Source organism: Bradyrhizobium sp. AZCC 1719, from assembly GCF_036924525.1.
In the GTDB taxonomy this organism is placed as follows: Bacteria; Pseudomonadota; Alphaproteobacteria; order Rhizobiales; family Xanthobacteraceae; genus Bradyrhizobium.
Genome location: NZ_JAZHRU010000001.1, coordinates 5,397,920 through 5,452,017 on the forward strand (window position 1 = coordinate 5,397,920; position 54,098 = coordinate 5,452,017).

Below are 54,098 nucleotides of genomic sequence, written 5' to 3' on the forward strand. Positions count from 1 at the left end.
CGGCCGACAACGCCTCGCTCTTCGAACCGCTCTCGCTCTCCGCAAGCGCGGTCTCGACCATGCTGATCAGCCGGTCGTCCTCGAACGGCTTTTCGAGAAAATCGAGCGCCCCCAGCTTCATCGCTTCGACGGCGAGAGGCACGTCGCCATGGCCGGTCATGACGATCACAGGGAGTTTTCGCGGGCCCCAATTCAGTTGGCGCAGCAATTCCATGCCGTCGATACCGGGCATGCGCACGTCTGTAACCACACAGCCGGCCTCCAGGTTCGCAACCTCGTTCAGGAAAGCCTGCGCCGAATCGAAAAGACGCACGCTGAAGCCGGCCGAGCCCAGCAGGAAATCCAGCGAGTCGCGCATCGCTGGATCGTCGTCGATGACATAAACTTTACCGCTCGATGGCATCGGTCATATCCTTGGCGTGGGCTGCGGGCAGCGTGAAGCGGAAGGTCGCGCCACCGGATCTGTTGGTTTCGGCCCACATCCGGCCGCCGTGGGTTTCGATGATGGTGCGGCTGATGGAAAGGCCGACGCCCATGCCGGTTTCCTTCGTCGTGAAAAATGGCTGGAACAGGTGCGCATGCGCGTCGCCGGCGAACCCTGTCCCTGTGTCGGAAACGGAAATTTCGATCATGTCATCTGCAGCCTTGGTGTTTGAGGCAATCAGCTCACGGTGCGTCGAGGTGCCCATCGCTTCCAGCGCATTGCGGAACAGGTTGACCAGGACCTGCTGAATCTGGACCCTGTCGGCAAGCACCAGGTCGGACGTCGGGTCCAGGTTGAAGCGCAAAAACACGCCTTGTTCGCGGGCGCCGGTGAGCCCGAGCGCGCCGGCCTCCTCGATCATCTTTGAAAGACTCTCGACGCGCTTCTCGGAAGCATCGCGGGCGACGAAGTCGCGCAATCGTCGGATGATGTCGCCGGCGCGGATCGCCTGCTCAGCGGCGCGATCGAGCGCTACTTCGATCTTCGGCGCGTTGGCGTCGTTGCTGCCCGCCAGCAGGCGGCGCGACCCCTTCATGTAGTTGCTGATCGCCGACAGCGGCTGATTGAGTTCGTGGGCCAGCGCGGAAGCCATTTCGCCCATCGCGCTCAGACGGGAGACATGGACCAGTTCGGATTGCAACTCCTGCAACCGCGCCTGGGTCTGTTGCTGTTCGGTGAGATCGCGAACGAAGCCCGTAAAGAAGGGCTTCCCACCCGAATGCATCTCGCCGATGGTGAGATGCATCGGGAATGTCGTGCCGTCCTTGCGCATCCCGGTGACGATACGCCCGATGCCGATGATGCGCCGTTCGCCCGTCTTCAGGTATCGCGCGATATAGGCGTCGTGACGGCTGCGATCTGGTTCCGGCATCAGCTCGCTGATGTTTTTTCCGATCGCCTCGGGTTCGCTGTAACCGAACTGACGCTCGGCGGCGCTGGAGAAAAACTGCATGATTCCATGCTCGTCGATCACGATCATCGCATCGGGAATCGTATCCAGAATCGAGCGAAAGTGCCTCTCGCGCAGTCTGACGGTGTCCTCGAGGCGCTTCTCTCGGTTGATGTCGAACATAATGCCGCTGAGCCGTGCAGGAGCGCCGTCGGCGCCACGGATCGTCGTGCCAAGCGCGCGCACCCAGTGGCCCTCGTCCGAATCTCGGTTCACCCGGTACTGAATGTCGAAACTGCAGCCGGTATCGATCGACTGTTGCACGGCTTTTGCCGTGCGATCGCGATCCTGCACATCGAGCAGGGAAAGGAAGAGGTCGTAGTCGACAGGCGCATCCGGCTCGACGCCAAACAGCTTCCGCGTAGCGCTGGACCAGCTCAACTTCCGGGTCGAGAACTCGAGATCCCAGGCGCCGACGCCCGATCCCTCGGCGCCGCTGCGCGCATGGTGGTCGAGTAGCTCTTGATCTCGAAAGGGCTGGTCGGCGTCGAACATGTTTCGCCTTCTAGGCTGCTCTTGCTTATCAGATAACGCATTAAATCGAACGTGGGAAAGAGCAGCGAGATGAAATTATAGATCGCCTGCATCTATTTGATATAAAAGGAATTCAGCAATCCTGTTCGCTGGCCACTGTACTCTGCTGCGAGAGGCAGATTCAGGGAGTAGCCGAGGGCGATTCTTGATCTAGGTCAGCTTCGAACCTGGGCGGATCTCTAGGATGCCGCTGTGTGGGCAGGGCTGATACGGCATTCCGCCCGAGGGCGTGGAGCAGGTCATGGACTACAAAACCGTCATGGTCGGTCTGGCGCAGGGCCGGCCCAACGATGCCTGCCTCAGGGTGGCCGGCGATATCGCCGAGCGATTCGGGGCGCGGATCATCGGCGTTGCCGCCTCGGATATCAGACCGCCAATGTATTTCGCCGATGGGAACTTTGCGCAAGAGCTCCTTGACGAGGAGGCTGTCGCCATTGAGCAGCGCCTGTCCGAACTCGAAGTCGAGTTTCGTGCGTCGGTCGAAAGGCGGGCAACGTCGGTGGAGTGGCGCCCCGCGCGGACGTTGCCGGTGCCCCACTTGCTGGAGCAGGCGAGAGCCGCCGATATCATCGTGATTGGCGCCCGCTCGGAGACCCTGGTGGACCCCAGCGTCGCTCCCGATCCCAGCGATCTGGTGATGCAGGCCGGCCGACCGATCATCGTGGTGCCGCCTACGGTGCAATGGCTCGATCTGAGAAGCGTTCTTATCGCCTGGAAGGACGTGCGGGAAGCGCGCCGGGCCGTATTCGACGCACTGCCGATCCTGGCTGCCGCAAGGGAAGTCACGATTGCGGAAATTCCCGAGCGGGATGGCCGTCGTGAGGATGCGCTCCTGCATGTTGCCGACGTGGCGGCGTGGTTGCGCGGCCACGGCGTCGCGGCGAACACGGTCGTTCCTGAGACGGCCAGCGGCGTGACCGAACAGCTCGACAGGATCGCGGCCAATGTCGGGGCGGGTGCCGTGATCGCGGGCGCCTACGGTCACTCGCGATTCCGCGAATGGGTGCTCGGCGGCGTCACGCGCCACCTTGCAACTGAATCACGCCGATGCGCGTTCCTGTCCCGTTAAGGATCTACAATGGCGAGGGCTCCCGTGCATAGATTTCTCGAAGCGACTGCCGGGCAATACATGACGCGCGAGGTAAAGACGGTTACGCGCGACACCACCATGCGCGAGCTGCACAGGATGTTCGAGGCCGACGATTTCAACTGCTATCCGGTGCGCGATAACGATGACATTGTCGGCGTCGTGAGCAACTTCGATTTCCTGAAATGCTTTGCGTTCAACCCCGGTCGCATGGTTCCGGCCTATGACGACCTGTTGTCGCGGATGGTGGCGGACGTGATGACGCCGGAATTCATCTATGTCGATCCGGCAACGAAACTGACTCGCGTTCTGCAGCTAATGGTGGACCATCGGATGAAAAGTCTGCCCGTGCTTGACGCCGAACAGCGCTTGGTCGGGATAATCGCCCGGGAGGACATCATGCGTGCGTTGACCGAGAGCGCGCGCGGGTAGGTCGTTCCTCTCGCGGGAGGTGCCCCGGGGCGTGCCTAGCCAACTTCTCCTGTTCCATGCGCTCAAGAAATAGCAGAACGCCGTGGCTGGCGCTGCACTGCCGACGTAGCCATGTTAGGAGGCGGGCGGGTTCGATTGACGGAGGATCGGGCATGCCCCGCTCGTCGCGGATAGACCGCAGTGAGGATAGTGGACGAAATGCACGCCATGGTCCTGCAAGCGCCCGGCGCGCCACTGCGGCTTGAGCCGCGCGAGGATCCGGTCCCCGGGCCTGGCGAAGTGCGTGTCAAGGTTGGCGCCTGTGGCGTATGCCGGACCGACCTGCACGTCGTCGATGGAGAACTGCCCGATATTGCCTACCCGATCGTTCCCGGCCACGAGGTGGTCGGTCGGGTGGAAGCCCTTGGGCCCGGTGTGGCGTCTCTAAGGATCGGCGAACGGGTCGGCGTTCCCTGGCTAGGTCATACCTGCGGCGACTGTCCCTATTGCCGGAGCGGCCGCGAAAACCTTTGCGACCGCCCGCGCTTCACCGGCTACACGCGCGATGGCGGCTTTGCCACGCATCTGGTCGCGGACGCGCGCTATTGCTTTCCACTCGGCGAGGTCGACGACGACGTCGCTGTCGCTCCTTTGCTGTGTGCGGGCCTGATCGGCTGGCGCTCGCTGGTGATGGCCGGCGATGGAAAACATCTCGGCATTTTCGGCTTTGGTGCAGCCGGCCATATCATCGCGCAGGTGGCCCGCTGGCAGGGGCGTTCGGTCTACGCGTTCACGCGCGCAGGGGATGTCAAGGCCCAGCGTCTTGCAAAAACGCTGGGCGCCGAATGGGCCGGCGGGTCGGAGGAGCAGCCTCCGGTGCCGCTTGACGCAGCTATCATCTACGCGCCGGTCGGCTCCCTGGTGCCGTTGGCATTGCAAGCTGTGCGCAAAGGCGGGCGCGTGGTCTGCGCCGGCATTCACATGTCGGACATTCCCTCGTTCCCTTACCGCATGCTCTGGGAGGAGCGGCGGCTGCTTTCGGTTGCCAACCTGACGCGGGGCGACGGGATCGAGTTTTTCAAGGTCGCGACACAAGCTGGCATCAGGACGCACACCAGCGTGTTTCCGTTGCAGGAAGCGAATGAAGTCCTCTCGAAGCTGCGCGCCGGACAGATCACGGGCGCCGCCGTGCTGCAGCCATGACTATGCGACCGCCCCCAAATGCTGCCGCAGCCGAGGCTGACAATCAGCAGCCTGTGCTCGATTTCCTCGATGGCTCCAGTTTCGGTGCGGCCGGGGGCGGCAAGCGGATCGATACCCATGCCTCCATGGTTTTTCTCGGAGCTGATCGGGCATTGAAGATCAAGCGTGCCGTGCGGTTACCCTTCCTCGATTATTCGACATTGGAGAAGCGCAAGAACGCCTGCGAGGAGGAACTGAAGGTCAACGCCGGCAACGCTCCCGAGCTCTACCGAGGCGTTATTCCCATTACGCGCAATTCCGATGGCGCCTTCGAAATCGGCGGTTCGGGCACTCCGGTCGAATGGGCGGTCGAAATGACGCGGTTTGACGAGAAGCAGTCGCTCGACCGCATCGCTGCAGCGAAGACCATCGATCCGCCGCTTGCGACCGCCGTGGCCGATGCGGTTCTGCGATCCCACGACAGGGCCGCGCGCCACGACGGCGAAAGCTGGCTTGCCTCGGTTCTACCCATCATCGCCCGCAATACCGCAAAGTTTGAAACCGTGCACGGACTAGATTCCGTTGCGATCGAACAACTCGACGCCGCCAGCCGCGCCTCTGCAACGACGTTGCAGCCGCTGCTCAGACAGCGCGCCGGGCAAGGATTCGTGCGCCGTTGCCACGGCGACCTGCATCTTGCGAATATTACATTGGTCGATGGCCGGCCGCTGCTGTTCGATGCCATCGAGTTCGATCCCGTCATCGCCACGACGGACATTCTCTACGATCTCGCGTTCACGCTGATGGATATGATCCACTTCAATCAGTGGGCAGCGGCAAACGCAGTGTTCAATCGCTATGTTACCGCAGCCGCGGATGAAGACTTCGATGGGCTACGCCTGCTGCCGCTGTTCTTGTCGATGCGGGCAGCGATCCGCGCGCACGTGCTGTTCGTGAAGAGCGAGCATGCCGGCGAGAGCGATGCAGTGCGGCAGGAGGCCAAACGCTACTTCGATCTGGCGAGACGCCTCATTGCGCCCAAGCCGCCGATGCTGGTGGCGATCGGCGGGCTGTCGGGCACGGGGAAGTCGGTGCTTGCACGCGGACTCGCGGGTCTGATTGAGCCGCCACCCGGCGCGGTCATCGTGCGCTCGGATGTCGTCCGCAAGCGCCTGTTCGGTACCAGCGAAACCACCGGCCTGCCGGAATCTGCCTATCAGTCCGCAACGACGGAGCGAGTATATGCCGCGCTTTCGAGCACTGCGCTGCGCGTGCTCACCCAGGGCTGTTCGGTGGTGCTCGATGCCGCCTATCTGCAGGAAGCGGAACGGAAGGAAATCGAGGGTCTCGCCGCCACGCACAATGCGCGGTTCGTCGGCCTTTTTCTGACGACCGATCTCGCGACGCGGCTGGCGCGGATCGAGCAGCGCAAGGGCGATGCATCCGATGCGAGACGAAGCGTCGCCCTGAAGCAGGAGACTTTCGCGCTCGGCGCGGTACAATGGCATATGATCGATGCCTCTGGGACGCCGGAACAGTCGCTGCGCAACACCCGGGCGATCCTGCCTTTGGTGCCGGACGAGCCTTGACGATGCGCGGCCGCCCAACCAGTACATCCGGCCTGAACAACACCTCTGCGGTGAGCCTCGACTGTGCAACCGCATTCCAGACGATCGCGCTCGACTGCATCGCTTCTATCAAGGCCCAGCACAGCGGCGCATGCGCCGGCGATGCAGAGGCGGTGCATCAGATCCGCGTCGCGATTACACGGTTGCGCGCCGCTGTGGCGTTCTTCGCGCCGATCGTGGTCGATGCGGAATGGCTGCGCCTGAAAAAGGAAATCGCCTGGCTGAATGGTTCGCTCGGCGCCGCACGCGACAGCGACGTCGTTGTCGAGTATGCACGCCGCAAGCGTTACCGCGGTTGGGCGAAGCACATCATCAAGCAGGTCGATCAGCGCCAGACGCGGGATCACCGCCGCCTGGTTCGTTGTCTGCGCACCGTTCGGACGCGCCGGCTGATCTCGGCAATCGCTGACTGGAGCAGACGGGGAGAGTGGCTGGCGCGATGCAAGCGGAATGAGACGGAGGCTCTGCAATCCTATTGTGCTCGCGAACTCAACCGTTGGCACGAACGGTTGGTCCGCAAGGGACGCCACCTGAAGGCGCTGGGTGAATCGCGCCGTCACCGGCTGCGGATCAGGGTGAAACGCTTCCGCTACATGCTGGAAGCGCTCACGGAAACCGTCGCGCTGCAGAGCCGCGGCGAATTGCATCACCTGCACCGGCCAGCAAAGCGAATGCAACGCGCATTGGGTGACCTCCGCGATCTCAGGCGTTTCGCCGGTCTTGTCAGCCACTCGCCGCGGGCCGAAAGCGGTAAACGGAGTAAGGTGCCGCCGGGCTATCGCCATCGAAGGAAAGTGCTGCTCGGCGCCGCCATCGCATCTTATCGTGAACTGAAACAGGCCCGAGCCTGCTGACGTCATCGTTCGCAGAGCTCCCGCCGGACATTGTCCGAGTTTGACGTGCGTCAAGTTCCATTGTCCGTCAGCCAGCTACTCTCCCGGCCGTAACCCGGGACGTGGGCCGTAAGCCCTCGCCAATGCATGGGAGAATGGCGATGTTCAGGAATATTCTGGTTCATATTCCCTCCGAGCGCCCGGTCAGGCCCGTGATTGACGTCGCTGTCTCCCTGACCATTGCGCGGCGGTCGCATCTCGATGCCGTAGCCATCGGCTATGAATCGTTGAGCGCTGCCGGGATGATCGCGGAAGGCGGCGGCGCCGCCATTGCCGCGATGATGGGAGCTGAACAGGAGCGTGCCGAGGAGCGGGCGAAGGCCGCAATCGGCGTATTCGAGATCGAGGCGAAGCTCGCCAACATCGCCTACGGCACCAGGACCTTCACGGCAATTCCCGCCGAAGCCGGCCAGACCATCGGGGCGCTTGCCCGCCTTTACGACATGACGATCGTGCTGCAGCCGGACCCTGCGAAGGCCAGCTACGACAACGAGATTCCGCAGCAGATCCTGTTCAATTCCGGCGGGCCGATGCTAATGGTTCCCTACATCCACAAGGGGCCGCTCGATGCCCACCATGTCGGGATCGCTTGGGACGCCAGCCGTCCTGCAGCCCGGGCATTGCGCGATTCTATGCCATTTCTAATGGGCGCGAAGGCCGTCACCGTGATTGCGGTCAATGAGGAGCCGGGTGAAGCTTCGTCGGACCAGCTTGTTGCGAATCTGGCGCGGCGCGGCATTGCGGCCCGGGTGCAGCGGTTGATCACGGATCACAGGGACGTTCAGGGCGCCATTCTGTCGGTCGCCGCCGAAAGCAATATCGGCGTCCTGGTAATGGGCGGCTACGGCCATTCGCGGCTGCAGGAGCGAATTCTGGGCGGTGTTACGCGCAGCATGTTCAAGTGCATGACCGTTCCGGTGCTGATGTCGCACTGATCTCAGGCGGGCAGGGATGTGACCTTTCGTCTCCGCAAGTTCCTTGTCTCATGTCCTTGCGGCGGTGCTGCGGTCGCAATAACGCCAGTTTGATGGACCTCAATGTTCGATCCGAAGCCGGGCAGTATCGTCTTCGGCGGAAATTCAGAAATCGGAGATTTGTCATGTCAGCGTTGTCTGAGCGGGCCGCTTCCGGTTCCTTTCCAGCGGCAGCAAATGCAGAAGCAGAAGCCACCAAACTGAACCAGGGCGCGCTGGAGTTCATGCTCGGTGCCCAGAAGATGATGTTCGAGGAATGGGTGTTTCTCGGCGACGAGATGCTGGAGCGAACACGGACCGAGATGCACTTGTACACGGAGTTCGTCGCGAAGATGGCGAGCGCGCATTCGGTGCGGGACTTCAGGACGCTGTGCCAGGAATGCGGCCAGCATCAGCTCGACTTCTTCCGCCGCGACTCCGAACGGCTGTTCAGGCATGGCGAGCGGATGATCGCGGCCACGTCGAACTTGATCAGCGGCCGCTCGTTGAACTGATTGGCCAGTAGCATGCACCTGAAATCGCCCCTGCCGACGGCGGAAGTTGCCGTATTGCCGCTTCGTCCCAATGAAGCGGGCCAGGGCGATGACCGGCAGCCGGCCCTGCCGGTCGAACTGCAGGTCTTGCCGCCGACGGAAGGCGCGCGTGGTACCGAAACATACCAGGCCGACCGCGCCCTGCATGCCATACTGGCGCGCCTGAGCGGCGGCCTTTCACCGGCCGCGTTGTTGCTGGCCTATGCGGACTGGCTGTTGCATCTGGCCGCGTCGCCACAACGGCGGATCGAGATTGTGCAGGAAGCTCTGGTCGACACCAATCGCGTACTCGAAACCGCGCAGCGCTTTTTCGCGCCCGGGCAGGCACCGTGGTCGCTGATCAAGCCGCAGCCGCAGGACAAGCGCTTCAGCCGGCCGGATTGGGAACACCCGCCGTTCAATCTGATGGCGCAGACCTTTCTGCTCGCCGAACAATGGTGGCGCAATTCGACGATGGGCGTGCGCGGTGTGGCGAAGCAGAACGAGGCGATCGTCGAGTTTTCGATCCGCCAGATGCTGGATGTGATGTCGCCGTCCAATTTTGCTGCAACCAATCCGGAGGTGCTGCGCCGATCGTTCGAGAGTGGCGGCAACAATTTCGTGCGCGGCTGGCGAAATTTCTGCAGCGACTGGATCCGCCTGGTGTCGGCGGGACTTGGCCCTGTCACGACCGAAGATTTCGCCGTGGGCGAAACCGTGGCCACGGCGCGCGGCAAGGTAGTGTTCCGCAACGAGCTGATCGAGTTGATCCAGTACTATCCGATCACCGAAAAAGTGCATCCGGAGCCGATTTTGATCGTGCCGGCCTGGATCATGAAATACTACATTCTCGATCTGTCACCGCAGAACTCGCTGGTGAAATATCTCACGGGCGAAGGCTTCACCGTGTTCATGATCTCGTGGCGCAACCCTGACGCCGCCGACCGCGAGATCGCCTTTGACGACTATCGAAAGCTCGGCGTTCAAGCGGCGCTCGATACGATCGGCGATATTGCGCCAGGCCGTCAGGTGCATGCGTTGGGCTATTGCCTTGGCGGAACGCTACTGTCGATCGCCGCCGCTACCATGGCGCGCGACGGCGACGACCGGCTGAAGTCGATCAGCCTGCTCGCCGCGCAAACCGACTTCACCGAGGCCGGCGAGCTGACGCTGTTCATCAACGAAAGCCAGGTTGCATTCCTCGAAGATATGATGTGGGAGCGCGGGGTGCTCGACACTACGCAGATGGCAGGCGCATTTCAGCTATTGCGCTCCAACGATCTGATCTGGTCGCGGCTTACCCGCGACTATTTGATGGGGGAGCGGGCGGCGCCGAGCGATCTGATGGCCTGGAACGCCGATGCCACCCGGCTGCCATACCGGATGCATTCGGAGTATCTGCGCAAGCTGTTCCTCAACAATGACCTTGCCGGCGGGCGACATCTTGTCGAGGGCAAGCCGATCTCACTGTCGGATATTCATACGCCGATGTTCGTGGTGGGCACCCTTCGCGATCACGTCGCGCCGTGGAAGTCCGTGTACAAGATCCACTATCAAGTCGATGCCGACGTAACCTTTCTTCTCACCAGCGGCGGCCACAATGCGGGGATCGTCGCGCCACCCGGCGAGCCGGGGCATACGTATCAGGTCAAGACCCAGGCGGCGGACGCAACCTATGTCGGTCCCGATGAATGGCTGAACACGGTGCCGTCAACCGCAGGATCGTGGTGGCCTGAATGGACGAAGTGGCTCTCCGCAAGATCCGGCGAGCTGTCGGAGCCGCCGCACATGGGCACCGGAACTGCGCAAGCAAAGGAACTGCCTGAGGCGCCCGGAGATTACGTTCGTCACTGATCCCGGATCAACCACCTAGCCGAATGCGATTTGTCATCGCAGCTAGATAGTCCTTGGCCAACTTGTCGCGCAAACGTCACATTGCGCTATCTGTCTGGGGCTTACAGTAGGCGCGACCTGCCGGTACTGGAAAACGATGTCCACTTATCGTCTGAGAAATCTGCTTTCGCCGCATTCCGTCGCATTGGTAGGCGCCAGCCCGCGCCACGGCTCGGTAGGCCGTGCCATTCTCAACAATATTCGCAAGGCCCAGTTCAAGGGCGAATTCGGCCTCGTCAATCTGCGCTATCACGAGATCGATGGCGTCGCGACCGCAGACAGCATCGCAAAACTGTCTTTTGCGCCGGAACTCGTTGTCCTTACTGCGCCTGCCCATACCATCGCCGGCCTGATAGATGAGGCGGGTCGGCGCGGCGCGGCCGGCGCAGTCATTGTCAGCGCCGGGCTCGGGCACGGTGCGGGCTCGCTGGCGGAAGCAGCGGAGCGGGCCGCGCAAAAATACGGCATGCGCCTGATCGGCCCGAATTGCCTTGGCATCATGATGCCCGGCGTCAGTCTCAATGCGAGCTTTTCCGCACATATGCCGGCCGCGGGCCATCTAGCGCTCATCTCGCAGTCCGGTGCCATTGCCGCCGGCATGGTGGATTGGGCGGCACAGCGGGCCGTCGGATTTTCCGGCATTGTTTCGATCGGTGACCAGCTCGATGTCGATATCGCCGATCTGCTCGATTACTTCGCGCTGGATGAAAAGACCAACGCCATCCTGCTCTACATCGAGGCGATCAAGGATGCCCGCAAGTTCATGTCGGCCGCACGCGCCGCCGCCAGAATAAAGCCGGTCGTGGTCGTCAAGTCAGGCCGCATGGCGCAAGGCGCGCGGGCCGCTGCAACCCATACCGGAGCGCTGGCCGGGGCTGATGCCGTCTACGACGCTGCATTTCAGCGCGCCGGCATCCTGCGCGTATCGGATCTGCGCGAATTGTTCGACTGCGCCGAGACGCTCGGGCGGGTCAAATCGCCGCCTGGAAAGCGGCTTGCGATTCTGACCAATGGCGGCGGCATCGGCGTGCTGGCGGTTGATCGGCTGGTCGAGCTCGGCGGTATTTCTGCGGCTCTCTCGTCGGCGATCCGCGAGAAGCTGGACGCTGTTTTGCCGCCGACATGGTCGAAATCGAACCCGGTCGATATCGTCGGCGATGCCGATCCCGCGCGCTATGCCGCAGCGCTCGAAGCATTGCTGGCCGATCCCGAAAACGACGCCGTGCTGGTGATGAACGTGCAAACGGCGATTGCGCGCGCCGACGAAATCGCCGTGGCCGTGACCGGCGTGGTGCAGAAATATCGCGCCGGGCAGCGCATGGCGCCGAAGCCCGTTCTCGCGGTCTGGGTCGGCGCGGAGCCGTCGATCGGCGATCTCTTGAGCGGGGCCGGCATTCCGAACCATCCGACCGAAGACGACGCCGTGCGCGGCTTCATGCATCTGGTCCGCCATCGCGAGGTGGTGGAAGCGCTGGCGCAGGTTCCGCCCGCTATGCCGAGCGAATTCGCTCCCGATATCAATGCAGCGCGGCAGATCGTTGCCGCGGCGCTGGCCGACGGCCGTTCATGGCTCGATCCGATCGAGGTCAAGCGGCTCCTTGACGCTTACGATATCGCTGCCGTGCCTACCTTTGCCGCCGCCGATGCCGAAGAGGCGGTCGCGCAAGCGAATGCGATCTTTGCGCAGGGGGCGACCGTCGTGCTCAAGATCATGTCGCGGGACATCGTCCACAAATCCGATGTCGGCGGCGTGGTGCTCAATCTCACCAGCGCCGATGCGGTGCGCAAGGCGACCCGCGAGATTCTCGCGCGGGCAAGATCGCTGCGGCCGGAGGCGCGAATATCGGGCGTGATGGTGCAGGCGATGGTGGTGCGGGCGAAGGCGCGCGAGCTCATTCTCGGCCTCGCCGACGATCCGACGTTTGGTACCGTCGTCGTGTTCGGCCGTGGCGGAACGGCAGTCGAGATCATCAATGACAAGGCGCTGGCGCTGCCGCCGCTCGACCTGCAACTGGCGCGCAGCCTGATCGAACGTACCCGTGTCTCGCGGCTATTGCGCGCCTATCGCGACGTGCCGGCGGTGAAGCAGGACGCAGTCGCAACGGTTCTGGTCAAGCTGGCGCAGATGGCCGCCGACATACCCGATATCCGTGGGCTCGACATCAATCCGCTGCTGGCGGATGAGGCGGGCGTGCTGGCGGTCGACGCGCGGGTCGTAATCGGGCGCGTGGAACGAAAGTTTCGTGGCTCGGGCCCGGCGAACTTCGCCGTGCGCCCTTATCCCTCGCAATGGCAGCGTCACATCGAGGTAAAGGACGGCTGGCGCGTGTTCGTCCGTCCGATCCGTCCCGAGGATGAACCAGCGATCCACGAGATGCTGAAACACGTTACGATGCAGGATCTGCGGCTCCGGTTCTTTGCACCGATGAAGGAATTTTCCCATGAATTCATCGCCCGCCTGACCCAACTCGACTACGCCCGGGCGATGGCCTTCGTCGCCTTCGACGAGGCGACCAACGAACTGGTCGGGGTGGTCAGGATCCATTCGGATTCGATCTATGAGAGCGGCGAATACGCGATCCTGCTCCGATCCGATCTCAAGGGCAGGGGGCTCGGCTGGGCCCTGATGCAGATGATCATCGAGTATGCAAAGTCCGAAGGATTGAAGGCGATTTCCGGCGACGTGCTGACCGAAAACACGGTGATGCTGGCGATGTGCCGCAGCCTCGGCTTCGAGGTGAAGTCGGACCCGCAGGAGCACGATATCTGCAACGTCAGGCTGAAGCTTTAGTTGTCGTCAGCGCACGGCATGCGCCTTTACGCTGCCGTGCGCGGGATAGACCACTGCGGTTGGCTGTCAATGCGACATCAGAATCGGGAGCGGCGGCTTCGACAGCAGGCTCTTCGTGGCACCACCAAGGATGAATTCGCGCAATCGCGAATGTCCATAGGCGCCCATCACGAGAACGTCGACCCGATGTGATGCCGTATAGGCTTCGAGCACCTCGCCGATCGGCCGGCCGTTGGCGTCGACCTTGTCGAGCACGACGTCGATGCCGTGTCGCGCCAGGTTTTTTGCCAGCGCTTCGGCGGAATGCTTGCTATCCAACTTCTTTTCGTTGGTGACGGTAACGATCCGCGCCTTACGCGCCTTTTCGAGCATCGGCATCGCATCAGAAATCGCCCGGGCCGCAGCACGACTGAAATCCCAGGCGATGGCGACCGTCCCCAGCTCGAACGGACGGGCCCGCGGGCTCTCCGGCAGGACGAGGGTAGGTCGACCCGATCCGAATATCACGGCTTCTGCGTACCACTGGTCGTAGCTTTCCGGCACCGGCACAATGGTGAGGTCGCGAAGCCGCGCGTAATCCGCCAGGAGATCCGGCACGGCAAAGGTCGGGCATTTCTCGAGAATGCTCTCATGCAGAATGCCGGCCTTGTTTGCGGCGACATCGAATGCAGCCAGCATGTCCCTGGCGCTCTTCCGGCTCTTTTCCATTTCGCCCGCAATGATCCCGGGAATATTGGCCGTCGATCCGGAAAGGAAATGCCCGGGCACTTCCACATGCACCTCGCAAGCTACCGCCGAAAGGTGAGCGCCAAGCGCTGTGGCGATCGCAACCGCATCCTCGGCGACCGAAACCGGGGTAGGATCGGGATAGCTCGTCAGTGTCAGCAGAATGTCCTTGAACGCCATGGGGCTCTCCTTTTTCTGGAACTACGTTACCGTGCCGTCGTTTTTGCCGTTTGATCCATCGCAAGTGGCTGCGTCGGCCGGGTCCGCGACTGCAGCCGCGGGCGCAGTAACGGCTTGAGCATTTCCAGCACGAGCAGCGCGATGACGCCGGCGCCCAGCGTCAGGGCCAGGTCGTCGGCGTGGAGAGGGCCGAACGCGAAGAGCTGGTTCGCAAACGGCCAGAGCAAGGTGAGGGCCAAGATGACGGCGACGGCGGCGAGCACCGCAGCCAAGCTCCGATTCGGCCGCCGGAGCGCGGCAAGCAGCGATGCGCTGAAGGAGCGGTTGACCAGGATGAGGCTGACGATCACGATGATCAGCGAAAAGAACGTCAGCGCCCGCACTTCGGGTACCGGCATTCCCCATCGCAGCGCCGCGACGAAAATGGCCCCCACGACCACAAACGCCAGCAGTCCCTGCAGCAGGCTCCAGGCAACCAACGCCTGCGAGAACAGCGGCTCGTCGGGGGAGCGCGGCGGTCGCCGCATGACATCGTCCTCTTCGGTTTCGGCCTCGAACACCAGCGAGCAGACGGGATCGATCACCATTTCGAGGAAGGCAATGTGGATCGGTCCGAACAGGAGAGGCAGGCCGAACACCAGCGGCAGCAGTGCCAGGCCCGCAATGGGGATGTGGACGGCAAAGATGAAGCCCATCGCCTTGCGCAAATTGTCATAGATGCGGCGCCCAAGACGGATCGCCTTGACGATGGAGCCAAAATCATCGTCGAGCAGCACGATGGCGGAAGCTTCGCGCGCCACATCCGTTCCGCGTCCACCCATGGCGATGCCGATATGGGCAGCCTTCAGCGAAGGCGCATCATTGACGCCATCGCCGGTCATTGCGACAACCTCGCCGTTGCCCTTGTAGGCGTTGACGATACGCAGTTTCTGGTTCGGCGAGATCCGTGCAAAGACACTTGCTGTCCGCACCCGGCCGGCCAGTTCGGCCTCGCTCAACTTCTCGAGCTGTTCGCCAGTCACGAGTTCGCCACGCGCGAGCCCGGCCTGATGGGCGATCGCGTTTGCGGTCGCCGGATAGTCACCGGTGATCATGACGGCTTTGATCCCGGCGGACCGGCATTCGCGGACCGCCTCGACGACGCTGGCGCGCAGCGGATCGGCAAGGCCGACAAGTCCCAGGAACTCAAAGCCCAGTTCGCGCGGCGACGCGGGCCAGTGCGGTCCGGCGTGAGTGGCGCGCGCAACGCCCAGCACACGCAGGCCAGCGGAGGCCATCACATCAATGGATTGCGTCAGCATGGTGCGGTCGGCTGCGCTGAGCCGGCACAGACCTGCGATCGCTTCGGGAGCGCCCTTCGTGGCGACGAGGTATTCCCGCCTGTCGCCATCCGTTTGCCAGATATGGGTTACGGCGAGGAGATCGGGTCGAAGACCATAGGTATGCACCAGTTTCCAGCGTGGATGCGGATACGAAGCCTCGGTCAACCGCTCCCGCGCCAGAGTATGGAACGCCCGCTCCATCGGGTCGAACGGATCGGGCGCGCTCGCGAGCAGGCCAAACTCGCTCAGTTCATGGAACTGTGGTGGCATGTCTGCTCCGGCTTGCGGGCGGAAGACGTTTCCATCCTTCAGCCGCAACTCGACGATCGTCATCCGGTTTTCCGTGAGAGTCCCGGTCTTGTCGGTGCACAGGACGGTGGCAGAGCCTAGCGTCTCGATCGCCGCCGCGCGGCGCGTCAGCACGCGCGCCAGTGAAATTCGCCACGCTCCCATTGCCATGAAGACAGTCAGGACAACCGGAAACTCTTCGGGCAGCATCGACATGCCCAGCGCAATGCCGGCCAGCACGGCATCCAGCCATCCGCCGCGCATGATGCCGTAGAGCAATACCGCGAGCACGCTCACCCCGCCGCCGAGAACGGCGAACAGCCGGACGACGCGCCGTGTCTGCGCCTGCAGGCGCGGCGGTTCGGTTTCGAGATTGGCCAGCGATTGGCCAATCTTGCCGATCTCGCTTTGCACGCCGATAGCGGTTACTTCCGCCAGCCCCGAGCCCTGCACCACCAGCGAGCCGGAGAACACCTGCGGCAGGCCGTCGCCTCCCGGAGGTTGCGGTACGGATGTGGTGCGATCATCCCAGGCGACCTTGCGCACGGGCACGGATTCGCCGGTCAACATCGACTCGTCGGCCTGCAGATCGCCGCAGCGCAAAAGGATGGCGTCCGCGGGCACGCGGTCGCCTTCGGATAGAACGACGAGGTCGCCGCGCACCACGTCTCGACCTGCAATCCGCTTGCGCTCACCGTCGCGAATGACGAGCGCGCGGGGACTGGTGAGGTCGCGTAACGCTTCCAGCACGCGCTCGGTCCGCGTCTCCTGCACCACGGTGATCACGATCGACATGGTCGCGAAGGCAACCAGGATGATCGCCTCTTTCAGGTCGCCAAGCGCCAGGTAAACGACGCCGCCGACCAGGAGCAGCGCCAGCATCGGCTCGCGCAGCACCTCGATCGCTATTCGAAACGGCGTACGCCGATCCGGTTGGGGGAGCTCGTTGTGCCCCTCGGCCTGCAGCCGCGCCGCTGCCTCGGCTTCACTGAGGCCGGAAAACGGTTTCATTTCTTAGAGATACGATACTGCCGTCACCCGATAGGTGTGCATCTTGCCGCCTTCGTTGAGCGAAACATATTCGCCGACCAGGAAGCGTTCGTCCGCGAAGTGATAGCCGACGTCGTCGGGCACGCTGATCTCGCCGTCGTCATAGTGGAAAGCCCAGCCGCCACCGGGACGGTGAACCAGGTGACCGTGCTTGTCCTGCTCGTCCGGGCGCTGGCGCACGACCCGGCAAGCATCGCGACGCTCGCGCCACAGTCTTGCATCGATGCGGTCCGCGGAATCGAGCGGCGCCACGATGATATAGGCCACCTCGGCGTCGCCGTCGGGATGGCCGGGCTCGCGGGCCAGCGCAAGACGGAATTGCCGGAATTGCGGCGGCAGGGAAGCGTTGAGAATCGGATTCGGCTGGGTCTTGGCTCTGATCTTCGACATCTCGCATGGCTCCTGGTTTTTCTGGCATGAGGCGATTGCTTCCGCCGTAGTCAGCTCGGCTCAGCCGAGGCCTTAGGCACGGGGGCAGTCGCCCTGGATTTCTTGAGGCTCTTGACGATGATCGTAATCAGCGGCACCAGCACCAATGGCAGCACGCTGTTCAGGGGATGCTGCACCATGCCGGTGAATTGCGATTGCAGGGCGCGGGCCTCGCCTTGCAAGGCCTCGACCGCGGAGCCGTGAATTTCGGTCGCCAGTTCGAGCTCGCGGCCTGCGGCAGGTCTTCCGCCAGCGACGAACAAGACGGCCGCAATCACGAAATTGGCGGTGCCGAGAATTGCTGCCGCGGAAATCGCGCTCCAGATCTGCACCAGCGCGAAATAGGCCGAGAGCTCCAGCATCAACAGGCCGAAGGCCGCAATCAGCGCCGCGAACGCCCGCAAGCCGAGCCCAACCAGCATGTGCCGCATCCGGATCTCCGCGATGATGCGATCGGTGCGCCAGAGTGCGCGCAAATGCTTGACGACGTTCTCGCTGTTCACGTTAGTGCCTCCTCAGCATGAAACCGATCGCGACGCCGAGCGCGAAGGCGGATGCTAGCGCTGCAATCGGCCGCTCTGCGATCAACCTCTCGACATGCTCCTCTTCCTCGCCCAAGGTTTCGCCGAGTTCGCGCAGGGCCGCTTTGATCGGCTCGACGAGTGCCTCAGATCGGTTGCTTGCGGCCCCGAGCCTATCGTCGGCATGCATGTTCAGGAGTCGTGACGCCTCGCTCTTGAGCGCCTGCAACTCTTCACCCAGCTCGCCTGATTTGAACATCGCGCTCGCCCATTTTCCCTTGCCTTTCGAATTCTAGGCGAGGCAGCACGAATGCCCTTTGACTTGGGTCAACCGTGATAGGCGCATCCGGTGCTTTGAGGCAGGTCAACATGGATGCCGCGCCTGCGGCCTAGAGAATGAGAGCTATCTGATTGAGGAAATATCATCTTGGCGACCGCACCTCTGCTAACGGTGACGCCATCGGGCGATGCGCTTGAGGTGCGTCCAGGCGGCTCCTGGACGGCTTCGAATGCAGCGACGCTCGAACAGCTTTCCAATGACATCGCGCCGCAGCTCGATCGAGCCGCTGCCGTCAAGGTCGATATGGCCGGGGTGCGCGAACTCGACACGCTCGGCGCCTGGTTATTGGAGAAGATGTCGCGGCGGGTCACTTCCGTCGGTCACCGCGCCGACATCATCGGTATTGCCGACAATTATGCCGGCCTGATCGACGAGGTTCGCCAGGTCAACCGGCGAACGCCCGCGGCGGCACCGGCGCGCAATCCCGTCGTGGCAAAGCTCGGCGATATCGGCCGCGCGACGATCGGTTCGAGCGAAGATATCGCCGCATTCCTGCAGATGCTGGGCTCGCTGTGCATCGCCATCCTGGGCGTCCTGCGGCGGCCGCGATCGCTGCGGCTGACGTCGCTGACCTACCAGCTCTATCGCGTCGGCTGGCAGGCGATACCTATCGTCGTGCTGATCACCTTCCTGATCGGCGCCATCATTGCGCAGCAGGGCATTTTCCATTTCCGCAAGTTCGGCGCGGATTCCTATGTCGTCGACATGGTCGGCATTCTCGTGCTGCGCGAACTCGGCGTTCTGATCGTCGCCATCATGGTCGCGGGACGTTCGGGTAGCGCCTATACCGCCGAACTCGGCTCGATGAAGATGCGCGAGGAGATCGACGCGCTGTCGACGATGGGGCTGGATCCGATCGAAGTTCTGATGCTGCCGCGGATCCTGGCGCTGGCTTGCGCGCTGCCGATCCTGAGCTTCATCGGCTCGATGGCGGCGCTCTACGGCGGCGGCCTCGTCGCCTGGTTCTACGGCGGCATGGGGCCGGCGATCTTCCTCGCGCGGCTGCATGACGCCGTCTCCGTCACCCATTTCGAGGTCGGGATCATCAAGGCGCCGTTCATGGCGCTGGTGATCGGCATCGTCGCCTGCAGCGAAGGCCTGCGCGTGAAGGGCAGTGCCGAGTCGCTCGGCAAGCAGACCACCACATCGGTGGTCAAATCGATCTTCCTGGTCATCGTGCTCGACGGCGTCTTCGCCGTGTTCTTTGCATCGATCGGAATGTAGCGATGCAGGAAGCCTCCGAACCGTTTGCCATTCGCGTACGCGATCTCGTGGTCGGATTCCGCCGGCACGTCGTGATCGACCACCTCGCGCTTGACGTCCGCCGGGGCGAGATTCTCGGCCTGGTCGGCGCTTCCGGCGGCGGCAAGTCGGTGCTGATGCGAACCATCATCGGCCTGATCCCTCGGCAGGGTGGCGAGATCGAGGTGATGGGCTCGCCGATCGATCACGACCGCGCCACACGAGGTGCGGCCGGGCGATGGGGCATCCTGTTTCAGCAGGGGGCGCTGTTCTCGTCGCTCACCGTACGGCAGAACATCCAGTTTCCGCTGCGCGAAAATCTCGTGCTATCCGAAGCGTTGATGGACGAGATCGCGACCGCCAAGCTCGAAATGGTCGGGCTCAAGCCGGAGGACGGCGACAAGTTTCCTTCCGAATTGTCCGGCGGCATGACCAAGCGCGTGGCGCTGGCGCGTGCGCTCGCGCTCGATCCCGCGATCGTGTTTCTCGACGAGCCGACCTCGGGACTCGATCCGATCGCGGCCGGCGATTTCGATGCGCTGATCAAGACATTGCAGCAAACGCTTGGTTTGACAGTGTTCATGGTCACCCATGACCTCGCCAGCCTCAATACTGTCTGTGACCGCGTCGCGGCGCTGGCCGACGGCAAGATTGTCGCCATTGGTCCGATGCACGAACTGCTTCAATCCGAGCATCCCTGGGTGCGGGCCTATTTCCACGGCAAGCGTTCCCGGATGCTGCAACCCAGAGCGAGCTAACGAGATGGAAACCCGCGCTCCCTTCGTCATTGTCGGCGCCTTCGTGCTGGCGGCCATCTTGGCCGTATTCGGCTTCGTCTATTGGCTGCAAAACACCGGCGGGCTCGGCCCACGCTCCAGCTATCGCGCGCAGTTCGACGGTTCGGTGCCCGGACTGCTTGTCGGCGCAGCAGTGCTGTTCAATGGCATTCGGGTCGGCGAGGTGACGGAGCTCGGGCTTGCGCCAGGCAACCCGCGCGGCGTCAATGCGACCATCTCGGTTGCTTCGACCACGCCGGTGCGCGCTGATACCAAGGTCGGCTTGGAGTTCCAGGGCCTTACCGGCGTGCCCGTGATTGCACTCGAAGGCGGCACGCAGGTCGCGCAGAGCGGCGCGATACCGACGCTGGTCGCCGAGCCGGGCGCAGGGCAGGGCATGACGCAGGCCGCGCGCGACGCGCTACGCAAGGTGGATACGGTGCTGTCGGAGAATTCGGGAGCGCTGAAGGACACGATCACCAACTTGAAGGTGTTCTCGGAGGGCCTGGCCCGTAACACCGGCAAGCTTGATGGGATCGTCGCCGGTCTCGAACGCATGACCGGGGCAACCAATCCGCCGCCGAAGATCACCTATGATCTCCGCGCGCTGCCGAGCTCGGGCCCGGCAAGCAAGGTCATCAATGTGCAGTGGGCGATTCCGGAGCCGACGGCGGTTGCGATGTTGGAGACGCAGCGCTTCCTGTTCTCGCCGGCGCAGGAATTCCCCGGATTCGCAGAGGCGATGTGGGCCGATGCGCTGCCGAAATTGATCCAGGTGCGGCTGATCGAGAGCTTTGAGAACTACGACATCGCGCATGCGCCACTCCGCATGGCCAATGTCGGGCAGACCGAATTCCAGTTGCTGATCGATGTCAGGCGGTTTCGCATCGTCATCGAATCGGGCCCTGTCGCCGAAATCGGATTGTCGGCCAGGATCGTTGACAAGAACGGCAAGATCGTCGCCTCGCACCTGTTCGAGGAACGCGAGAAGTTTGCGACAGTCGCACCGGCAGAGGCCGTCGCCGCGTTCAGCGAAGCGTTCGGCAGAATTGCAAAGAACGTGATCGCCTGGACGGTGCAGGCGTATTAGGCACGGGCCCGGCTCGGCGAGGAGCCGGGCCCGCAGCGCCACCGGCGGAATGCGCTACTCAAGCGTCTTCAGATACGCCAGCAGGTCGCCGATCTGGTCCGGCTCGAGTTGGAAGGCCGGCATCGTCGGATGGCCGGTGTAGATGCCTTCGGCCAGCGCCTCTCCGAGAGTCTCGATCGGGTAACGCTTGTGCAGTGCCCGGAACGGCGGCGCGATCTTGAGCGGGCTCGGTGAAACCTTGTCGATCGAGTGGCACTTCGCGCAGTTGTTCAGCGCGAAGGTCTTGCCACGCTGCTCCTGAGGCGAAGCCGCCGCGGCCGGAGTCAGGGTGGCGAGCGCAAATGCCAGCGGCATCAGAATTCGTCGGATCATTGCACCTTCGACTCCGTGGAAAAGCGCGGTTTTCCAGCCCAGAGCCGCACTGTGAAGGTTTAATCGCCGGCTAGTTTGATCTGGATCAATCAGCGGGCCATGGATCCGCTAGAATGAACTATATCTCCTGATGCCGGAGCGCGGGTCACGGCCAGGAGATGGAGCGTCAACGCGGCGCTTGGACGGGCAGCGGTAAATGATACGAACCATCTCTCCGAATCGGGCAAGTTTCGGGCGCTGCTCAGCCTGTACCGTCCGGTCACTCAGCATCTGCAACGCGCTTGACCAGGCCGACCTTGCAGAGTTCGAACGGATCTCCCGTCACATTCATTTCGCTCCCAATGAGGCGCTGTTCACGGCGGGCCAGATCGCGCGTTCGGTCCACAGTCTGACTGCGGGTGTCGCACGTCTGTACAAGCTGTTGCCGGATGGGCGGCGCCAGGTGATCGGCTTTGCGCTGCCGGGCGATTTTCTCGGCGTGGCGCCGTCCGATCGCTACAGCTTTTCGGCAGATGCAATCGATTCCGTGACGGTGTGCCGTCTCTCCAGGGAAGCGTTCACGCACTTCATTGAGCAGCGGTCACATTTTCTGATGCGGATCAACGAGTTCGCGGCACGGGAACTGAAGCTGGCGCAGGAGCAGATGTTGCTGCTGGGCCGGCGGACCGCGGAGGAGAAGGTCGCGTCCTTCCTCGTGGGCTGGCGGCAGCGTCTGGCTCAGATCGGCGATGAGCGACAAACCATTGCGCTGCCGATGAGCCGGCAGGATATCGCGGATTATCTGGGGCTGACGATTGAAACTGTGAGTCGGACGCTCACCCGGTTCGAGCGCGAAAAGATGCTCATTATCGTGGCCGGGGGCGTCCGGCTGCTGGACCCGAGCCGGGCTGCCGCCATGGCTGCGGCATGAGAAATCCCGCGTAAATGGCGGTGCGTTTGATCCAGGTCAAAGCCCCGCCTAAGGCCGGCCGGCATGCTGGGCTCCATCACAGGAGATCAGCCGCATGCCAACCGATTCGTTGCTCGTTACCGTCTGCGTCGTTGCGATGTTCGTGGTTTTTGCTGCGGTGCTGTTCTGGGGTGACTTCCAGACCCGGCCGAAACAATTGGCCAAGTCCTCTGCCACCAAGCGCCGCGCGTTCTGACCGCTACCCGCGCCGACACGACACGATTCAGCAGGGCCGTCTGATCTCCCTTGATTCACGTCAAGGCGCCGGGCGCGCTTTGCACTTTGGTGGCGCGCGATCCTGCGAGGTCTCGTTGTGACGATGATATCCGCCGTTACGGGAAGATTGACTGCCGCCATCGGCCGCCTGTTACGGGCAGTCGCGGCCGGGTTCGGGTGCTTGGCCGAACCGAAAAGGATCACGCGCGCGGAGTTGAACGCGTCAGAAGTCTCTCCGGAGCGAGCGAAGGTTACGCAGGCTTATCTGCCGATTGGCCCGTCCTGCTGTTGAGTTCGCACCGAGCCGCATCGCTACGAAATATGCAAAACAGCAAGAAATTGACTTCGATCAATCTCGCGGTCGCGTCGCTGTGATCAGTGAGACCCATCCGCAGAAGAGAATCTAGCCCATGACCCAATCTCCAACCGCAAAATCGATGACGCACGGCGAGGCCGGTCTGGTGCTGGTCTTTTCGCTCACCGCATTCTTTTGCCTGCTTGCTGTGGCCAAGGCGCAGGATACGGCGTTTGCCTTCCATGCCGCGCTGTCGTCCGCCGCCAGCCTTTGGGCGGTCATTGCGATCGTCAACCGATACTTCGCCCGTCCGGCATCGTTGCCGCCGCAGGAAATCCGTGGCCGTCCCAACTACAACATGGGCCCGATCAAGTTCGCGGCCGTCATGTCGGTGATCTGGGGTATCGCAGGATTCGCAGTCGGGGTATTGATCGCGTCCCAGCTCGCATGGCCTTCGCTGAATCTCGATCTGCCCTGGACGAGCTTTGGCCGCCTGCGGCCGCTGCATACGTCGGCGGTGATCTTTGCCTTCGGCGGCAACGTGCTGATCGCAACATCGCTCTACGTCGTGCAGAGAACCTGCCGCGTGCGCCTGGCGGGCGATCTGGCGCCCTGGTTCGTCGTCATCGGCTACAACTTCTTCATCCTGATTGCCGGCACCGGCTATCTGCTGGGCGTCACCCAATCCAAGGAATATGCCGAGCCGGAGTGGTATGCCGACCTGTGGCTGACGATCGTCTGGGTGGTGTATCTGCTGGTCTTCCTGGTGACGATCATCAAGCGGAAAGAACCGCACATCTTTGTCGCCAACTGGTTCTATCTCGCCTTCATCGTCACCATCGCTGTCCTGCATCTCGGCAACAACCCGGCGCTGCCAGTCTCGGTGTTCGGCTCGAAGTCCTATATTGCATGGGGCGGCGTGCAGGACGCCATGTTCCAGTGGTGGTACGGGCATAACGCGGTCGGCTTCTTCCTGACCGCCGGCTTCCTCGCCATCATGTATTACTTCATTCCGAAACGCGCGGAGCGGCCGGTCTATTCCTATCGACTCTCGATCATTCATTTCTGGGCGATCATCTTTCTGTACATCTGGGCCGGCCCGCACCATCTGCACTACACGGCACTGCCGGACTGGGCGCAGACGCTTGGCATGACGTTCTCGATCATGCTGTGGATGCCGTCGTGGGGCGGCATGATCAACGGACTGATGACGCTGTCGGGTGCCTGGGACAAGCTGCGGACGGACCCGGTGCTCCGCATGCTGGTCGTGTCGGTCGCGTTCTACGGCATGGCGACCTTCGAAGGTCCGCTGATGTCGGTCAAGGTCGTGAATTCGCTCAGCCACTACACCGACTGGACCATCGGTCACGTGCACGCCGGCGCGCTCGGCTGGGTCGGGTTCGTTTCGTTCGGCGCGCTGTATTGCCTCGTTCCCTGGCTGTGGGATCGCAAGGGGCTCTACAGCCTGAAACTGGTCAACTGGCACTTCTGGACCGCCACCATCGGCATCGTGCTCTACATCTCGGCGATGTGGGTGTCGGGAATTTTGCAGGGCCTGATGTGGCGCGCCTACACCTCGCTCGGTTTCCTCGAATATTCCTTCATCGAAACCGTGGAGGCGATGCATCCCTTCTACATCATCCGTGCCGCAGGCGGAGCGCTGTTCCTGATCGGGTCGTTGATCATGGCCTATAATCTCTGGATGACGGTGCGCGTTGGCAAAGCGGAAGTGCAAGCGCCCGTCGCTCTTCAGCCGGCGGAATGAGGAGCACAGAAATGTCTTTCTGGTCACGACATCAAATTTTCGAAAAGAACTCGATCGTGCTGGTCGCGGGAATCCTCGTGGTGATCGCGATCGGCGGCCTGGTCGAGATCACCCCGCTGTTCTACCTCAAGAGCACGATCGAAAAAGTCGACGGCGTCAGGCCATACACGCCGCTCGAGCTTGCGGGCCGCAACGTTTATGTTCGCGAGGGCTGCTATCTCTGCCACTCGCAGATGGTCCGGCCGTTGCGTGATGAAATCGAGCGTTACGGCCACTATTCGCTCGCCGCCGAGAGCATGTACGACCACCCGTTCCAGTGGGGATCCAAGCGTACGGGTCCCGATCTCGCTCGCGTCGGCGGCAAATACTCCGACGAATGGCACGTTACGCATCTGAACAATCCGCGCGCGATCGTGCCGCAATCGGTGATGCCCGGTTACGCCTTCCTGTCGCAGACGGAAGTCGACGAGGCCAGCGTCGCGGCTCATCTCCGCGCTAACCGTGCGGTCGGCGTCCCCTATTCGGAGGACCAGGTCGCCAACGCCGTCGCCGATCTCAAGGCGCAGGCCGATCCTGACAACGCCGGCGTCGATGCGTTCACCAAGCGCTACCCGAAGGCGGTTGCCCGCAATTTTGACAGCAAGGGCGGCGCGCCGACCGAAATGGATGCGCTGGTCGCGTACCTGCAGATGCTCGGCACGCTGGTCGACTTCAAGCTTTACAACGAAAAAGCAAATCTTCGCTGAGCAAAACTCGCTGAGAAAGTAGAACGATGAAAGCAATTCTCGCCGTCCACAATATCGCGTCGGATCTCGTTACATCGGTCTGGACGCCGATCTTCGTCGGAATCTTCATCGCCATCGTGACCTACGCCCTTTGGCCGCGCAACCAGGCCGTCTTCGACGAAGCGGCGAAAATGCCCTTGCGCGAGGAGTGAGCCGATCATGACCGAACACAGCGATATCGATCACGTTTCCGGAAGGGCGACCACCGGCCACGAGTGGGACGGCATCAAGGAGCTCAACACTCCGCTGCCGCGATGGTGGGTGATCACCTTCTATCTGACCATTCTCTGGGCGATCGGCTATTGGATCGTCTATCCCGCGTGGCCGCTGCTCTGGAGTCACACGACCGGCATCTGGAATTACTCCACCCGCGCCGAGGTCGCTACCGATCTCGCCAATCTGGAAAAAATCCGCGGCGACAAGATGGTCGCACTCGGTGCCGCCTCGCTCGAGGAAATCGAGAAGAATCCTGCCTTGCTGGCGCTCGCACGCGCCCGGGGCAAGACGGTATTCGGCGACAATTGCGCGCCTTGCCACGGCAGCGGCGGCGCAGGCGCGAAGGGGTATCCCAACCTCAACGACGACGAATGGCTGTGGGGCGGAAGCCTCGACCAGATCATGCAGACGATCCAGTTCGGCGCCCGCTCCGGGCATCAGAAGGCGCATGAGGGTGCCATGCTGGCGTTCGGCAAGGATGGGGTCCTCAAGAAGGACGAGATCGTCACCGTCGCAAACTACGTCAGGTCGCTGTCGGGGCTGCCGACGGCTGCGGGTTACAACGCAGCGGCCGGCGCGAAGATCTTCGCTGACAATTGCGCCTCATGCCATGGCGAAAACGGCAAGGGGAACCAGGAACTCGGCGCGCCCAACTTGACCGACAAGATTTGGCTCTATGGATCGGACGAGGCGACGCTGGTCGAAACCATCAGCAACGGACGTGCCGGCGTCATGCCTGCCTGGGTCGGTCGTCTCGATCCTTCCACGATCAAGGCGCTGACGGTCTACGTCCACTCGCTCGGCGGAGGCAAATAGCGGCCAGGCGATGCTGCGTCGCCGTTCCATTTGAGGTGGATCAAACGCGGCTTCGGGGCTGGGTCTAGAGTGAACTCCTGAGGCGAGATCAACCCAGCCATGAACAAGACCGTGAACCCGACCGACCTGCAGCTTGACGACGACGGGCCGCTTTATGCGGCCCGCAAGAAAGTCTATCCGCAGAGCGTCTCCGGAAGTTTCCGCCGGACCAAATGGGGCCTGATGGCGTTCTGCCTCGGGGTCTATTACCTGCTGCCGTTCGCGCGCTGGAATCGCGGTTTGGGTGCGCCGGACCAGGCGGTGCTGGTCGATCTGCCGAACAGCCGATTCTATTTCTTCTTCATCGAGCTTTGGCCGCAGGAAGTCTATTATTTCACCGGCCTGTTGATCGTTGCGGCGCTAACGCTGTTTCTGATGAACGCGGTCGGCGGCCGCATCTGGTGCGGCTATCTCTGCCCGCAGACAGTCTGGACCGACCTGTTCTATGCCGTCGAGCGGTGGGTCGAGGGCGACCGGCGCGAGCGGATGCGCAAGGATGCCGCCAAGGGCACCATCACATTCCGGCGCGCCGGCGAAATCGCACTGAAGCATTCGATCTGGCTGATGATCGCCTGGTGGACCGGCGGCGCCTGGGTGCTGTATTTCACCGATGCCCCGACGCTGGTATGGCAGCTTCTCACGTTCCAGGCGCCGATGATCGCCTACATCTGGATCGGCATCCTCACGGCCACGACCTACATCTTCGCCGGCTGGATGCGCGAGCAGGTCTGCGTCTATATGTGTCCGTGGCCGCGCATTCAGGCCGCGCTCACCGACGAATGGGCGCTCAACGTCACCTACAAATACGACCGCGGCGAAGCGCGCACATCGCTGAAGAAGGCGACCGATTTGCGCGCGCTCGGCCAGCCGGTCGGCGATTGCATCGACTGCTATCAATGCGTAGCCGTCTGCCCAACCGGCATCGATATCCGCAACGGGCCGCAGCTCGACTGCATCCAGTGCGGTCTGTGCATCGATGCCTGCGACACGGTGATGACCAAGATCGGCCGGGAGACCCGTCTCATCGGCTACGACAATGACATCAACATTCACCGACGACAGGAAGGCAAGCCGCCGATCTATCGGATCGTACGTCCGCGCACCATTACGTATGCAGCCTTGATTGCTGCCGTCGGCGCGGTGATGCTGTATGCGCTGCTGACGCGGTCGCTGCTTGACATCAACGTGCTGCATGACCGCAATCCGGTCGCGGTAAAACTCTCCGATGGATCGATCCGCAATGCCTACACTGTTCGGCTGCTGAACAAGCGGGGCTTCGACCGCGTTATCGCGATCGACGCGGATGGTCCCATCAACGCCACGCTTCACGTCGTCGGCGCCGATTCCGTGACGCAGGATCGGCCCATGATCATCCTGGCACGCGATACGACGACCGAACTGCGGCTCTTGGTAACGGCGCCCGCGGAGAACAATCCCGAAAAATCCGTGCCGGTGCATTTCCGCGTCACCGATATTGGGCTCGGCGAGGTCGCTTCCGCCACCGATCATTTTGTGTCGCCGTGATGTCCCTGAGGAGCATTGACATGAGCCGTGCACAGCAGCCAAGGCCAATCACCGGGCGGATGGTGTTCTTCATGATGGTGGCGTTCTTCGGCGTCGTGATCGGCGTCAACCTCGTCATGATGCGGCTTGCCATCCAGACCTTGCCCGGCACCGAGGTCGACAGCGCCTACAGCGCCAGCCTCGCTTATCAAAAGGAGATCGCCACCGCCCAAGCCCAGAGCGCGCGCAACTGGAAGGTCGATGCCCATGTTGAACGCAGCGGGCAGGGTGGCGCGACGCTGCAGATCGAGGCGCGCGACAATTTCGGCCGGCCGATGTCCGGCGTGAAATTCCAGGGCCGGTTCGAGCGGCCCACCGACCGGCGGGCCGATCAGCTCGTTGCGCTCGCGGAAGTGGGAATCGGCATCTATCGCGGGAGCGCGGAAGCCATTGCGCCGGGCCAATGGGATCTGGTGCTCGAGGGCGTCGCATCGGGACAGCGGCTGTTTCTGTCCAGGAACCGCGTGTCGTTGAATTAGAGCATGATCCGGACCCGCAGGGCCGCGTTAGCGCAAAGTGGAAACCGGTTTTCCGAAAAGATCATGCAAAAATAAAGAGACCGCATCATGCAGGCGACGCGAGACTTTTCACATTATGTCCGGCATCTCGGGTCGGGGCTGTCGCATATCGATCTGGCCGTGGAAGGCGTCAATTGCGCCGGCTGCATGTCGAAAATCGAGCGCGGCCTTTCCGCGCTTCCGGACGTGACGCTGGCGCGTGTCAACCTGACCGACCGTCGCGTGGCGTTGGAATGGAAGGAGGGTACGCTCGACCCGGCCCGCTTCATCGATAGGTTGGCCGAGCTTGGCTACAAGGCCTATCCGTTCGAGCCGGTGCGCGCCGAAGCCGTCGAGACGGAGCAGGCGAGCTTTCTGCTCCGCTGCCTCGGCGTCGCCGCCTTTGCTGCGATGAACATCATGATGCTGTCGATTCCCGTGTGGTCCGGCAATGTCAGCGACATGATCCCGGAACAGCGCGATTTCTTCCACTGGCTGTCGGCGCTGATTGCCTTGCCCGCGGCGGCCTATTCGGGGCAGCCCTTCTTCAGATCCGCCTGGCAGGCTTTGCGCGCGCGACGCACCAACATGGATGTGCCGATCAGCATCGGCATCGTGCTGGCGCTCGCGATGTCGGTTATGGAGACGATCCACCACGCGGAACATGCCTATTTCGACGCCGCGCTGATGCTGCTCGCCTTCCTGCTGGCGGGCCGCTATCTCGATCAAAGCATGCGCCGCAAGACGCGGGCGGTCGCCGGAAACCTCGCCGCACTGAAGGCCGAAACGGCAACCAAGTTCATCAGCGCCGACGAAATCAGCGTCGTGCCGATCGCGGCGGTGCGGACTGGCGACATCGTCCTGCTGCGTCCGGGCGAGCGCTCTGCTGTCGACGGCGCCGTGATCGAGGGGCAGTCCAAGATCGACCAGAGCCTGATCACGGGCGAAACCTTGCCCGCGAAGGCGGGGCCGGGCACTCCTGTCTATGCGGGCACGCTCAATCTGTCGGGCGCCTTGCGGGTTCGGGTATCGGCGGCGTCCGAAGGCACGTTGCTGGCGGAGATCAGCCGGCTGCTCGACAACGCCGTGCAGGCGCGCTCCCGCTACGTGCAACTCGCCGACCGTGCGTCGCGGCTCTATGCCCCGGTCGTGCATGCGGCCGCGCTCCTGACCATGCTGGGCTGGGCCGCGATCGGCGCCACCTGGCACGATGCGATCGTCACGGCGATCTCGGTTCTCATCATTACCTGCCCCTGTGCGCTCGGGCTTGCGATCCCGGCGGTGCAGACCGTCGTGTCGGGCGCCATGTTCCGCACCGGCGTGCTGCTCAATTCAGGCGATGCCATCGAGCGGCTGGCCGAAGTCGATCGTGTCGTGTTCGACAAGACGGGTACGCTGACGTTGCCGGAGCTCGACGTCACCAATGCCATCGATATTCCGAAAGACGTGTTCGAACTGGCCGGGCGGCTCGCGCTTGCCAGCCATCATCCGGTCGCCGCCGCGGTGGCTCGCGCCTCCGGAGCGAGGACGCCATTGGCCGGGATTGAGGAGGTGGCAGGCCAAGGCGTCCGCGGCTTCGTCAACGGGCTCGAAATCCGGCTGGGCAGGCCGTCGTTCTGCGGCGCGGACCAGATCGCCAACGAGATCCTGTGCCGGGATCCCGAGGCATCCGTCGTCGCCTTCCGTCACGGCGAGACGCGGCACGTCTTCGCCGTGCGCCAGCGCCTGCGCCCCGATGCGGCGGCCGCCATTGCCACGCTTCTCAAGACCGGGATCGAAGTCGAGATTCTGTCCGGCGATCGCGAGCCAGCCGTACGCCATGCGGCCGAACAGCTCGGTATTCATGAATGGCGCGCGGGCGTCACGCCGGCGGACAAGATTGCCCGCATCGAGGAATTGAAGCGGCAGGGCGTCAAGGTCCTGATGGTCGGCGATGGCATGAACGACGCGCCGGCGCTCGCAGCCGCGCACGTCTCGATGTCACCGGTCAGCGCGACCCATTTGAGCCAGGCGACCGCCGATCTGGTGTTCCTCGGCGATCGCCTTGCACCCGTCGTCGCGGCCATCGGCTTCGCGCGGAAAGCGCTGCGGTTGATGCGGCAGAATCTTTGGCTGGCAGCAGGTTACAACCTATTTGCCGTGCCGCTCGCAATCGCAGGCCTCGCCACGCCGCTGGTCGCTGCCGCCGCCATGTCGGGTTCGTCATTGCTGGTGATCTTGAATGCGCTGCGCGCGCATCGCGGCGCCAGGGAGTTTTGCTGATGGAAGTTTTGGTATTCCTCGTGCCGCTGGCACTCACGCTCGGCGCCATCGGCCTGATGGGTTTCCTCTGGTCGCTCAAGAACGGCCAATACGACGATCTCGAAGGGGCCGGTTGGCGCGCGATTGCTGATGATGAACCGGTTTTCGAGGAGAGGGCGCCTTCGACGGGGAGCGGGCCTCGCTAGGGCGCTATGGCGGTCCGATGACGAGTTCGCGGTGCCCGCGTGGCGAGGCCCGTCAAACCAGTTCTGATCGTCGATAGGCGGCAAATCCCAGGCTTGCGAACCCAATCAGCAGCATTGCCCACGTGGAGGGTTCGGGGACAGGAGCAGCAATCGCCAGTTCCGAGCCCTGAAAAAGAAACTGGATTGCATGGATATCTGCCGGGATGTTGAAGGACAGCCTTATCTCGGCAGGCGGACAGATACCATTATCGCAAAATACAAAAGAGAATATACCGTCGCTTTCAAATGGTGCATTTGTCAGGCCATCTTCAGGCCTGTTGAGAAAGTCGAACCGAAACGCATATTGCGAATAACAAATATTGGAAAAATAACAGCCGCCCCGGCCGTCAATTTCATCTGGGTACAAAAATGCTGTCCCGAAATCGACCGTGCTGTTGGGCGCTACGGAATAGACCGGACTCATGAAAACGATGCCATTCCCTCCGGTCCCGGCGACCCCGTTGGTCGTGAAGCCCGCGAGTGTACTAATGTCAAAATTCTGGATTGCTGCGTGGGTTTGCGAAGTCCAAAATAGGGCAACAGCCGCAGAGATAATCAAATTTACAAAACGCATCACTCAAAACTCCCAACGAAAGCTCTATTCCACCTTCCCGCGCCGGTTGAGTCAATCTGGAACGTACGAGGGAGGGGCAAGCCAATTGGCTTGAGTGCAAGCCGCTGCCACTAGAAGATCGCCGCGACTCGAGATTAGGTCGCTAGCGAGTCATCCTGCCGGTCGATCACGAGCCACGGAAATGAAAGAGACCGCGTCCCAAGAGGATCTGTGGCAGCAAACTATTGAATCCTAAATTCATCGAGCGTTCTTCCAGCGGCAATTAGTTTGGTGAGCCAGCGCGGCGCTTTGCCCCGTCCGGACCACGTCTCTGACGGATTATCGGGGTTTCGAAACTTTGCCTCTACCTTCGGGTATGTACGGCGCTGCGGATTTGCCGGCGAAAATTCCCTAACCCTGCGAGCGAGCTGATCGAGCCTCTGTTCGAGTTTCGTCTTCTCATACTCGATCTTGTCACTCAGGATTTCGCCGATCCTTTCGTGCAGCTCCCAGAGGTCGTCGAGCGACATCTGCTTTAGTTTGCTGTCTCTCATGTCTCCCCCAGCAAGGAGCGTGAAAGCTGATTTGGACTAACCGAATGTCTTACAAGGAAACGCCGCCTGAGGCGGCGGCGCTTCACCAAGAAACTGATCCGCGGCCTTAGGCCAGAGCGGTCGCCTGGCGCTTCCGCCGATAGGTCATGTAGCCAACACCCGCAAAGCCAAGGATCATCATGGCCCACGTGGACGGCTCCGGGACGGCGGTCAGCACGACCTCATCAAGAAGATTGCCTTGCTGATTGGAAGGCCCCGACTCCGAGAACAGGAGTTGGCCCGAAACACCGGTGAAGGTGAGGGTGTATTGGTTATACACGTTCTCAGTTGGCGTAATTGAATACGACTGGCCGCCCAAGCTGACAGTCGTCGTCTGCTGCGGTTGACCGCGCTGATTGCCCGATAGGAAGAAGGTCAATACGTAGTTGCCCAAACCGAAACTGGCGACAGACTGCAGTTGTCCGGCGGGGTTGTTGCCGCTGCCGGTGGATCCATCCAGGTCCACCGAGTTGCCTGAATACGCCAAATGGCCGAAGAACCCCGGTCCGACCAAGTCGACGGAGGGGAGCCCCGGCACGTTACCGGGTTGGGGAATAGACTGGAAGATGCCATCACCGGCCCAATTCCCTTGGGCAACGGAACTGTCAAAATTGTCCTGAAGGACGATGTTTGCCGAGGAAGTCTGAATTGTTGCCACAAGCGCGGCGGCTGCAATTAAAGGCGTCCAAATTTTCATGAAAGCACCCCTTTATTAATCTATCATTTATTACGCATTTGTCGAAACTAGGCAAGCGGGAAAATTAAATAGACAATAAATTCCCCCGCATTTTCGGTCTCGAGTCGTCCGTGATCTTCCGGGCAGTCGCATCGATCACGAGCCCCTCGGGAGTTGAACTCCGCCGCGTGAACAACGTGGACTTGGCGCGTCAAGAAGTGCTCAGCTATGATCGTTGAGCACGTACCAATCGTCGAACATTGTCAGGCGCTCCAGGACGCGCTGATAGCCTTTGGAGGTCAGAAGCCGAAAGATATCATCGCGGAACGCTCGGTAGTTGTGCTCGACGGTGATGATCTTGAATTTGCGTCGGGAGAAGTTGAAGGCGCGCAATATCTGCAGCTCGGATCCTTCGGTGTCGATCGAGAGATAGTCGATCAGCTCAGGCGCTTTGTGTTGCTCTAAGAGATCATCCAGCGATACCGTTTCGACCGCGTATTCCCTCGATTGCGCCTGGTCGGCGTGCGGGCGGAACGAGGCGATCGTTGAGAGCTCCGGCTCGGGATTTTCCGAAAAGGTGAGGGTTTTGCCGGTTTCAGTCCATACGCAGCGCAGGTCGATAATGCACCGCCGATTATTTTTGAGCCGCTCATGCGAGTTTCGGCCCGGCTCGGCGACAATGCCGCGCCAACCGTAATTTCGCTCGAGCAGGACCGTATTCGACAAGAAGTCGCCGTCAGCCGCGCCGAATTCGACGAAGTAGCCGTTTCGTTTCTCTTCGAGGGCCTGCAGGACGAACAGGTCTTGGAAGATCTGTGACTTTGAGATAGACAGATTTTCCAGCGCGTAGCGACAGAAACGCGTCTCCGACTTGTCCCGCGTCGGATCGTTGCGCTGTTCGGCTAGCATTTCCAGCACCTGCAGCGGCAGCGACGGCTGTTTTCGCCGGATCTCGTAGCCGGCCTTTTCAATAAAGGTCTTAAGAAGGCTTTTCATTATCCCCCCTTAAAAACCTAAAGGCTAGCTCAGCTTGATTTGCCGGGCTAGGCGCTTTCGGGGGAGCAGGTTTCAAGTCAACCTCGCGATGTTGGTTTATAGCGAGAACTTCAACCTGATCGACTTTCCGAGGAGATCATCGTACCTCCGAAGCGCGCGGCGACGCGACACAAACGCAAGCTATTTCAGACTCTGCATCTGGCGGCCGCGATCAGGCACCCAAAACAAAAAGACCGCCCGAAGGCGGTCTCTCGGCATTCTGATCGGGGCCGGCTGGTTGATCACGCTGCGGTAAGAGCGACCTGAATACGCCTGCGGTAGGCGAGGTAGCCAACACCGGCGAACCCAAGGATCATCATGGCCCAGGTGGACGGCTCTGGTACCGCAGAGATGTTGGCCGTCACGAACTGCGCATTATCGAAATTGTTTGAATCCCAATAATAGAGTTTGAGTTCGCCGTTCGCATTAGCCGTGCCTGCGAACGATGTTCCAATTTCGAAGAAGTTACCGGATCCTATTTTGCCTACCAATGTGCCATAGGCCGCGCTGAGACCACCCTGAGTCCAAATCCCAAAGTCAGCTCCGATTTGCGTCCCCGCCACTTCACCACTTTCATCGGTTCCAGTTGCGAAGCGATTCCCGGTTAGTCCGTCCGCGTTCGACCAGCGTGGCAGGGGACCGGCGTTCCAAAGGTCATTGATATCCACATTCACGGTAAATGCCTGACCGATAGTCAGGAAGAAGCCCGTTGAGCTGCCGACACCGCCCGAGCTGCTGTTTGCAAACGCCTCCACCACAACGGCTTGGGCAGAGGTGGAAGCACCGGCAAGCCCCGCAAACATCGCGCACGCCAACAAAGCTCGCTTGAATCTCGACTTGATCATAATTACCCCCATTTAATTCATTAGACTAAAATTACTGTCCGGCCCAAAGATTCGTGAATTAAATAGATTATTACAGTTTGTTAATCATTGGTCAATGCAGTGCGGCTGTGAACGTCCCTTGTCGCTGGGGCGCTGGCGTGCCGGCATATCAGCTTGCACTCAAAGCGGACACCAGATAGCCGCGACTCAGGCTCTGTATCTGCCGGCGCGGCCATCGGCTTCGCGCGGAAAGCGCTGCGGTTGATGCGGCAGAATCTTTGGCTGGCAGCAGGCTACAACTTATTTGCCGTGCCGCTCGCAATCCCAGGCCTCGCCACGCCGCTGGTCGCTGCCGCCGCCATGTCGGGTTCGTCGCTGCTGGTGATCTTGAACGCGCTGCGCGCATCGCGGCGCCAGCGAGTTTGGCTGATGGAAGTCTTGGTATTCCTCGTACCGCTGGCACTCACGCTCGGCGCCATCGGCCTGATGGGTTTTCTCTGGTCGCTCAAGAACGGTCAGTACGACGACCTCGAAGGGGTAGGCTGGCGCGCGATTGCTGATGACGAGCTTTTGCGGAAGAGCCGGTACCTTCGACCAGGACCGGACGCCGCTAGGCGCTATTCGATACCCGCTGTTCGGAAAGACGACTTCGCCCGCTCAAATATCTTGACGCGCTTCAAGGACACCTGCTGATCGCAATCCGACTAGGCAATCTAACCGGCGGGTAAGATTTCGTTAACCTTACGAGGGCAAGACTTTGCCTGCCGGGGCTGGGCGCATCATAAAAGGAGACTCCCATGCCAAATCTGGACGAAGCCATTCGCGAACGCGCCTACTACCTCTGGATCGCCGACGGTCAACCCGAGGGCCAGGCAGACAATTATTGGCTCAATGCTCAACGCGAAATTCTCACGACATCGGTTGAAAGCTCAGGCAGCAACGCTCCCGCTGCCGCGCCCACCGACACGGGATTAGTTGCGATGAAATCCGCTAAAAAGGCAAAAGGCGCCCGATCCGGAAAAAGCAAAACCCGCGCCGCATAGCTCCATGCGAGCATCGTCACGCGGACCGTAACGACGACAGGAGGCAGACCGTGCCGAGGGGGCAGGCCTGGTCGGCTTCGCAAGAAGGGCTACGGTGGGCCTGCCCAGCCGTTGCCAACGATCGGTCAATGCCTCAACGGCGGGCTGGCTTGGCTCGAGGAATGCAGTCGATGCGAGACCAACCCGCGTCACGCCAACCCCGCCACGCGTGCCTTGCCAATCAGGTAACTGACAAACGAAGAGCACGCGCCAATGAAAAAAATTGCATCGACTTCATCAACGGCGGCTTCGCCCGAATCCAGAAGGGCATGGCGAATTCCGCCTTCGTCGCTGGTGTAGCCGTAGATCGCTGAAAAGCCCCGCTTCAAAGCGGGGTGCATCGCGATTTGCTTTCCAGCCTGGCCAGCGCTCTCCCAAATTCGCCACTCGGCTCTAACACGCGCGCGACTGACTCGACCGCGTATGATTTGGGATACTTCGACCGGGAGCAGAAAACCCTGTAACCCCTCGACAACCCGTTCGGCTCGAGGTTGTCACCTAAGTCTTTGGTACGATCCGTTACCTATGTGTCCGGGCCGGACAAAAAGAAACTGGCGGAAGGGGTGTCCGCTGCATCGTCATCTCCTCCGGTCTGCCAACGTCTACGAAACCCTACAATAGCAGGGAAATCGCGAAATTCACAGTATCTAGTTGCCTATTGCATTCTGTGTGCGTCTACGTCATATTTGTACGTAGATTTGTTTGATCGGAGACATCATATGGCGCGCGGCCTGAACCTGCTTTCCGAGAAGTTCACCCAAAAGAAGGGCTTGAAGCCCGGACTTTACAGCGACGGTGGCGGGCTTTGCCTGCAAGTTAGCTCCTTCAACACCAAAGCTTGGGTTTTCCGGTACATGATCGCCGGCCGGGCTCGGAAGATGGGCCTGGGGGATTTCGAACTGGTCAGCCTCAAGAAGGCCAGAGAGAAGCGCAGCGCGGCCTATGCTCTCGTCAAGGATGGAGTGGACCCGATTGACGAACGGGCCGCCAGGCTGGCTGCGCAGGCCGCTGAGGCCGCCAAGGCGTTGACGTTCGGGGAGTGCGCCGAGGGCTACATCGAAGCGCACAAGGCGGGCTGGAAAAACGCCAAGCACGCCGATCAATGGCGCATGACGCTGCTCGGCATCAATCCGAAGGGCAAACCGGCCGAGCACGACTATTGCAAGACCATCCGCGGGCTGGATGTCGGCGCCATCGAGACGGCGCACGTCATGAAGATCCTGCAGCCGATCTGGAACGAGAAGACCGAGACGGCCAATCGGATCCGCGGGCGCATCGAGAAGGTTCTGGACCGCGCCAAAGCGCTTGGTCTTCGGAATGGCGAAAACCCCGCGCGCTGGGTCGGCCATCTGGACCAGCTATTGCCGGCCAAGTCTCAGGTTGCGCCGGTCGAACATCATCCGGCCATGCCTTATGCCGAGCTGCCAGCGTTCATGGCGAAGCTGCGGGCCAAGGAAGGTTCCAGTGCTCGGGCGCTGGAGTTCACCATCCTGACGGCTTGCCGTACCGGCGACACGATCGGCGCGACCCGGAAGGAGCTGAACCGGAAGGATAGTCTGTGGACGATCCCGAAGGAGCGGGTGAAGGGCAAGAAGGGCGCTCGCAAGAAGGATCACGTCATTCCGCTATCGAAAGCAGCGCTGGCTGCGCTCGATACTGAGGAGGAGGGCGACTATCTATTCCCTGGCGGCAAGGAAGGCGCCGGCCTGTCGAACGCTGCCATGTCTGAATTGCTGAAGGGCATGGGCTACTCGCCCGACTACGCGACGGTGCATGGCTTCCGATCGACCTTCAAAGACTGGTGCAGCGACATGACTTCGTTCCCCAACGAAATGTCGGAAGTGGCTCTTTCACATACGGTTTCGGACAAGGTGGAGGCCGCATACCGCCGCGGCAGCATGGTTGAGCGGCGCCGCCAGATGATGGAGGCATGGGCCAAGTTCTGTGCCGGCAAGGCAGTCGGCGGCGACAACGTTGTGGCGATCGGGGGGCGCACATGAGCGGGCGCGGCGGGGCCGGCAGAGGGCAAGGTCGCAAGCCAGCAACGCCAAATTTCTTGCAGCGGATAGCCATCGGTTCGATGTGCGAGAATCTACGCCGAGATCGGGCAGAGCAGACCGCGCTAGAGAGGGCAGAGGCGGAGCCGTACAGGGAGATTATTCGCGACCTGCAGGAAAAATTCTGGACCGAAAGAAAAGCAAGGTACGACAAGATCCAGGCCTTAAAGAAACAGGGAGCGGGGCGGATCGAACTCACCCGCGCGGTGCAGGAGTTTAAGAAATGGGAGACTGCGCAGTTTCGGAAGTTCGATGAGAAGGTGAAACCTGAGTTAGACACGAAAGGCCGGCGGCTAATCTCTCTGGCGAAATATCGACCCCGTAACATAACACGCTCGCAAGTTTGCCACGACGTTGCAAAGGAGTGTGCAGCTCTCGGATGGGGCAGGATCAGCCCTCGCAAAGTGAATGACTATTGGGGCGAGTACATCGCATTCGAGAAGATGCGAAAAACTCAGAAAGTTTGATTTCTGTATCGCTCGCGTGAGCGGCCCTGCACCAAGAGCCGTAGACAGTCCCCGTCAACCCACGTAGCCGCGCACGCGGCCACATAGACGAGGACCAGAAATGGCAAAGGCGCTACGGCTTCCGGCTGTCATGGAAGAGACCGGCTTGGCGAAGCCGACAATCTATAAGCACATCAAGACCGGCAAATTCCCGCCGGGCACGAAGCGGACCGATATTCGCATTCACACTTGGGATGCGGACGAGGTTGCTGCGTGGAAGCGCGGTGAGTGGAAACCGGCGGAGGTTGCGGTCTGATGCAGCCTCACAGTGGAAACCCCGCAACGCTGGCGGCGTGCGGGGCTCCGAAAACTGATCTGGCTGGCGCTTCGATCACTTCGGAAGATACCAACTCCCGCCCATTGACGCAAGCTGAAGCATGGCGCCTCGCCTGTATCGTGTTCGGCAGCGAGCTTCCGTTACCTCGCCGTGACGTTTGCGGCACGTCATCAGACGGCATCCGGTACTGGAGGGTAGCGCGATGAAAGCTGCATTCCTGGAGCGGGCCTATTCGCTGCCGCATGGCTACAGCGTCACATTCTGCAGCAACCCAGGCAAATCTTTTGAGGCTCGATGGTCACCGGACGTGCCGCAGATCCGCAAGGCACGCCAACGGCACAAGTTCCTAGAGGCTTACCGCGCCGTTCGACGCGAATTTCTCAAGGAGGTCGCGGCGACGATGGGTAGCAACGTGCTTGTCATCGATACCGATGAACACATGACCAGCGAGTCGATCCTCGCGCCAACTAAGCATTGAGGCGTGAATGATCGGAAACAAATCTCTTTGCGAATACGCGCTGGATTATGCGCGACGAGGGTGGGCTGTTTTCCCTTGCAACCCTCACAACAAATTCCCTCTTGTTGGCTGTAACACAGACGCAGCAGGCAACAAGCTTGCCGGCACTGGCGGCGTCAAGAAGGCGACGACAGACGCGCAGCAAATCGAACAGTGGTGGGAGTGGTGGCCCGCTGCTATGATCGGCGTGGCTTGTGGTGTGGCTTCCGGTGTATGGGCAATCGATCCCGACGCGCCGAAAAAGCCCGGCGATCCTAACGGCAAGGCGAATTGGGCCGAGCTCCGTCAAAAGCACGGCTGCGAGCACACGCACACGCACCTCACCCCAGGCGGCGGCGAGCACCTTCTATTCAAATGGCGCCCGGACAGGCCGATCACGAACAGCGAGGGCCGTATCAAGCGGACCGGCATCAACGTGCGCGGGGAGGGTGGGTACATCATCGCGCCACCCTCCCGCCGTGCCGATGGCAAGGCGTACGAGATCGCCGAGCCCCTCGATTTCTTCCGCTTCGCTGACGCACCTGACTGGCTTTACGAGCTGTTGGCTCCTCCGCCGCGGCCCGCGAGTGTTCAACGGTTAAACACCAACCAGGACGCCAGCCCGATCGCGCGCATTCAGGGCATCCTCAACACCGTTGCGGCTGCCGGCGAGGGCGATCGGAACAAGATCCTGTTCTGGGGAGCCATGCGCGTCGTGGACATGGTAACGGAGCGCGAGGTGCCGCCAGCGGAGGGCGACCGCGCATTCGCAGCGCTTGCTGACGCGGCGCTACACGCGGGCCTGCCGGACCGGGAGATTATTCGTACCCTCCAGAGTGCGAGGGCTCGGGCATGAGCGTGCATTGGCAATCATTCGAGCAAGACGCCCCGGCGCCCGAGCCGATCGTTTTCACGGCCACGCCATGGAGATGGATCGACCCCAAGACGATCGCGCCGCGCGAATTTCTGTACGGAAAGCATTACATCCGGAAGTTCGTTTCGGCAGGTTTCGGCGCGCCTGGCGGCGGCAAGTCATCAAAGCGAATGGTTGAGGCCGTAGCGATGGCGAGCGGTCGCGCATTGCTCAGCGTCAGGCCGGTCAAGAAGCTCAAAGTTTGGTACTGGAACGGCGAAGACCCTCAGGAAGAAACGGATCGCCGGATTGCTGCGATCTGCCTGCACTACGGCATCAAGCCGGAGGAAATTGAGGGGCACCTGTTCACCGACAGCGGGCGTAACACCCCGATTGTCATTGCGGAGCAATCCAGGACCGGCACTACGATCGTCATCCCTGTGGTTGATGGCCTGAAGGATGGCATCAAATCAGCCGGCATCGACGTGCTGACCATTGATCCATTCGTGTCGTGTCACCGTGTTGCCGAAAACGACAATCCGGCGATCGACGCTGTTGCCAAGAAGTTTGCCGATATCGCCGACGCAACGCACTGCAGCGTCAATCTGGAACATCATATCCGGAAAACCAACGGGAATGAGGCCACGGTGGACGACGGTCGGGGCGCCAGCTCACTGGTCGGCGCGGCCAGAAGCATCGAAGTTCTGAACAAGATGACGCCGGCCGAGGCGGCGAGGTTGGGCGTAGATCATCACTGGCGCTACTTCTCTGTGGACGACGGCAAGGCCAACATGGCGCCACTCGGCGAACGCAAGTGGTTCAAGCTGGAATCGGTCTCGCTGGGAAACAGTACCGTCCTCCATCCTGAAGGCGACAGTGTCGGCGTCGTGACGGCATGGACGCCGCCCAACCACATGGACGGCGTAACCGGCGCCGACTTTGAGCGCTGCGCCGCTGCCATCCGCATAGGCAGGTGGAAGGAAAACGTCCAAGCAAAGGAGTGGGTAGGCAAACCCGTTGCCAAGGCGCTTGGACTAGACCTCGACAGCAAGGCCGACAAAGCGAAGGTCAAGGGACTTCTCGACTTCTGGATTAAGTCCGGCAGCCTCGTCGTGGTTGAGGAAAAGAATGAGCATCGGGAACTGAAGAAGTTTGTGAAGGTGGCGGCCGATGAGTGAGTTTTGCCGTACCTCGATTATTTGCCGTGCCGCACCCCCGCACCCCCTAAGAGGTGGGGGTACGGCAGGGTGTGTGCCGTACCTTGCCGTACCTTGCCGCACCTCAAGTACGGCAGTACGGCAGAAAGGAAACTGACGTGAACAAACAAGTTGCAAGCAGGTGGAAGCCCGGTCAGAGCGGCAATCCGAAAGGACGGCCTCCGGGCAGCCGTAGCAAGCTCGTGGAGTCGTTTGTTTCGGATCTGCAGGAGAAGTGGCGGACTGATGGCCCCGGCATCCTGGACCGCCTGGCGATCAATGAGCCTGCCAAGCTGGTAGAGGCAATCAGCCGGCTGGCGCCGAAAGACGTTGCGGTCACGCTGGAGCAGCGCAACTCGCTTGGCTTCGATCCGCGGTTATGGGCTGGCTTTCAGCGCGTGCTTGCGGCGATCGAGGAATGCGCGCCTGAGGGCATGCAGCCGGTGGAAGTCTTCGAGAGCCTGGAGCAACTGGTTCGCTCTCACTTTGCCAAACAAATCGAGGTCAAGGCGGATACATCGTCCGCTTGAAGGCACTGAAATAGCAAAGATAAATTCTACTGACGTCTACAGGCGTACAATCCTACGTACAAATTGCGTAGCAAGACAGATCGGTTCGCCTTACAATGTAAGCATCTGATTTGGCGACCCCGGCACTCGTTGCCCCCCGGCGCACCATCACCACAAACCGGGATCGCACCATGACCGACGACGACTTAGACCAGATCATCATTGCAATTGCCGCCACTGGCGCCGGCTTCAGGGGCTCGCACGCTGAGATCCGCAAGTCGCTGCGCGCTGCGGTGGGCACCGGCCACATGGCCTTCACCGGCTCTGTACCGGAGCGGGAGCGGCCCCGCGGTAAGCCGCACGCTTACACCACTGAAGGCAAGCCGGTGTGGAAGCGATGATAACCGCCGCCGACCTGGGCGAGCTTGCCCGCATGCTCCAGACCCACACGCCCCTTTGCCAACTGTCTGACATGGAGGTTCGAGCCGCACTCGAGCTCATGCAGCAGCGCGGCTACCGCATCACGAAGGCCAAGGCCAATGGCTGATCCCGTTCGCTATTCCGAAACTATCATGATCCGCTGCCAGCCCGAGATCACTGCGCTGGTCGATCGCGCGGCAAGGGCCAGGGGCAGCAAGCCGTCTGAATACGTCCGTCAAGCCCTTCTGGCGGGCCTACGTGCGGATGGCTTTGATCCGACTCCCAAGCCAAGCCCCACGGCAGGCGCGCTGTACGACTCTCTGGAGGGCCGGGAACGGTGGGCCTGGATCGACGGCGACGAGATCAAGTCCGTCAGCTATTTCGCGACCAATCCGAACGAGATGGACGACCAGAAAGCCTTGGGACGCACCTGGCTGCCGGTGAAACACTTCGACAGCAAGTCATTCATTGAGGCGCTGCACTGGCGCGAGAAGCCGGTGATCACCATCGCTGGCGATCACGTCCGCTGCGAATACCCGGTGGTTCTCAAATCGCTGGAGGCAGTCTGATGGCGCAAGGCGGCGTTATAAGCTGGTCGCAGACTGCGGCATCGAATGCGACAGCCGATCCGGCGGTGGGATGGAGCGAGGGGCAGGCGCCAAGCACGGTGAACGACAGCGCGAGGGCTCTTATGGCCTCCGTCGCGAAGTGGCGCGATGACATCTCGAGCATCATCGTCACGGGTGGGTCGGGGACCGCATACACCATTGTCAGCAATCAAATCCAGGATGGACAGAACCGAAATGGTTACACGATCCAATTCACGCCCGGCACGACCAACACGGGCGCGGTTACGCTCTCGGTCGATAGCCAGGCTGCAAAGCCGCTGCGTTTTCTGACGGGCGTGGATCTTCCGTCTGGTGTCTTGATCTCCGGCTCGCTGTATCAGGCTACGTTCCGAACTGCATCAGATGAATGGCTTCTACATTCGTTTGATAGTTCGATCTACGCCATCCCGATTGGAGCGAGCGTTGAGTATTGGGGCCCGACCGCGCCCAATTCGGCGTTCGTGATCCCGACCGGGCAGGCGATTTCGCGAACCACGTATGCCACCCTGTTTACACGCATTGGCACGACATACGGTGTCGGCGATGGATCGACCACGTTCAATCTGCCTAATCCTGCAGGGCGTGTGACCGTTCAGAAGGAAAGTTCGGCCTCGCTTCTGACCTCGACCTATTTCGGCGGCAATTCGACTGCGCTTGGCGCAACGGGTGGTGCCGAATCCCTCACATTGAGTGCCAGCCAAATCCCGTCGATTTCAGTAAGCGGCACTGTGACCGTTTATCCGGCCGGGAACAGCAATCTTTATGTGCCAACGGCGAACGGTAACCAATGGCTCTATGCGCCAGGTCCCAGCTCGGGAACGCTCTATTTCCCCTATCAGACAAACAATTCGATTGAGAGCAGCGCCAATTCGTTCAGCGCGTCAAACAGTATGACCTCGACTAATACGGGCGGCGCAGCACATCGAACCGTGCAGCCGACGATCATCTGCAATCGCATCATGAGGATTGCCTGATGCCCTGGACTGAGAAAACGCAGCAGTCCGAGACGTGGACCGACAACACCCACCGCAGTCGCCCGCACGTGTTCGATCCCGCCGTGTTCGATCCGGCGGTTTTTGACACCTATACGGCCGGCGCCTGGACGGCGAAGACCGAGCAGTCCGAAACCTGGACGGTTGTTCCCTAAATGGCGCTCACGATCACACACGCGACCCTGACGGGAGCGGCGGCCAATCCCAACTATCTCGTTGACGGTCCGAAATGGGACGCCAACCACACCATTACAGGAAGCATCGCTGCTTCCGAAATCACAAGCCCGGCCGCGCTCACCAAGACAGACGATACCAACGTAACCATTACGCTTGGCGGAACGCCGACAACGGCACTCCTCAAGGCCACCTCGATTACTGTTGGATGGACCGGCACGCTTGCAGTATCTCGCGGCGGCACTGGAGCAGCGACACACACGGCGCACGGTGTTTTGCTCGGTCAGGGCACTTCGGCAATTACCACCTTGAACGGAACGGTTGGCAACTCGAGCCTGCCGCTGATCTCGCAGGGTGAAAATCTGGATCCGGTCTATGCTCAGATCGGCTTCACGGCCATCAGCGGATGGGGCACGGGAGTAACAACCGCGCTTGCGGTCAATGTCGGCAGTGCCGGCGCCTTCGTCACGTTTAACGGCGCGTTGGGAACGCCTTCGTCTGGTGTTGCGACCAATCTGACAGGCACTGCATCCGGCCTGACCGCAGGCACATTCACGGCCGGCAGCGCCAGTAACCTCACATCTGGCACGCTACCCGCCGCCCGCACAAACGGGCACATGAACGGCACGGCCACTAACGATGCCGCGTCGGCTGGTGAGGTCGGCGAGCTGATCGGATCAACCGTTACATCGGGCTCTGCCGTATCACTCACGACAGCCACCAACGCGAATGTCACATCCATCAGCTTAACGGCTGGCGATTGGGACGTTTTCGGCGCCATCACCTACAATTACGACGGCACGACAAACGTAACGACGCAACTGTCGAGCATCTCCAGCACAAGCGCGACACTGGATAACACGCAAGGCAACTATTTCGTTTGGCGTTTTGGGTCCGGCGGGCTTGTCCCTCAAGCAGAGATGGGTGGCTTCACCATTGGCCCGGTTCGCAAGAGCCTTTCCTCGACGACGACAATCTACTTGGTTGCGCGGAGTGATTTCACCGTCAGTACGGCCAGTGCATACGGCCGGCTTTGGGCGCGCAGGGTGAGGTGATCATGCAGACCATTGGAGATTCTAAATGAGCGATGAAAATCGAAACGATGCCGGCCAATTCACCAGCGCCGAGCCATTGGTCGGTGAGCGCGCGGCCGAGGCTGCGGCTGGTTACATTCCACACGTAGAGGAGCCAGTAGAGAAGGGTCCCGAGGACGCCAAAGAGCTTGGCGAGAGCCTGGCAGAACTTCGCGGGCACAATGCCGAGCCAGAGCCTGTCCTTGGGTTGACGGATCCGGACGACACCGAGCCGAAGCAGGCGTTTTCGCAGGCTCAACTTGTCGATGCGATTGCCGAAGAGCGTAGAACGCATGATTCCCTGGTCGAGGTGGTCAACCAAGCCGAGATTGCGGCGTGGGCTGACAACTTGCGGGCTCATCTTGCACCAGAGCTGAACCCGGAAATCCTGAAGCAGCAGCCGAAGGAGACACAGGTTTCGCAACCTGCCGACAGCGAACCGGTCCCGGAGGGTCTCGATCCCGAAGTTCACAAGGCGCTGAAACACCCTCAGGTTCGCGAGGCGATCGAACAGGAGCTACTGAGGGCGGAAACGGTCAAGGGCGAGTACACGCAGGCCCTGCAGGCCGGCCAGCAGATGCTTCAGGCGACCGTGGCAGCGCTCGCGCCGCAGCTCGACGGAATGCCGCTTGAGCTTTGGCCGCAGGCGATCCAGAGCCTTGCTCAGGTCGATCCCGTGCGAGCCAACCTTGTCGCTGATACGCTTCAGAAGTGGGGCGCTATCCAGCAGGCGCAGCAACAAGTTCAGCAACAGCAGGCCTATGTCCAACACCAGCAGTTCGAGGCCACTGTAACGGCCGAGGATGCGCGGCTCGATGAGATGTTCGGCGGCGACAAAGCCGCGGCCGACGCGGCCAACGACGCAACAATCACCTACTTGTCCGAGCACGGAATACCGCGGCACCAAATGATGTCGGTGTTCAAGGCTAACCCGGTGCTCCAGACAGCGGAGGCGCGTCGCACCATCTGGGAGGCGGGTCAGTATCGCAAAATTCAGCAGGCGAAAGCTGCCGTAGCTGCAGCCAAACCCGCACCCCAGGTCCAGAGGCCGGGCATTGCCGCGTCTGCGGCAGAACGGCAGGCGTCCAGCGTAGATGCCAGAACCGCGAGAGCGAGGGCCAAGATCGCCAGCGGCAATGGTGACGCGAAAGACCTTGGTTCACTCATCGGAGCACTACGGAGAGCATGACATGACCGATAGCTTCCTAAAGAAAACCAGGGTTCAAGTTCGAAATCAGTTCGGCGTCGAGACCGATCCAGAGCGCCTTGCGAATGTGTTCGCGGTCTACGATCAGAAGCAGCGGGCGCAAATGCTCACCGATTGGGACATCGAGCGTGAGCGTGATGGCGGCGGGTATGAGGGCGACAATTCGCGTGAGACTGCCGAAAACTTTGGCTTGCGGGCGAGGATGGAGGCCATCCATCAGGCTTTGATGAAGGCTGGCCGATGACGAACCCCGTTCTCCGGGCCATCTCCAACCCGCTCGGTGATCCTGCCCTCGATGTCTTCCTGCACTGGTGCGACTTGAAGGGCGTCCGTCCGATGCCGCTGGCGCCGGCCGACATCGCAACGTTCGTCATGCAGTCGCAAGCGCTCGGGATCGAGAAGATTGCGGCGACGGTCGCGGCGATCTCGAAGACCTATCTCGCCAGAGGCTATGCCGATCCTACAGCCGGCGGCCCGGTGGGGGCAGCGCTCAACGCCATTGCTCCGATCGATCCGCCGCGCTCCTGGCCGAAGGAGCATAAGCACCGCTTCACGTCGATGCCTTATGACTTGCAAGCCTATGTAGCGTCGCATGAAGCGCGGCGCGAAAAGGTTGTGAGGCAGGCGCAGAACGAGGCCGGCGTTCTGCGGAATACTTTTGACGATATTCAGCGCTGGTTCTGCTGGGGGCCAGCTTATAGCGAGGCATCATGATCAAGCAAAAAACACCGTCCCTCGAGGATCGGATCAGACAAATCCGCGCGGAAGCCGACGCCTTCATTGATGCGAAGGCCGAGGAGCTGGCGGCAAAGACGCCGGGCGTTCCCCTGCAGGTGCTGCGCAACATCATCACGAATCGAAGCTTTGGATGCCAATGCCAAGCGATCCTGAACCTGGAGCAAGAATAAATGGCCGGCTTGCTTGACGGCATCACCGATCCCGAAGTGATGGCGCGATACGGTGAGCGCCAACGCATTGTCGAGCGCATCGCGGAGCAGATGGGCGTGAGCCTGCAGGAAGCGAGGTGGGCGCTCGAAGACTTCGAAACCAATCTTTGCCATTGCGGCCACACGTTACATTGAGGGAATGATGGAGTGGGTCAGGGACTTCCGCGAGGCTGGAGACCGCTTGGTCCGTTTGAACACGGACCTGGAGTTTTTCGCCGCCGAGCTTCTAAAGATAAGGCCGAAGGCGGGGGCGTTGGCGCCTTTCCTGTTCAATCCCGCGCAGCGTGAGTTGCATCGGATCATTGAAGAGCAGAAGGCAAAGACGGGCCGTGTTCGCGTCATCGTCCTGAAGGCTCGGCAGCTCGGTATCAGCACCTATATTGCCGCGCGCTTCTACAAGCAAACGACCAGCAATCCGGGCTTGCGGACCATCATCATCGGTCACGAAAAGCCGGCATCCAAAAACCTGTTCCAGCTTGTGAAGCGGTTTCATGAGCACATGCCCGAAGACTTGCGTCCATCGGTCGGGGCGTCGAACGCGGAAGAGTTGATCTTTGACAAGATCGATTCCGGGTATCTGGTTTCGGTCGCGACGGAAGAGGGCAGCGGCCGATCCGCCACGGCGCAGCAGCTTCACGCATCGGAGGCGGCATTCTGGAAAGACCTGCAAGTCCAGTTTGCGGCGTTGATGCAAACTATCCCGGATATCGACGGGACCGAGATCATCCTCGAGACGACCGGAAACAGCTTTAACGACTTCTACAAGCTTTGGCGCAAGGCCGAGGCTGGCGAGAGTGAATTTATCGCGGTCTTCCTGCCGTGGTCGCTGGACCCGGCGTACCGGGCTAGGGTACCCGACGACTTTGCGAGGACCGAGGAAGAGGACAAGCTAGCTGAGCTTCACGGCCTGGACGATGAGCAATTGCAATGGAGGCGGAACAAGATCGCCAACATGGCATCACCGGAATTGTTCTGTCAGGAATATCCGCTGACGGCAGATGAAGCTTTCATCGCTGCCGACTTTGACAGCTACATTCCTGCCGAACTCGTCCTGAAGGCCCGCAAGCGCGAGGCTGAGCCGACCGGATACCTGATCGTTGGCGTCGATCCCGCCGGCAAGGGTGCGGATAGCACCGCGATTGCGTGGCGCAAGGGATCGACAATCTACAAGCTGGAGAAGCGGCACGGGCTTGGAACGATGGAGGTGGCTGGCCTAGTTGCGAAGATTATCCGCGAAGAGAAGCCAGCCAAGGTCAACATAGACGTTACTGGCCTTGGCGTTGGCGTTGCCGATCGCCTGGACGAGCAGGGCTATGGTCACACCATCAATCGGGTGAACTTCGGAGGCAAGCCGATTGAACCGCCGCCGCTGGACGAAAACGGCAAGCCCGCTGGTGGGCCCGCCAATCGCCGGGCCGAATTGTACGTCAACCTCCGCAATGCGCTGGAGGAAGGCTTGTCACTGCCGGACAGCAACAGCCTGCAGGGTGACCTGACGTCGATCGGATACAAGTTCACCAGCGATGGGCGGCTTTTGCTGGAGTCAAAGGAGGACATGCGCCGCCGCGGCATACCTTCACCGGACGAAGGCGACGCTGTGGCGTTGTGCTTCACAGAACCGAATGGCTCGCCAGTCCCGCAGAGCGTTGCCAAGAACTTCAACAGAAAAATCGAATATCCGAATTACGGGATTTTTTGATGCCAGAGATCAAGAGTGTCTGGGTGCAGACTGCCGCGCCGCGATTGCCGGAATTTCCGGGAGCGGTGGAGCAGGGGTTCTATTTCGTCACTGATGGCCTGCTGACCATGTGCACCGAGAACGGCAAGCCCATTGGCAAGCCCTACAGGCTGCAGGAGGGCGATAAGCCGCACCGGATCGCCGGCCGGCTGCGCCTGCAGGCGTGGCAGCAAGAGCGCGGCAACAGCGATTTCAACCGGCCGCTGCGATATCGACCGCTGGGCATCGTCTGAAGCACATTAGATGACAGCTTCAAAATGACAGGTGTTACAGCGAAAGATATCGTGACGATCCGGACTGGGAACGGGGCGCAGGGTGGAAGCTTTGGCTTCGTCAACCCAGCAGAGCGGGCACAGATAGTCAGCGCCGCTCTTGACCGGAAACTTTGCCGCTCGCTCAAGCGCACCGCGCGCCTTATGGCGCTCCGCATCTATTTTCGCCTTCTGCTTCTCGATCTTCGAAAGTTCTTCGTCCAAACGCGCTATCTTGGCGTGCGCATGATCCGCAATTTCTTGAGCCTTTAGCTTCATTTCATCCGCAATGGTCGCCATCGATAACCCCCATTCGTCTTTCAGCTAGACGATACAACCGAAGCGGGCGTCCAAAGGCAATGCTCAAAAGGGGGTGAAATTGTTATAAGTTCTCAGTGTACGCCGCTAGGCCTCGCTTAGGTGGCGAGCTGCTATCGCCACAGCATTTGACGGTTGGTCAAACGGCGGAGCGTGTCGATGTTCAGTTTCCCCATGTAAAGGCGGTGTGCATAGGTTGGCCACTGAAAAAACTCGCGGCACCAAATCACTGGAATGCGCTTCTTTTTTCGCAGGTCAAACCGCGTGGGAACGTGAAGACCATGAGCGGCAATTTCTGCCGGCTTGTGAATGATCAGATCGCGAAGTTCATAGCGGAGACGCGTTGCGCTATCTTTGATGCTGGTGCCCTGCGACACTGTAATGATGGCTCGACCGAGTTGGTCGTTCGTTTCAATTTCTCTCACTAATACGGGACGGCATTTCCGGCCAGGAATGGACAAATCTTCCTCGTGAGGAAACCGACACCATAAGATGTCGTTTTCCTTTGGAAAGTCGGGGTCATCTAGGGGAAGATATGTCCACACCATCAAGGTGTGGAACTATCACGACTCGCGCTTATGTGACACCCAAGAGGCGCGCTCATCCTCAGCGATCTTGCGCATGAGTTTGGTTTGCTCTTCGGTGAGCTCGCGCGAATAGTCGTCCGCCTGAGACCGCGAAGGCATAATTGCGCTAACGGCCGTAACGGCGCGTTGATAAAGCTGCACAATTGCTGTCATCTGACTCGCTCCAGGTGGAACCTTATACTGCATCAGAGCCGTTAAGGTTTTCAACCATAGCTTTAGTGGCACTACCCACCAACTAGGTTTTACAAATATAGTTGCTGTTTGGGGTCGTACAGTGACGTACGTGACACACTTTCGTGTGCCGCCTTGGAACGAAGCGGGAACTAGCGCTTCGCGGGACCGTTTAGGGCCATTTCCACAAGTCGGCGGATGGCTTCAGGCCGCCCAGGTAAGTCGTCCTGCTGCCGGCGCCAATCGTCTATGGCCTTTAAGGCCGGCGTTGTGAGCCGCACATTGACCGCCTCCGACTCGACGGCCGGACGCCCTCTCGATTTTTTAGCGCTATTAATTGTTGACTTCATGAATTTATGATGTCATAAAATAGCAAGCCGGGCAAGTGCGGAAACATCCTGCCCGGCTCTAACCCCAAGCAAGGATGCGACCCATGCCCAAGGCTGAAAGCGTGCATAGCACGCCACGAACTTCTGCGTCTTCATCACACCACAGCGCCCCAGGCGCCGTCCAATTGTCTTCACCTCCAGTGATTCCAACCAGTCCCGCCGCTGCAGGGCAGGGAGTCAAAAACGAGCCAGAACCATCCAGCGTTTCGGAGATTCCTTCGGGCGGGGCTGCAGTCAACAGGAGGTCAGTTATGAATATGTTTGTTGGCGCGACCATTGCAGGCACAGCTATTCCGACGCAGCCGGCCACGGCCGAGCCGGCGCACCAAGCGTGCCCGATCCCCGACGACAGCGTGCTGCTAAAGCTGGAAGAGCAGTTCTTCGAGCAATACGAACTAGGCACGGCGTACCATGACGAGATCCTCAAGCTCTCAGAGATCTGGCAGGCTGAAAGCGAGCGGCTGTACAAGGAAGCTCTTTCCAGAGAAGTGCAGGCAGGTACGTATCTAACCCCTCAAGAAAGATGGGACCTCGTTACCAAAATTCCCGAGTGCGTCGAGCACAATCGGCTGTGCAAGCTGCAGGACGTACACTTCGGAAAAATGGAAGACCTCGTGAAGCAGATGTGGGCGATACCCGCGCAAACCCCGGAGGGGCGCCGGGCTAAAGTCATGGTGGCGCTGCGCCTGCTGCCCGCCGAGTGGCGAGAGGTAGATGCCGACTACGGCATCCGGGAGACCCGACAGCTCTTAATCGAGTTCGTCGGCGGCGAGCCGGGGGCACAACTGCGCGATCAGTTCGAAGGCGACGCGCAGGGAGGCGTGTGATGTCAGACCACCTGATAGATCAAGCCTGCGAGTTGTACTGTCACGGCATCGCCCGGATTGAGACCTTGGGGCCGGTTCGTCGGATTATTTTCACCACGCCAGACACGGCGAGCCCGGGCTACCAGAGCGTGGTGATCAAGCTGATCATGACTGCCGAGCTTTTGGCGACGCTGGCATACTTGGCGGCGGGTGCGGATCGAAATGCTATCTCGCCGGCATTGCTTGCGCTCGAAACCCACACGGCGAATTAGATACCTACCCGGGGTATTTAAGGGCCCGCCGGTTCACGCTGGCGGGCCTAGTCATTCCAGAACCTCGTACTCAAAGGCCACGCCTTCGGGATCGTTCTCCGCGAACCAAGTTTCGGCCGCGTCCTGGTTGGCGAAGACCTTGAGGTGCTCGGGATCGCCAACCTGCTTAGCGGTGTTGACGTAGACAAAGACTGTCATTCGTCCCTCTTGAGCTTGCGCTTGCCCCAATGGTGGGTTTTTCGATCGGTACTGAAGACCCGTTCGAGGTGACGGTTCAACGCTCGCATGACACCGATCCGGGCTAGCATCGTTGGGCCGCCGCGTTCTGCAACGAGGATTAGCGCTTCCATTGCCGCTTGCCATTCGGGCGCCGCGTGCTCGGCCTTCGGCAGCTTCATGATGTAGCTGGCGGCATCCTTCAATGTGAGGAGCTGCCGGCCATTCGGAAGCGGTATTGGATCCTCAAACGAGGCGGACCAGGGCAATAAAATCTACTCGGGGCAATGATCTTGCGTGTTCCGCCCCAGCACAGCCCATTTGTAGCGGCTTGTCATCTCGTTCACGTTTTGTACTATCCCCGCAGGGAGCTGGTGATGACAGAAACGCTACGGTGGTACGACGAGAGCGCGGACAACTCGCCATGGATCAGGGCGCTTGCTGAAGTGCGTCAGCGTGCGGCACGCGAGGGCTACTGTTTCCAACACGTGCAGGCAATCACCGTGGCGATCGACCAGTACGCAGAGAAGGCGCTGGGCAACCGCGACTACTTTCTCAACAAGCCCTACAGCATCGGCGGGTCTCGAAAGGCCGGTGACGTGCCGTGACCTCGAAGGCGTCGCTGGCGCCACGCCGCAATGAAAAGAGCGGCGACCGCGGCGAGCGTGACGATAAGGCCGATGGTGTCAGTGTCGAAAAATGATTGTGCGTTGGATTGTACGTACGCTTCCCATAAACCAAATTCTTGAATGAAATCAAATGGTTCTGGCGGAAGGGGTGGGATTCGAACCCACGGTACCCTTGCAGGCACGCCGGTTTTCAAGACCGGTGCCTTAAACCACTCGGCCACCCTTCCTTGCCTTTACGATCAAGCGCTTAGCCGATGCGACGGTGAAAACACAAGAGAAGAAATTTGGATTTGGCGGCGCCCAAGCCGGGAAGGGCGATGAAGCGCTGCTGTCCCGTCGGGCAAGACGGACAGTCACGTCGACGTTGTATGGAGCACTTCACACGCGCCTGGATCATGATGGAGCGGCATCAGCCGCAATGCGGGCGCTTGCCAATTCTGCCGGGATCGCATCGTCCCGGTGCCGTCGCCGCAATTGGTTCGTGTCCTTGTTCAACCGAACGCAACGGCCAGCAGGCCGGAGCACAGCAGCACGAAGCTGGCAGTCGCCAGCGCAAGAAATCCGTTGGAGACAATGTCGTGGTTGCTCATCAGATACCTACCACACCAGATGCTCGTCCGAATTTACTAGACCTTTCCGAATCCCCGATCGGAACTACCGAGCCATTTCTCTCTGAAGCCGGGCGGCTACCGCCGCCGGCCTTCAAAACTCACGCTCTGGAACGATAGCCTTCAAATGCATGGGCAAGAAAAATGCCTGCGCTCACCAGGCCCATCAACGCTGTTACTGTCTCGATCATCGCACAAATCCTTTGCGCCCCTGCAACGCACAGAACGACTGCATCGTTGCACAGTCAAAAAGATTCACGGGCTGGAATCGCATATCGGTCGTGAGTGATGATTTGGTGCAACAGATTGTCTGAAAGCGGCACAGGAAGGCTATGACGAAGGGCGCATACACTGTGAATCGAAGCGTTGCGCCCAGTTCGACGGAGCGCGAAGCAACCATTCATTCACCACGCGGGACCAGACCCCATTTCCGCCGTGTTCGGGTTGCGATATCTTCATCATGTGATGCGGAGGTGGGCCGCATCGTGGGGTAAGGCCGCAACGCTTCGACATAGGCAGTCGGCCGCTAGAAATGGTAACTGGGGTGATGGGGATTCGACGGCCAACAACAATCGTTCTGGCAGTTCGTGGTACTGTTGCCATGGCAACATGCCTTGTCCTTGCCAATTGTGCCTCGTCGGACAAATTCGCCAGGCGGATCGACCCCAAATATGGCGTCTCCTCCAGCCCCCGCGTGGTGGCGTTCGGAGAGCCCGTGCCGAAGGGCGGGGGAA

At 60.9% G+C, this 54,098-nt stretch carries 63 protein-coding genes, 1 tRNA gene and 5 pseudogenes (2 of these 69 running past the window's edge); 49 read left to right on the forward strand and 20 right to left on the reverse strand.

Annotated features, from left to right (window positions below; all coding sequences use genetic code 11):
• Positions 1-403, reverse strand: partial view of a response regulator FixJ gene (gene fixJ, locus V1292_RS25365; protein ID WP_334375355.1) — the 5' portion only. The gene continues 215 nt to the left of window position 1, outside the view; 403 of the gene's 618 nt are visible here — the first part of the coding sequence; its start codon is at positions 401-403; its stop codon lies off the left edge, out of view.
• Positions 387-1,928: a sensor protein FixL gene (fixL, locus tag V1292_RS25370; protein ID WP_334375356.1), complete on the reverse strand. Its 1,542-nt coding sequence runs from the start codon at positions 1,926-1,928 to the stop codon at positions 387-389. The genes fixJ and fixL overlap by 17 nt, the downstream gene beginning before the upstream one ends.
• 280 nt (positions 1,929-2,208) lie before the next feature.
• Between fixL and V1292_RS25375 the strand changes: the two genes are divergently transcribed.
• The 9 genes from V1292_RS25375 (at position 2,209) to V1292_RS25415 (ending at position 13,338) form a co-directional block, all read left to right on the forward strand.
• Positions 2,209-3,036 carry a universal stress protein gene (locus tag V1292_RS25375; protein WP_334377160.1) on the forward strand — a complete coding sequence of 276 codons (828 nt, stop codon included), beginning with the start codon at positions 2,209-2,211 and terminating at the stop codon, positions 3,034-3,036.
• Positions 3,037-3,060: 24 nt separating this feature from the next.
• Positions 3,061-3,486 (forward strand): CBS domain-containing protein, encoded by a 426-nt coding sequence (locus V1292_RS25380; RefSeq protein ID WP_334375357.1) that lies wholly within the window; start codon positions 3,061-3,063, stop codon positions 3,484-3,486.
• Between the two features lie 198 nt (positions 3,487-3,684).
• Positions 3,685-4,668 carry a zinc-dependent alcohol dehydrogenase family protein gene (locus tag V1292_RS25385; protein WP_334375359.1) on the forward strand — a complete coding sequence of 328 codons (984 nt, stop codon included), beginning with the start codon at positions 3,685-3,687 and terminating at the stop codon, positions 4,666-4,668.
• Positions 4,669-4,670: 2 nt separating this feature from the next.
• Entirely contained in the window at positions 4,671-6,236 is a 1,566-nt protein-coding gene (locus tag V1292_RS25390) for a bifunctional aminoglycoside phosphotransferase/ATP-binding protein (RefSeq protein WP_334375360.1), read from the forward strand.
• Positions 6,237-6,238: 2 nt separating this feature from the next.
• Positions 6,239-7,129 carry a CHAD domain-containing protein gene (locus tag V1292_RS25395; RefSeq protein WP_334377161.1) on the forward strand — a complete coding sequence of 297 codons (891 nt, stop codon included), beginning with the start codon at positions 6,239-6,241 and terminating at the stop codon, positions 7,127-7,129.
• A 140-nt stretch (positions 7,130-7,269) separates the two neighbouring features.
• Complete coding sequence (locus tag V1292_RS25400; protein ID WP_334375361.1) at positions 7,270-8,103, forward strand: universal stress protein; 834 nt, start codon at positions 7,270-7,272, stop codon at positions 8,101-8,103.
• A gap of 164 nt (positions 8,104-8,267) precedes the next feature.
• Positions 8,268-8,636, forward strand: a complete 369-nt coding sequence (locus tag V1292_RS25405) for a hypothetical protein (protein WP_334375362.1) — start codon at positions 8,268-8,270, stop codon at positions 8,634-8,636.
• A gap of 12 nt (positions 8,637-8,648) precedes the next feature.
• Positions 8,649-10,508 (forward strand): PHA/PHB synthase family protein, encoded by a 1,860-nt coding sequence (locus V1292_RS25410; protein WP_334375363.1) that lies wholly within the window; start codon positions 8,649-8,651, stop codon positions 10,506-10,508.
• Between the two features lie 136 nt (positions 10,509-10,644).
• The gene (locus V1292_RS25415) at positions 10,645-13,338 is read left to right on the forward strand and encodes a bifunctional acetate--CoA ligase family protein/GNAT family N-acetyltransferase (RefSeq protein ID WP_334375364.1); all 2,694 of its coding nucleotides are present in this window, start codon (positions 10,645-10,647) and stop codon (positions 13,336-13,338) included.
• 66 nt (positions 13,339-13,404) lie between these two features.
• Here V1292_RS25415 and V1292_RS25420 read toward each other — a convergent pair whose 3' ends face one another.
• The 5 genes from V1292_RS25420 to V1292_RS25440 are packed head-to-tail and all read right to left on the reverse strand — an operon-like array spanning position 13,405 to position 18,113.
• A complete protein-coding gene (locus V1292_RS25420; RefSeq protein WP_334375365.1) occupies positions 13,405-14,244 on the reverse strand; it encodes a universal stress protein in 840 nt (279 codons plus the stop codon).
• Between the two features lie 26 nt (positions 14,245-14,270).
• The gene (locus V1292_RS25425) at positions 14,271-16,865 is read right to left on the reverse strand and encodes a cation-translocating P-type ATPase (protein WP_334375366.1); all 2,595 of its coding nucleotides are present in this window, start codon (positions 16,863-16,865) and stop codon (positions 14,271-14,273) included.
• A gap of 3 nt (positions 16,866-16,868) precedes the next feature.
• On the reverse strand, positions 16,869-17,294 hold the full coding sequence (locus V1292_RS25430) for a hypothetical protein (protein WP_334375367.1): 426 nt from the start codon (positions 17,292-17,294) through the stop codon (positions 16,869-16,871).
• A gap of 50 nt (positions 17,295-17,344) precedes the next feature.
• Positions 17,345-17,836, reverse strand: a complete 492-nt coding sequence (locus V1292_RS25435) for a phage holin family protein (RefSeq protein WP_334375368.1) — start codon at positions 17,834-17,836, stop codon at positions 17,345-17,347.
• A gap of 1 nt (position 17,837) precedes the next feature.
• Positions 17,838-18,113: a hypothetical protein gene (locus V1292_RS25440; protein WP_334375369.1), complete on the reverse strand. Its 276-nt coding sequence runs from the start codon at positions 18,111-18,113 to the stop codon at positions 17,838-17,840.
• A gap of 168 nt (positions 18,114-18,281) precedes the next feature.
• Here V1292_RS25440 and V1292_RS25445 point away from each other — a divergent pair, with 168 nt between their 5' ends.
• Genes V1292_RS25445 through V1292_RS25455 form a run of 3 tightly spaced genes read left to right on the forward strand, consistent with a single transcriptional unit; the run spans position 18,282 to position 21,302 of the window.
• Complete coding sequence (locus tag V1292_RS25445) at positions 18,282-19,418, forward strand: ABC transporter permease (protein ID WP_334375370.1); 1,137 nt, start codon at positions 18,282-18,284, stop codon at positions 19,416-19,418.
• A 2-nt stretch (positions 19,419-19,420) separates the two neighbouring features.
• Positions 19,421-20,194, forward strand: coding sequence for an ABC transporter ATP-binding protein (locus V1292_RS25450; protein ID WP_334375371.1), 774 nt, complete (start codon positions 19,421-19,423; stop codon positions 20,192-20,194).
• Between the two features lie 4 nt (positions 20,195-20,198).
• Entirely contained in the window at positions 20,199-21,302 is a 1,104-nt protein-coding gene (locus V1292_RS25455; protein ID WP_334375372.1) for an ABC-type transport auxiliary lipoprotein family protein, read from the forward strand.
• A 54-nt stretch (positions 21,303-21,356) separates the two neighbouring features.
• Here the strand turns inward: V1292_RS25455 and V1292_RS25460 are convergent, their stop codons facing one another.
• Complete coding sequence (locus tag V1292_RS25460; RefSeq protein WP_334375374.1) at positions 21,357-21,674, reverse strand: c-type cytochrome; 318 nt, start codon at positions 21,672-21,674, stop codon at positions 21,357-21,359.
• Between the two features lie 196 nt (positions 21,675-21,870).
• Here V1292_RS25460 and V1292_RS25465 point away from each other — a divergent pair, with 196 nt between their 5' ends.
• The 10 genes from V1292_RS25465 to ccoS (V1292_RS25510) all read left to right on the forward strand — a co-directional run bounded on the left by V1292_RS25465 (position 21,871) and on the right by ccoS (V1292_RS25510) (position 31,262).
• Positions 21,871-22,584 carry a Crp/Fnr family transcriptional regulator gene (locus V1292_RS25465; protein WP_065744540.1) on the forward strand — a complete coding sequence of 238 codons (714 nt, stop codon included), beginning with the start codon at positions 21,871-21,873 and terminating at the stop codon, positions 22,582-22,584.
• Positions 22,585-22,678: 94 nt separating this feature from the next.
• The gene (locus V1292_RS25470; RefSeq protein WP_334375375.1) at positions 22,679-22,819 is read left to right on the forward strand and encodes a hypothetical protein; all 141 of its coding nucleotides are present in this window, start codon (positions 22,679-22,681) and stop codon (positions 22,817-22,819) included.
• Positions 22,820-23,276: 457 nt separating this feature from the next.
• Positions 23,277-24,899, forward strand: a complete 1,623-nt coding sequence (ccoN, locus tag V1292_RS25475) for a cytochrome-c oxidase, cbb3-type subunit I (RefSeq protein WP_442895630.1) — start codon at positions 23,277-23,279, stop codon at positions 24,897-24,899.
• A gap of 11 nt (positions 24,900-24,910) precedes the next feature.
• Positions 24,911-25,645 (forward strand): cytochrome-c oxidase, cbb3-type subunit II, encoded by a 735-nt coding sequence (ccoO, locus tag V1292_RS25480; RefSeq protein ID WP_334375377.1) that lies wholly within the window; start codon positions 24,911-24,913, stop codon positions 25,643-25,645.
• Positions 25,646-25,671: 26 nt separating this feature from the next.
• Positions 25,672-25,836 (forward strand): cbb3-type cytochrome c oxidase subunit 3, encoded by a 165-nt coding sequence (locus V1292_RS25485; protein ID WP_334375378.1) that lies wholly within the window; start codon positions 25,672-25,674, stop codon positions 25,834-25,836.
• 7 nt (positions 25,837-25,843) lie between these two features.
• A complete protein-coding gene (gene ccoP / locus V1292_RS25490; protein ID WP_334375379.1) occupies positions 25,844-26,716 on the forward strand; it encodes a cytochrome-c oxidase, cbb3-type subunit III in 873 nt (290 codons plus the stop codon).
• Positions 26,717-26,815: 99 nt separating this feature from the next.
• A complete protein-coding gene (gene ccoG / locus V1292_RS25495; RefSeq protein WP_334375380.1) occupies positions 26,816-28,279 on the forward strand; it encodes a cytochrome c oxidase accessory protein CcoG in 1,464 nt (487 codons plus the stop codon).
• Between the two features lie 20 nt (positions 28,280-28,299).
• Positions 28,300-28,797 (forward strand): FixH family protein, encoded by a 498-nt coding sequence (locus V1292_RS25500; RefSeq protein WP_334375381.1) that lies wholly within the window; start codon positions 28,300-28,302, stop codon positions 28,795-28,797.
• 87 nt (positions 28,798-28,884) lie between these two features.
• On the forward strand, positions 28,885-31,077 hold the full coding sequence (locus tag V1292_RS25505; protein WP_334375382.1) for a heavy metal translocating P-type ATPase: 2,193 nt from the start codon (positions 28,885-28,887) through the stop codon (positions 31,075-31,077).
• Positions 31,077-31,262 carry a cbb3-type cytochrome oxidase assembly protein CcoS gene (gene ccoS, locus V1292_RS25510; RefSeq protein ID WP_334375383.1) on the forward strand — a complete coding sequence of 62 codons (186 nt, stop codon included), beginning with the start codon at positions 31,077-31,079 and terminating at the stop codon, positions 31,260-31,262. The genes V1292_RS25505 and ccoS (V1292_RS25510) overlap by 1 nt, the downstream gene beginning before the upstream one ends.
• 52 nt (positions 31,263-31,314) lie before the next feature.
• Here ccoS (V1292_RS25510) and V1292_RS33945 read toward each other — a convergent pair.
• The 5 genes and pseudogenes from V1292_RS33945 to V1292_RS33955 form a co-directional block, all read right to left on the reverse strand.
• Positions 31,315-31,410 (reverse strand): annotated as a pseudogene (locus tag V1292_RS33945) (PEPxxWA-CTERM sorting domain-containing protein); the annotation flags it as partial.
• 686 nt (positions 31,411-32,096) lie between these two features.
• Positions 32,097-32,408 (reverse strand): H-NS histone family protein, encoded by a 312-nt coding sequence (locus tag V1292_RS25520; protein WP_334375385.1) that lies wholly within the window; start codon positions 32,406-32,408, stop codon positions 32,097-32,099.
• Between the two features lie 106 nt (positions 32,409-32,514).
• Positions 32,515-32,613: pseudogene (locus V1292_RS33950) on the reverse strand (PEPxxWA-CTERM sorting domain-containing protein); the annotation flags it as partial.
• Positions 32,614-33,345: 732 nt separating this feature from the next.
• Complete coding sequence (locus V1292_RS25530) at positions 33,346-34,119, reverse strand: FkbM family methyltransferase (RefSeq protein WP_334375387.1); 774 nt, start codon at positions 34,117-34,119, stop codon at positions 33,346-33,348.
• 281 nt (positions 34,120-34,400) lie between these two features.
• Positions 34,401-34,508: pseudogene (locus V1292_RS33955) on the reverse strand (PEPxxWA-CTERM sorting domain-containing protein); the annotation flags it as partial.
• A gap of 618 nt (positions 34,509-35,126) precedes the next feature.
• Here V1292_RS33955 and V1292_RS33960 point away from each other — a divergent pair.
• From V1292_RS33960 to V1292_RS25545, 3 genes and pseudogenes are all read left to right on the forward strand, one after another.
• Positions 35,127-35,393, forward strand: a pseudogene (locus V1292_RS33960) (copper-translocating P-type ATPase); the annotation flags it as partial.
• A gap of 18 nt (positions 35,394-35,411) precedes the next feature.
• Positions 35,412-35,549: pseudogene (gene ccoS, locus V1292_RS25540) on the forward strand (cbb3-type cytochrome oxidase assembly protein CcoS); the annotation flags it as partial.
• A 230-nt stretch (positions 35,550-35,779) separates the two neighbouring features.
• The gene (locus tag V1292_RS25545; protein WP_334375389.1) at positions 35,780-36,025 is read left to right on the forward strand and encodes a DUF2934 domain-containing protein; all 246 of its coding nucleotides are present in this window, start codon (positions 35,780-35,782) and stop codon (positions 36,023-36,025) included.
• A gap of 188 nt (positions 36,026-36,213) precedes the next feature.
• On the opposite strand, the gene V1292_RS25550 is transcribed toward V1292_RS25545, so the two are convergent.
• Positions 36,214-36,405: a hypothetical protein gene (locus V1292_RS25550; RefSeq protein WP_334375391.1), complete on the reverse strand. Its 192-nt coding sequence runs from the start codon at positions 36,403-36,405 to the stop codon at positions 36,214-36,216.
• Positions 36,406-36,591: 186 nt separating this feature from the next.
• Between V1292_RS25550 and V1292_RS25555 the strand changes: the two genes are divergently transcribed.
• From V1292_RS25555 to V1292_RS25650, 20 genes are all read left to right on the forward strand, one after another.
• On the forward strand, positions 36,592-38,064 hold the full coding sequence (locus V1292_RS25555) for a tyrosine-type recombinase/integrase (RefSeq protein ID WP_334375392.1): 1,473 nt from the start codon (positions 36,592-36,594) through the stop codon (positions 38,062-38,064).
• Positions 38,061-38,588 carry a hypothetical protein gene (locus V1292_RS25560; RefSeq protein WP_334375394.1) on the forward strand — a complete coding sequence of 176 codons (528 nt, stop codon included), beginning with the start codon at positions 38,061-38,063 and terminating at the stop codon, positions 38,586-38,588. The genes V1292_RS25555 and V1292_RS25560 overlap by 4 nt, the downstream gene beginning before the upstream one ends.
• A 100-nt stretch (positions 38,589-38,688) precedes the next feature.
• Positions 38,689-38,883 carry a helix-turn-helix transcriptional regulator gene (locus V1292_RS25565; protein ID WP_334375395.1) on the forward strand — a complete coding sequence of 65 codons (195 nt, stop codon included), beginning with the start codon at positions 38,689-38,691 and terminating at the stop codon, positions 38,881-38,883.
• 223 nt (positions 38,884-39,106) lie between these two features.
• Positions 39,107-39,382, forward strand: coding sequence for a hypothetical protein (locus V1292_RS25570; protein ID WP_334375397.1), 276 nt, complete (start codon positions 39,107-39,109; stop codon positions 39,380-39,382).
• Positions 39,383-39,389: 7 nt separating this feature from the next.
• Entirely contained in the window at positions 39,390-40,256 is an 867-nt protein-coding gene (locus V1292_RS25575) for a bifunctional DNA primase/polymerase (RefSeq protein ID WP_334375398.1), read from the forward strand.
• Complete coding sequence (locus V1292_RS25580; protein ID WP_334375399.1) at positions 40,253-41,431, forward strand: AAA family ATPase; 1,179 nt, start codon at positions 40,253-40,255, stop codon at positions 41,429-41,431. Before V1292_RS25575 ends, V1292_RS25580 begins: the two co-directional genes overlap by 4 nt.
• An 83-nt stretch (positions 41,432-41,514) precedes the next feature.
• Positions 41,515-41,979, forward strand: coding sequence for a DUF5681 domain-containing protein (locus V1292_RS25585; RefSeq protein ID WP_334375401.1), 465 nt, complete (start codon positions 41,515-41,517; stop codon positions 41,977-41,979).
• Between the two features lie 170 nt (positions 41,980-42,149).
• Positions 42,150-42,359, forward strand: a complete 210-nt coding sequence (locus V1292_RS25590) for a hypothetical protein (RefSeq protein WP_334375402.1) — start codon at positions 42,150-42,152, stop codon at positions 42,357-42,359.
• Complete coding sequence (locus V1292_RS25595; protein WP_334375403.1) at positions 42,356-42,505, forward strand: hypothetical protein; 150 nt, start codon at positions 42,356-42,358, stop codon at positions 42,503-42,505. The genes V1292_RS25590 and V1292_RS25595 overlap by 4 nt, the downstream gene beginning before the upstream one ends.
• Positions 42,498-42,947, forward strand: coding sequence for a CopG family transcriptional regulator (locus tag V1292_RS25600; RefSeq protein WP_334375404.1), 450 nt, complete (start codon positions 42,498-42,500; stop codon positions 42,945-42,947). Before V1292_RS25595 ends, V1292_RS25600 begins: the two co-directional genes overlap by 8 nt.
• Positions 42,947-43,960: a phage tail protein gene (locus tag V1292_RS25605; RefSeq protein WP_334375405.1), complete on the forward strand. Its 1,014-nt coding sequence runs from the start codon at positions 42,947-42,949 to the stop codon at positions 43,958-43,960. Before V1292_RS25600 ends, V1292_RS25605 begins: the two co-directional genes overlap by 1 nt.
• Positions 43,960-44,133 (forward strand): hypothetical protein, encoded by a 174-nt coding sequence (locus tag V1292_RS25610; protein ID WP_334375406.1) that lies wholly within the window; start codon positions 43,960-43,962, stop codon positions 44,131-44,133. The genes V1292_RS25605 and V1292_RS25610 overlap by 1 nt, the downstream gene beginning before the upstream one ends.
• Entirely contained in the window at positions 44,134-45,207 is a 1,074-nt protein-coding gene (locus V1292_RS25615; protein WP_334375407.1) for a hypothetical protein, read from the forward strand.
• 25 nt (positions 45,208-45,232) lie between these two features.
• On the forward strand, positions 45,233-46,414 hold the full coding sequence (locus V1292_RS25620; protein ID WP_334375408.1) for a hypothetical protein: 1,182 nt from the start codon (positions 45,233-45,235) through the stop codon (positions 46,412-46,414).
• 1 nt (position 46,415) lies between these two features.
• Positions 46,416-46,676 (forward strand): hypothetical protein, encoded by a 261-nt coding sequence (locus V1292_RS25625; RefSeq protein WP_334375409.1) that lies wholly within the window; start codon positions 46,416-46,418, stop codon positions 46,674-46,676.
• Positions 46,673-47,146 (forward strand): hypothetical protein, encoded by a 474-nt coding sequence (locus V1292_RS25630; RefSeq protein ID WP_334375410.1) that lies wholly within the window; start codon positions 46,673-46,675, stop codon positions 47,144-47,146. Before V1292_RS25625 ends, V1292_RS25630 begins: the two co-directional genes overlap by 4 nt.
• The gene (locus tag V1292_RS25635; RefSeq protein ID WP_334375411.1) at positions 47,143-47,340 is read left to right on the forward strand and encodes a hypothetical protein; all 198 of its coding nucleotides are present in this window, start codon (positions 47,143-47,145) and stop codon (positions 47,338-47,340) included. The genes V1292_RS25630 and V1292_RS25635 overlap by 4 nt, the downstream gene beginning before the upstream one ends.
• Positions 47,341-47,514, forward strand: coding sequence for a hypothetical protein (locus V1292_RS25640; RefSeq protein WP_334375412.1), 174 nt, complete (start codon positions 47,341-47,343; stop codon positions 47,512-47,514). It begins immediately after the preceding gene.
• Positions 47,515-47,560: 46 nt separating this feature from the next.
• Entirely contained in the window at positions 47,561-49,078 is a 1,518-nt protein-coding gene (locus tag V1292_RS25645; RefSeq protein WP_334375413.1) for a hypothetical protein, read from the forward strand.
• Entirely contained in the window at positions 49,078-49,350 is a 273-nt protein-coding gene (locus V1292_RS25650; protein WP_334375414.1) for a hypothetical protein, read from the forward strand. Before V1292_RS25645 ends, V1292_RS25650 begins: the two co-directional genes overlap by 1 nt.
• Positions 49,351-49,356: 6 nt before the next feature.
• Here the strand turns inward: V1292_RS25650 and V1292_RS25655 are convergent, their stop codons facing one another.
• The 3 genes from V1292_RS25655 to V1292_RS25665 form a co-directional block, all read right to left on the reverse strand.
• Positions 49,357-49,668: a hypothetical protein gene (locus V1292_RS25655; protein WP_334375415.1), complete on the reverse strand. Its 312-nt coding sequence runs from the start codon at positions 49,666-49,668 to the stop codon at positions 49,357-49,359.
• Positions 49,669-49,799: 131 nt separating this feature from the next.
• Positions 49,800-50,147 (reverse strand): hypothetical protein, encoded by a 348-nt coding sequence (locus V1292_RS25660; protein WP_334375416.1) that lies wholly within the window; start codon positions 50,145-50,147, stop codon positions 49,800-49,802.
• Between the two features lie 102 nt (positions 50,148-50,249).
• Positions 50,250-50,426: a hypothetical protein gene (locus V1292_RS25665; RefSeq protein ID WP_334375417.1), complete on the reverse strand. Its 177-nt coding sequence runs from the start codon at positions 50,424-50,426 to the stop codon at positions 50,250-50,252.
• 658 nt (positions 50,427-51,084) lie between these two features.
• On the opposite strand from V1292_RS25665, the gene V1292_RS25670 reads away from it, so the two are divergent.
• A complete protein-coding gene (locus V1292_RS25670) occupies positions 51,085-51,660 on the forward strand; it encodes a hypothetical protein (protein WP_334375420.1) in 576 nt (191 codons plus the stop codon).
• The gene (locus V1292_RS25675; protein ID WP_334375421.1) at positions 51,660-51,911 is read left to right on the forward strand and encodes a hypothetical protein; all 252 of its coding nucleotides are present in this window, start codon (positions 51,660-51,662) and stop codon (positions 51,909-51,911) included. The genes V1292_RS25670 and V1292_RS25675 overlap by 1 nt, the downstream gene beginning before the upstream one ends.
• Before the next feature lie 51 nt (positions 51,912-51,962).
• Here V1292_RS25675 and V1292_RS25680 read toward each other — a convergent pair whose 3' ends face one another.
• Positions 51,963-52,109: a hypothetical protein gene (locus V1292_RS25680; RefSeq protein WP_334375422.1), complete on the reverse strand. Its 147-nt coding sequence runs from the start codon at positions 52,107-52,109 to the stop codon at positions 51,963-51,965.
• Positions 52,106-52,309, reverse strand: a complete 204-nt coding sequence (locus tag V1292_RS25685) for a hypothetical protein (RefSeq protein WP_334375423.1) — start codon at positions 52,307-52,309, stop codon at positions 52,106-52,108. The genes V1292_RS25680 and V1292_RS25685 overlap by 4 nt, the downstream gene beginning before the upstream one ends.
• Positions 52,310-52,504: 195 nt before the next feature.
• On the opposite strand from V1292_RS25685, the gene V1292_RS25690 reads away from it, so the two are divergent.
• Positions 52,505-52,735 (forward strand): hypothetical protein, encoded by a 231-nt coding sequence (locus V1292_RS25690; RefSeq protein WP_334375425.1) that lies wholly within the window; start codon positions 52,505-52,507, stop codon positions 52,733-52,735.
• A gap of 158 nt (positions 52,736-52,893) precedes the next feature.
• Here V1292_RS25690 and V1292_RS25695 read toward each other — a convergent pair.
• Positions 52,894-52,983 (reverse strand) — tRNA-Ser (locus V1292_RS25695).
• Between the two features lie 982 nt (positions 52,984-53,965).
• Between V1292_RS25695 and V1292_RS25700 the strand changes: the two genes are divergently transcribed.
• Positions 53,966-54,098, forward strand: partial view of a septal ring lytic transglycosylase RlpA family protein gene (locus tag V1292_RS25700; RefSeq protein WP_334375426.1) — the start only. Its footprint extends 737 nt past the window's final position; only the first 133 of its 870 coding nucleotides appear in the window; its start codon is at positions 53,966-53,968; the stop codon falls past the right edge of the window.

Excerpts from the sequence above, each read along its gene's own strand:
- fixL (WP_334375356.1), bottom strand. The coding sequence starts at position 1,928 with ATGTTCGACGCCGACCAGCCCTTTCGAGATCAAGAGCTACTCGACCAC.
- V1292_RS25375 (WP_334377160.1), top strand. The coding sequence starts at position 2,209 with ATGGACTACAAAACCGTCATGGTCGGTCTGGCGCAGGGCCGGCCCAAC.
- V1292_RS25385 (WP_334375359.1), top strand. The coding sequence starts at position 3,685 with ATGCACGCCATGGTCCTGCAAGCGCCCGGCGCGCCACTGCGGCTTGAG.
- V1292_RS25390 (WP_334375360.1), top strand. The coding sequence starts at position 4,671 with ATGCGACCGCCCCCAAATGCTGCCGCAGCCGAGGCTGACAATCAGCAG.
- V1292_RS25395 (WP_334377161.1), top strand. The coding sequence starts at position 6,239 with ATGCGCGGCCGCCCAACCAGTACATCCGGCCTGAACAACACCTCTGCG.
- V1292_RS25400 (WP_334375361.1), top strand. The coding sequence starts at position 7,270 with ATGTTCAGGAATATTCTGGTTCATATTCCCTCCGAGCGCCCGGTCAGG.
- V1292_RS25405 (WP_334375362.1), top strand. The coding sequence starts at position 8,268 with ATGTCAGCGTTGTCTGAGCGGGCCGCTTCCGGTTCCTTTCCAGCGGCA.
- V1292_RS25410 (WP_334375363.1), top strand. The coding sequence starts at position 8,649 with ATGCACCTGAAATCGCCCCTGCCGACGGCGGAAGTTGCCGTATTGCCG.
- V1292_RS25415 (WP_334375364.1), top strand. The coding sequence starts at position 10,645 with ATGTCCACTTATCGTCTGAGAAATCTGCTTTCGCCGCATTCCGTCGCA.
- V1292_RS25420 (WP_334375365.1), bottom strand. The coding sequence starts at position 14,244 with ATGGCGTTCAAGGACATTCTGCTGACACTGACGAGCTATCCCGATCCT.
- V1292_RS25425 (WP_334375366.1), bottom strand. The coding sequence starts at position 16,865 with ATGAAACCGTTTTCCGGCCTCAGTGAAGCCGAGGCAGCGGCGCGGCTG.
- V1292_RS25430 (WP_334375367.1), bottom strand. The coding sequence starts at position 17,294 with ATGTCGAAGATCAGAGCCAAGACCCAGCCGAATCCGATTCTCAACGCT.
- V1292_RS25440 (WP_334375369.1), bottom strand. The coding sequence starts at position 18,113 with ATGTTCAAATCAGGCGAGCTGGGTGAAGAGTTGCAGGCGCTCAAGAGC.
- V1292_RS25450 (WP_334375371.1), top strand. The coding sequence starts at position 19,421 with ATGCAGGAAGCCTCCGAACCGTTTGCCATTCGCGTACGCGATCTCGTG.
- V1292_RS25455 (WP_334375372.1), top strand. The coding sequence starts at position 20,199 with ATGGAAACCCGCGCTCCCTTCGTCATTGTCGGCGCCTTCGTGCTGGCG.
- V1292_RS25460 (WP_334375374.1), bottom strand. The coding sequence starts at position 21,674 with ATGATCCGACGAATTCTGATGCCGCTGGCATTTGCGCTCGCCACCCTG.
- V1292_RS25465 (WP_065744540.1), top strand. The coding sequence starts at position 21,871 with ATGATACGAACCATCTCTCCGAATCGGGCAAGTTTCGGGCGCTGCTCA.
- V1292_RS25470 (WP_334375375.1), top strand. The coding sequence starts at position 22,679 with ATGCCAACCGATTCGTTGCTCGTTACCGTCTGCGTCGTTGCGATGTTC.
- ccoN (WP_442895630.1), top strand. The coding sequence starts at position 23,277 with ATGACGCACGGCGAGGCCGGTCTGGTGCTGGTCTTTTCGCTCACCGCA.
- ccoO (WP_334375377.1), top strand. The coding sequence starts at position 24,911 with ATGTCTTTCTGGTCACGACATCAAATTTTCGAAAAGAACTCGATCGTG.
- V1292_RS25485 (WP_334375378.1), top strand. The coding sequence starts at position 25,672 with ATGAAAGCAATTCTCGCCGTCCACAATATCGCGTCGGATCTCGTTACA.
- ccoP (WP_334375379.1), top strand. The coding sequence starts at position 25,844 with ATGACCGAACACAGCGATATCGATCACGTTTCCGGAAGGGCGACCACC.
- ccoG (WP_334375380.1), top strand. The coding sequence starts at position 26,816 with ATGAACAAGACCGTGAACCCGACCGACCTGCAGCTTGACGACGACGGG.
- V1292_RS25500 (WP_334375381.1), top strand. The coding sequence starts at position 28,300 with ATGAGCCGTGCACAGCAGCCAAGGCCAATCACCGGGCGGATGGTGTTC.
- V1292_RS25505 (WP_334375382.1), top strand. The coding sequence starts at position 28,885 with ATGCAGGCGACGCGAGACTTTTCACATTATGTCCGGCATCTCGGGTCG.
- ccoS (WP_334375383.1), top strand. The coding sequence starts at position 31,077 with ATGGAAGTTTTGGTATTCCTCGTGCCGCTGGCACTCACGCTCGGCGCC.
- V1292_RS25520 (WP_334375385.1), bottom strand. The coding sequence starts at position 32,408 with ATGAGAGACAGCAAACTAAAGCAGATGTCGCTCGACGACCTCTGGGAG.
- V1292_RS25530 (WP_334375387.1), bottom strand. The coding sequence starts at position 34,119 with ATGAAAAGCCTTCTTAAGACCTTTATTGAAAAGGCCGGCTACGAGATC.
- V1292_RS25545 (WP_334375389.1), top strand. The coding sequence starts at position 35,780 with ATGCCAAATCTGGACGAAGCCATTCGCGAACGCGCCTACTACCTCTGG.
- V1292_RS25550 (WP_334375391.1), bottom strand. The coding sequence starts at position 36,405 with ATGCACCCCGCTTTGAAGCGGGGCTTTTCAGCGATCTACGGCTACACC.
- V1292_RS25560 (WP_334375394.1), top strand. The coding sequence starts at position 38,061 with ATGAGCGGGCGCGGCGGGGCCGGCAGAGGGCAAGGTCGCAAGCCAGCA.
- V1292_RS25565 (WP_334375395.1), top strand. The coding sequence starts at position 38,689 with ATGGCAAAGGCGCTACGGCTTCCGGCTGTCATGGAAGAGACCGGCTTG.
- V1292_RS25570 (WP_334375397.1), top strand. The coding sequence starts at position 39,107 with ATGAAAGCTGCATTCCTGGAGCGGGCCTATTCGCTGCCGCATGGCTAC.
- V1292_RS25575 (WP_334375398.1), top strand. The coding sequence starts at position 39,390 with ATGATCGGAAACAAATCTCTTTGCGAATACGCGCTGGATTATGCGCGA.
- V1292_RS25580 (WP_334375399.1), top strand. The coding sequence starts at position 40,253 with ATGAGCGTGCATTGGCAATCATTCGAGCAAGACGCCCCGGCGCCCGAG.
- V1292_RS25590 (WP_334375402.1), top strand. The coding sequence starts at position 42,150 with ATGACCGACGACGACTTAGACCAGATCATCATTGCAATTGCCGCCACT.
- V1292_RS25595 (WP_334375403.1), top strand. The coding sequence starts at position 42,356 with ATGATAACCGCCGCCGACCTGGGCGAGCTTGCCCGCATGCTCCAGACC.
- V1292_RS25600 (WP_334375404.1), top strand. The coding sequence starts at position 42,498 with ATGGCTGATCCCGTTCGCTATTCCGAAACTATCATGATCCGCTGCCAG.
- V1292_RS25605 (WP_334375405.1), top strand. The coding sequence starts at position 42,947 with ATGGCGCAAGGCGGCGTTATAAGCTGGTCGCAGACTGCGGCATCGAAT.
- V1292_RS25610 (WP_334375406.1), top strand. The coding sequence starts at position 43,960 with ATGCCCTGGACTGAGAAAACGCAGCAGTCCGAGACGTGGACCGACAAC.
- V1292_RS25615 (WP_334375407.1), top strand. The coding sequence starts at position 44,134 with ATGGCGCTCACGATCACACACGCGACCCTGACGGGAGCGGCGGCCAAT.
- V1292_RS25620 (WP_334375408.1), top strand. The coding sequence starts at position 45,233 with ATGAGCGATGAAAATCGAAACGATGCCGGCCAATTCACCAGCGCCGAG.
- V1292_RS25625 (WP_334375409.1), top strand. The coding sequence starts at position 46,416 with ATGACCGATAGCTTCCTAAAGAAAACCAGGGTTCAAGTTCGAAATCAG.
- V1292_RS25630 (WP_334375410.1), top strand. The coding sequence starts at position 46,673 with ATGACGAACCCCGTTCTCCGGGCCATCTCCAACCCGCTCGGTGATCCT.
- V1292_RS25635 (WP_334375411.1), top strand. The coding sequence starts at position 47,143 with ATGATCAAGCAAAAAACACCGTCCCTCGAGGATCGGATCAGACAAATC.
- V1292_RS25640 (WP_334375412.1), top strand. The coding sequence starts at position 47,341 with ATGGCCGGCTTGCTTGACGGCATCACCGATCCCGAAGTGATGGCGCGA.
- V1292_RS25650 (WP_334375414.1), top strand. The coding sequence starts at position 49,078 with ATGCCAGAGATCAAGAGTGTCTGGGTGCAGACTGCCGCGCCGCGATTG.
- V1292_RS25655 (WP_334375415.1), bottom strand. The coding sequence starts at position 49,668 with ATGGCGACCATTGCGGATGAAATGAAGCTAAAGGCTCAAGAAATTGCG.
- V1292_RS25665 (WP_334375417.1), bottom strand. The coding sequence starts at position 50,426 with ATGACAGCAATTGTGCAGCTTTATCAACGCGCCGTTACGGCCGTTAGC.
- V1292_RS25670 (WP_334375420.1), top strand. The coding sequence starts at position 51,085 with ATGAATATGTTTGTTGGCGCGACCATTGCAGGCACAGCTATTCCGACG.
- V1292_RS25675 (WP_334375421.1), top strand. The coding sequence starts at position 51,660 with ATGTCAGACCACCTGATAGATCAAGCCTGCGAGTTGTACTGTCACGGC.
- V1292_RS25680 (WP_334375422.1), bottom strand. The coding sequence starts at position 52,109 with ATGACAGTCTTTGTCTACGTCAACACCGCTAAGCAGGTTGGCGATCCC.
- V1292_RS25685 (WP_334375423.1), bottom strand. The coding sequence starts at position 52,309 with ATGAAGCTGCCGAAGGCCGAGCACGCGGCGCCCGAATGGCAAGCGGCA.
- V1292_RS25690 (WP_334375425.1), top strand. The coding sequence starts at position 52,505 with ATGACAGAAACGCTACGGTGGTACGACGAGAGCGCGGACAACTCGCCA.